The 56825-nt window shown below is 72.7% G+C and carries 50 protein-coding genes (2 of these 50 cut by a window edge); 30 read left to right on the top strand and 20 right to left on the bottom strand.

Features of this window, described 5'->3' with window-relative positions:
* From ACFYV1_RS31405 to ACFYV1_RS31420, 4 genes are all read left to right on the top strand, one after another.
* A protein-coding gene (locus ACFYV1_RS31405) for an AraC family transcriptional regulator (protein ID WP_389399026.1) crosses the window boundary here: on the top strand, nt 1–548 show its 3' portion. It extends 448 nt beyond the left edge of the window; only the last 548 of its 996 coding nucleotides appear in the window; its start codon lies off the left edge, out of view; the stop codon is at nt 546–548.
* Nucleotides 549–603: 55 nt separating this feature from the next.
* Nucleotides 604–1989, top strand: coding sequence for a Mucin-2 (locus tag ACFYV1_RS31410; protein WP_389399027.1), 1386 nt, complete (start codon nt 604–606; stop codon nt 1987–1989).
* Between the two features lie 217 nt (nt 1990–2206).
* A complete protein-coding gene (locus tag ACFYV1_RS31415; protein ID WP_389399028.1) occupies nt 2207–2674 on the top strand; it encodes a DNA/RNA non-specific endonuclease in 468 nt (155 codons plus the stop codon).
* A gap of 11 nt (nt 2675–2685) precedes the next feature.
* Complete coding sequence (locus tag ACFYV1_RS31420) at nt 2686–3162, top strand: hypothetical protein (RefSeq protein ID WP_389399029.1); 477 nt, start codon at nt 2686–2688, stop codon at nt 3160–3162.
* A 424-nt stretch (nt 3163–3586) separates the two neighbouring features.
* Here ACFYV1_RS31420 and ACFYV1_RS31425 read toward each other — a convergent pair whose 3' ends face one another.
* The 5 genes from ACFYV1_RS31425 to ACFYV1_RS31445 are packed head-to-tail and all read right to left on the bottom strand — an operon-like array spanning nt 3587 to nt 8979.
* A complete protein-coding gene (locus ACFYV1_RS31425; protein ID WP_389399030.1) occupies nt 3587–4432 on the bottom strand; it encodes an alpha/beta fold hydrolase in 846 nt (281 codons plus the stop codon).
* On the bottom strand, nt 4429–4959 hold the full coding sequence (locus ACFYV1_RS31430) for an SRPBCC family protein (protein ID WP_389399031.1): 531 nt from the start codon (nt 4957–4959) through the stop codon (nt 4429–4431). The genes ACFYV1_RS31425 and ACFYV1_RS31430 overlap by 4 nt, the downstream gene beginning before the upstream one ends.
* Nucleotides 4960–5007: 48 nt before the next feature.
* A complete protein-coding gene (locus ACFYV1_RS31435) occupies nt 5008–6501 on the bottom strand; it encodes an FAD-binding protein (protein WP_389399032.1) in 1494 nt (497 codons plus the stop codon).
* Nucleotides 6502–6523: 22 nt separating this feature from the next.
* The gene (locus ACFYV1_RS31440; protein ID WP_389399033.1) at nt 6524–8089 is read right to left on the bottom strand and encodes a flavin-containing monooxygenase; all 1566 of its coding nucleotides are present in this window, start codon (nt 8087–8089) and stop codon (nt 6524–6526) included.
* Between the two features lie 11 nt (nt 8090–8100).
* Nucleotides 8101–8979: a class I SAM-dependent methyltransferase gene (locus ACFYV1_RS31445; RefSeq protein ID WP_389399034.1), complete on the bottom strand. Its 879-nt coding sequence runs from the start codon at nt 8977–8979 to the stop codon at nt 8101–8103.
* Between the two features lie 171 nt (nt 8980–9150).
* Between ACFYV1_RS31445 and ACFYV1_RS31450 the strand changes: the two genes are divergently transcribed.
* From ACFYV1_RS31450 to ACFYV1_RS31460, 3 genes are read left to right on the top strand one after another with little or no spacing between them, the layout of a single operon-like run.
* Nucleotides 9151–9405 (top strand): hypothetical protein, encoded by a 255-nt coding sequence (locus ACFYV1_RS31450; RefSeq protein WP_389399035.1) that lies wholly within the window; start codon nt 9151–9153, stop codon nt 9403–9405.
* Nucleotides 9406–9422: 17 nt separating this feature from the next.
* The gene (locus tag ACFYV1_RS31455) at nt 9423–10409 is read left to right on the top strand and encodes a 3-oxoacyl-ACP synthase III family protein (protein WP_389399036.1); all 987 of its coding nucleotides are present in this window, start codon (nt 9423–9425) and stop codon (nt 10407–10409) included.
* A complete protein-coding gene (locus ACFYV1_RS31460) occupies nt 10406–11161 on the top strand; it encodes an SDR family NAD(P)-dependent oxidoreductase (RefSeq protein ID WP_389399037.1) in 756 nt (251 codons plus the stop codon). The genes ACFYV1_RS31455 and ACFYV1_RS31460 overlap by 4 nt, the downstream gene beginning before the upstream one ends.
* Nucleotides 11162–11324: 163 nt before the next feature.
* On the opposite strand, the gene ACFYV1_RS31465 is transcribed toward ACFYV1_RS31460, so the two are convergent.
* Complete coding sequence (locus tag ACFYV1_RS31465; RefSeq protein ID WP_389399038.1) at nt 11325–12206, bottom strand: BTAD domain-containing putative transcriptional regulator; 882 nt, start codon at nt 12204–12206, stop codon at nt 11325–11327.
* A 368-nt stretch (nt 12207–12574) separates the two neighbouring features.
* Between ACFYV1_RS31465 and ACFYV1_RS31470 the strand changes: the two genes are divergently transcribed.
* From ACFYV1_RS31470 to ACFYV1_RS31505, 8 genes are all read left to right on the top strand, one after another.
* Entirely contained in the window at nt 12575–13792 is a 1218-nt protein-coding gene (locus tag ACFYV1_RS31470; RefSeq protein WP_389399039.1) for an aminotransferase class I/II-fold pyridoxal phosphate-dependent enzyme, read from the top strand.
* Between the two features lie 187 nt (nt 13793–13979).
* Nucleotides 13980–15215, top strand: a complete 1236-nt coding sequence (locus ACFYV1_RS31475) for a beta-ketoacyl-[acyl-carrier-protein] synthase family protein (protein WP_389399040.1) — start codon at nt 13980–13982, stop codon at nt 15213–15215.
* Nucleotides 15212–16027, top strand: coding sequence for a MaoC family dehydratase (locus ACFYV1_RS31480; RefSeq protein ID WP_389399041.1), 816 nt, complete (start codon nt 15212–15214; stop codon nt 16025–16027). Before ACFYV1_RS31475 ends, ACFYV1_RS31480 begins: the two co-directional genes overlap by 4 nt.
* Nucleotides 16024–17475, top strand: coding sequence for an AMP-binding protein (locus ACFYV1_RS31485; protein WP_389399042.1), 1452 nt, complete (start codon nt 16024–16026; stop codon nt 17473–17475). The genes ACFYV1_RS31480 and ACFYV1_RS31485 overlap by 4 nt, the downstream gene beginning before the upstream one ends.
* Complete coding sequence (locus ACFYV1_RS31490) at nt 17472–17729, top strand: acyl carrier protein (protein WP_389399043.1); 258 nt, start codon at nt 17472–17474, stop codon at nt 17727–17729. The genes ACFYV1_RS31485 and ACFYV1_RS31490 overlap by 4 nt, the downstream gene beginning before the upstream one ends.
* A 2-nt stretch (nt 17730–17731) precedes the next feature.
* Nucleotides 17732–18763, top strand: coding sequence for a hypothetical protein (locus ACFYV1_RS31495; RefSeq protein WP_389399044.1), 1032 nt, complete (start codon nt 17732–17734; stop codon nt 18761–18763).
* A gap of 148 nt (nt 18764–18911) precedes the next feature.
* Nucleotides 18912–19286, top strand: coding sequence for an ectoine synthase (locus ACFYV1_RS31500; RefSeq protein WP_389399045.1), 375 nt, complete (start codon nt 18912–18914; stop codon nt 19284–19286).
* 27 nt (nt 19287–19313) lie between these two features.
* Entirely contained in the window at nt 19314–20459 is a 1146-nt protein-coding gene (locus ACFYV1_RS31505) for an acyl-CoA dehydrogenase family protein (protein WP_389399046.1), read from the top strand.
* A gap of 31 nt (nt 20460–20490) precedes the next feature.
* Here the strand turns inward: ACFYV1_RS31505 and ACFYV1_RS31510 are convergent, their stop codons facing one another.
* The gene (locus tag ACFYV1_RS31510; protein WP_389399047.1) at nt 20491–22026 is read right to left on the bottom strand and encodes a trehalase family glycosidase; all 1536 of its coding nucleotides are present in this window, start codon (nt 22024–22026) and stop codon (nt 20491–20493) included.
* A gap of 438 nt (nt 22027–22464) precedes the next feature.
* Here ACFYV1_RS31510 and ACFYV1_RS31515 point away from each other — a divergent pair, with 438 nt between their 5' ends.
* Entirely contained in the window at nt 22465–23166 is a 702-nt protein-coding gene (locus tag ACFYV1_RS31515) for an indole-3-glycerol-phosphate synthase (protein WP_389399048.1), read from the top strand.
* Between the two features lie 199 nt (nt 23167–23365).
* Nucleotides 23366–24214 (top strand): alpha/beta hydrolase, encoded by an 849-nt coding sequence (locus tag ACFYV1_RS31520; protein WP_389399129.1) that lies wholly within the window; start codon nt 23366–23368, stop codon nt 24212–24214.
* Nucleotides 24215–24320: 106 nt separating this feature from the next.
* On the opposite strand, the gene ACFYV1_RS31525 is transcribed toward ACFYV1_RS31520, so the two are convergent.
* From ACFYV1_RS31525 to ACFYV1_RS31535, 3 genes are all read right to left on the bottom strand, one after another.
* Nucleotides 24321–24959: a DUF6875 domain-containing protein gene (locus ACFYV1_RS31525; RefSeq protein ID WP_389399049.1), complete on the bottom strand. Its 639-nt coding sequence runs from the start codon at nt 24957–24959 to the stop codon at nt 24321–24323.
* A complete protein-coding gene (locus ACFYV1_RS31530; protein ID WP_389399050.1) occupies nt 24956–25510 on the bottom strand; it encodes a hypothetical protein in 555 nt (184 codons plus the stop codon). The genes ACFYV1_RS31525 and ACFYV1_RS31530 overlap by 4 nt, the downstream gene beginning before the upstream one ends.
* A gap of 282 nt (nt 25511–25792) precedes the next feature.
* Entirely contained in the window at nt 25793–27172 is a 1380-nt protein-coding gene (locus ACFYV1_RS31535) for a pyridoxal phosphate-dependent decarboxylase family protein (protein WP_389399051.1), read from the bottom strand.
* Nucleotides 27173–27337: 165 nt separating this feature from the next.
* Between ACFYV1_RS31535 and ACFYV1_RS31540 the strand changes: the two genes are divergently transcribed.
* A complete protein-coding gene (locus tag ACFYV1_RS31540) occupies nt 27338–28789 on the top strand; it encodes a multicopper oxidase family protein (protein ID WP_389399052.1) in 1452 nt (483 codons plus the stop codon).
* 78 nt (nt 28790–28867) lie between these two features.
* Here ACFYV1_RS31540 and ACFYV1_RS31545 read toward each other — a convergent pair whose 3' ends face one another.
* On the bottom strand, nt 28868–30052 hold the full coding sequence (locus ACFYV1_RS31545; RefSeq protein ID WP_389399053.1) for a helix-turn-helix domain-containing protein: 1185 nt from the start codon (nt 30050–30052) through the stop codon (nt 28868–28870).
* Between the two features lie 124 nt (nt 30053–30176).
* Between ACFYV1_RS31545 and ACFYV1_RS31550 the strand changes: the two genes are divergently transcribed.
* The 4 genes from ACFYV1_RS31550 to ACFYV1_RS31565 all read left to right on the top strand — a co-directional run bounded on the left by ACFYV1_RS31550 (nt 30177) and on the right by ACFYV1_RS31565 (nt 37341).
* On the top strand, nt 30177–30785 hold the full coding sequence (locus tag ACFYV1_RS31550) for a toll/interleukin-1 receptor domain-containing protein (protein WP_389399054.1): 609 nt from the start codon (nt 30177–30179) through the stop codon (nt 30783–30785).
* Nucleotides 30786–30795: 10 nt separating this feature from the next.
* Nucleotides 30796–33018 carry a PQQ-binding-like beta-propeller repeat protein gene (locus tag ACFYV1_RS31555; RefSeq protein WP_389399055.1) on the top strand — a complete coding sequence of 741 codons (2223 nt, stop codon included), beginning with the start codon at nt 30796–30798 and terminating at the stop codon, nt 33016–33018.
* Between the two features lie 16 nt (nt 33019–33034).
* Nucleotides 33035–33466 (top strand): hypothetical protein, encoded by a 432-nt coding sequence (locus ACFYV1_RS31560; protein ID WP_389399056.1) that lies wholly within the window; start codon nt 33035–33037, stop codon nt 33464–33466.
* 71 nt (nt 33467–33537) lie between these two features.
* Entirely contained in the window at nt 33538–37341 is a 3804-nt protein-coding gene (locus tag ACFYV1_RS31565; protein ID WP_389399057.1) for an AAA family ATPase, read from the top strand.
* Nucleotides 37342–37440: 99 nt separating this feature from the next.
* Here ACFYV1_RS31565 and ACFYV1_RS31570 read toward each other — a convergent pair whose 3' ends face one another.
* Nucleotides 37441–38901 (bottom strand): MFS transporter, encoded by a 1461-nt coding sequence (locus ACFYV1_RS31570; RefSeq protein WP_389399058.1) that lies wholly within the window; start codon nt 38899–38901, stop codon nt 37441–37443.
* A 262-nt stretch (nt 38902–39163) separates the two neighbouring features.
* Here ACFYV1_RS31570 and ACFYV1_RS31575 point away from each other — a divergent pair, with 262 nt between their 5' ends.
* Entirely contained in the window at nt 39164–39820 is a 657-nt protein-coding gene (locus tag ACFYV1_RS31575) for a DUF1772 domain-containing protein (RefSeq protein ID WP_389399059.1), read from the top strand.
* Between the two features lie 98 nt (nt 39821–39918).
* Here ACFYV1_RS31575 and ACFYV1_RS31580 read toward each other — a convergent pair whose 3' ends face one another.
* Genes ACFYV1_RS31580 through ACFYV1_RS31590 form a run of 3 tightly spaced genes read right to left on the bottom strand, consistent with a single transcriptional unit; the run spans nt 39919 to nt 47120 of the window.
* Nucleotides 39919–40632 (bottom strand): transglutaminase family protein, encoded by a 714-nt coding sequence (locus ACFYV1_RS31580; RefSeq protein WP_389399060.1) that lies wholly within the window; start codon nt 40630–40632, stop codon nt 39919–39921.
* On the bottom strand, nt 40623–41672 hold the full coding sequence (locus ACFYV1_RS31585) for a ketoacyl-ACP synthase III family protein (RefSeq protein ID WP_389399061.1): 1050 nt from the start codon (nt 41670–41672) through the stop codon (nt 40623–40625). The genes ACFYV1_RS31580 and ACFYV1_RS31585 overlap by 10 nt, the downstream gene beginning before the upstream one ends.
* 54 nt (nt 41673–41726) lie before the next feature.
* Complete coding sequence (locus ACFYV1_RS31590) at nt 41727–47120, bottom strand: beta-ketoacyl synthase N-terminal-like domain-containing protein (RefSeq protein ID WP_389399062.1); 5394 nt, start codon at nt 47118–47120, stop codon at nt 41727–41729.
* Nucleotides 47121–47356: 236 nt separating this feature from the next.
* Here ACFYV1_RS31590 and ACFYV1_RS31595 point away from each other — a divergent pair, with 236 nt between their 5' ends.
* The 3 genes from ACFYV1_RS31595 (at nt 47357) to ACFYV1_RS31605 (ending at nt 49431) form a co-directional block, all read left to right on the top strand.
* Nucleotides 47357–47965, top strand: a complete 609-nt coding sequence (locus ACFYV1_RS31595) for a hypothetical protein (RefSeq protein WP_389399063.1) — start codon at nt 47357–47359, stop codon at nt 47963–47965.
* Nucleotides 47966–48481: 516 nt separating this feature from the next.
* Entirely contained in the window at nt 48482–48817 is a 336-nt protein-coding gene (locus ACFYV1_RS31600) for a hypothetical protein (RefSeq protein WP_389399064.1), read from the top strand.
* 125 nt (nt 48818–48942) lie between these two features.
* Complete coding sequence (locus ACFYV1_RS31605; RefSeq protein ID WP_389399065.1) at nt 48943–49431, top strand: GNAT family N-acetyltransferase; 489 nt, start codon at nt 48943–48945, stop codon at nt 49429–49431.
* 19 nt (nt 49432–49450) lie between these two features.
* Here the strand turns inward: ACFYV1_RS31605 and ACFYV1_RS31610 are convergent, their stop codons facing one another.
* Nucleotides 49451–50296 carry a GNAT family N-acetyltransferase gene (locus tag ACFYV1_RS31610; protein WP_389399066.1) on the bottom strand — a complete coding sequence of 282 codons (846 nt, stop codon included), beginning with the start codon at nt 50294–50296 and terminating at the stop codon, nt 49451–49453.
* Nucleotides 50297–50567: 271 nt separating this feature from the next.
* Between ACFYV1_RS31610 and ACFYV1_RS31615 the strand changes: the two genes are divergently transcribed.
* A complete protein-coding gene (locus tag ACFYV1_RS31615) occupies nt 50568–51332 on the top strand; it encodes a LamB/YcsF family protein (protein ID WP_389399067.1) in 765 nt (254 codons plus the stop codon).
* A 30-nt stretch (nt 51333–51362) separates the two neighbouring features.
* Here the strand turns inward: ACFYV1_RS31615 and ACFYV1_RS31620 are convergent, their stop codons facing one another.
* Complete coding sequence (locus tag ACFYV1_RS31620; RefSeq protein WP_389399130.1) at nt 51363–52550, bottom strand: RNA-guided endonuclease InsQ/TnpB family protein; 1188 nt, start codon at nt 52548–52550, stop codon at nt 51363–51365.
* Nucleotides 52551–52703: 153 nt separating this feature from the next.
* On the opposite strand from ACFYV1_RS31620, the gene ACFYV1_RS31625 reads away from it, so the two are divergent.
* The gene (locus ACFYV1_RS31625; protein ID WP_389399068.1) at nt 52704–53360 is read left to right on the top strand and encodes an allophanate hydrolase subunit 1; all 657 of its coding nucleotides are present in this window, start codon (nt 52704–52706) and stop codon (nt 53358–53360) included.
* Nucleotides 53357–54301: a biotin-dependent carboxyltransferase family protein gene (locus tag ACFYV1_RS31630; RefSeq protein ID WP_389399069.1), complete on the top strand. Its 945-nt coding sequence runs from the start codon at nt 53357–53359 to the stop codon at nt 54299–54301. Before ACFYV1_RS31625 ends, ACFYV1_RS31630 begins: the two co-directional genes overlap by 4 nt.
* Here ACFYV1_RS31630 and ACFYV1_RS31635 read toward each other — a convergent pair.
* Nucleotides 54246–54782 (bottom strand): hypothetical protein, encoded by a 537-nt coding sequence (locus ACFYV1_RS31635; protein ID WP_389399070.1) that lies wholly within the window; start codon nt 54780–54782, stop codon nt 54246–54248. The two genes, ACFYV1_RS31630 and ACFYV1_RS31635, sit on opposite strands and share 56 nt — an antisense overlap.
* 190 nt (nt 54783–54972) lie before the next feature.
* Here ACFYV1_RS31635 and ACFYV1_RS31640 point away from each other — a divergent pair, with 190 nt between their 5' ends.
* Nucleotides 54973–55476, top strand: a complete 504-nt coding sequence (locus tag ACFYV1_RS31640; RefSeq protein ID WP_389399071.1) for a DinB family protein — start codon at nt 54973–54975, stop codon at nt 55474–55476.
* 6 nt (nt 55477–55482) lie between these two features.
* Here the strand turns inward: ACFYV1_RS31640 and ACFYV1_RS31645 are convergent, their stop codons facing one another.
* Both ACFYV1_RS31645 and ACFYV1_RS31650 read right to left on the bottom strand, forming a co-directional pair.
* Entirely contained in the window at nt 55483–56028 is a 546-nt protein-coding gene (locus tag ACFYV1_RS31645; protein ID WP_389399072.1) for a hypothetical protein, read from the bottom strand.
* Nucleotides 56029–56175: 147 nt separating this feature from the next.
* Nucleotides 56176–56825, bottom strand: the 3' portion of a protein-coding gene (locus ACFYV1_RS31650; protein WP_389399073.1) for a metallophosphoesterase. 100 nt of this gene lie beyond the right edge of the window; only the last 650 of its 750 coding nucleotides appear in the window; its start codon lies off the right edge, out of view; its stop codon occupies nt 56176–56178.

Consider the following 56825-nt stretch of genomic DNA (forward strand, 5'->3'; position numbering starts at 1 on the left):
CCGGCACCGGCGACAACGCACTCGTCACCCTGCTCGCCGAAGAGATAGGCCGCGACGAACCCGGCCAGGAACTCGTCCTGGACCGCCTGCTGGACCTGCTGTTCGTCAGCGTGCTGCGCACCTGGCTCGCCGAACCCGGCGCCGGCGCCCCCGCCTGGTACCGGGCCCAGTCGGACACCACCGTCGGCCCCGCCCTGCGCCTGCTCCACGACAACCCCGCCCAGGCCTGGACCGTGGAGTCCCTCGCCCGCAAGGTCGGCGTCTCCCGCGCGGGCCTGGCCCGCCGCTTCACCGCCGTGGTGGGGGAGCCGCCCATGGCCTACCTGGCGACCTGGCGGCTCACCCTCGCCGCCGACCTGCTGCGCGAACCGGACGCCACGGTCGCCACCGTCGCCCGACGCGTCGGCTACAGCAGCGCGTTCGCCCTCAGCTCCGCCTTCAAACGCGTCCGCGGCATGAGCCCCCAGGAATACCGAACCACCCGCCCCACCGACACCCACCTCCCCGCCGGCACCCCGGCCCAGACAATCGTCCTGACCACCACCTGACACAGGGGATCATGGTCGCTGACCAATCGGGGAAAGACACACGGGCAGGCGAATCATGGTGGCGTTCCACGCATCCGCGCTGGACGGAGTCGCACGCAATCCGGCGCTGCCGACACCGCTGCTGCTGCGCCTGCTCACCCTCGACGGCCGTCCGCCCCGTGACGCCCTCCAGCGGGCCGGGCTCCCCGAGCCGGCCGTCACGCTGATCCTGACCCACCCGAACCAGGGCGCCCGTACCGACTTCGCCATGAGCGCCAGGGCGGATCCCGCACAGCGGGCCCGGCTTGCGGACGATCCATCTCCCAAGGTGCGGGCCGCTCTCGCATATGGACCCGAGGTCTACGACCCGCGCACAAAGGTCGCGCCGCTCCCGGACGCCGTGTGCGTCCGCCTGCTCGACGACCCCGCCCCTTCCGTCCGCACGGCACTGCTGGACTCGCCTCATCTGGCACCGTCGTTCGTGGCCTCGATGGCCACTCATCACCGTGCGGCAGCGCGCCGGGAAGCGGTGCGCGCATGGGAAGCCCTGCCGCCGGGCAGACGGCTGGCGCTGCTGGCCGACCCCGACCCCCAGGTGCGGCGGGCCGCCGCGCTGCGGGAGTGCCGACGGGACGCACGCATCACCGCCGAACTCCTCCGCGACCCCAACTCCGCCGCCGAGGCGCTGCGCCGAGGGCTCCTTCTCCGCACCGACGCCGAGCGGTACGTCGCCGAGCGCACGCACCTGGCGGCCCTCGCCGAGAACCCGTCGCTGCCCGCCGATCTCGTACAGCGGCTCGCCGTCGACCCCGACGAGGCCGTACGGCTCGCGGTCTCCCTCAGGCCCGAACTGGACGAGACACGGCGCATGGCGATCGACTTCACGGCCGGGGACCGCGACAGAGGCGACGGCGTGCAGTGGGTACGGGACGGGCTCGCCGACCCGGAGGTGCGGCGCCGGGCCGCGGCCTCCGCCCACCCGCTGCTCCGGCGCGCCGCCGCCCAAAGCCCCCACCTGCCACCCGACCTGCTGCGCCTGCTCGCACGCGTCGAGGACCCCGTGGTCGAGAACCTCCTGGGCATCCACCACCCCGACACCCCGGAGGAAGTCCTGATGCGTGTGTACGCGCGGCTCGGCGGGACGTTCTCCGCCTGGATGGCGGAAACACACCCCCGCTTTCCCCGCGAGGGACTCGCCGCCCGCTACGCGGACCACCCGGACGGGAACCGCCGCCGGCTGGCAGTCCGGGACCCCGCCGCCACGCCCGCGCTGATCGAACGGCTCAGCCACGACCCCGCGGTTCGGACGCGCCAGGCGGCGGTAGGCGACCCGCGCCTGCCGCTCCACCGACTCCGCGAGGCACTTCATGTCCCCGAACTGGCCTCCAGCGCGGGTGCCAACCCGGCGCTCCCCGAGGACGAGATGGCCGCCGTCCTGAACCGGGCCGGAGTTCCCGCCTGACCGCCGAGCAGAACAGCCTCACCCGCGCTCCGAAGCAAAGACCACGATCCACCGACCAGCGGTCGGCAACTGACGGACAGTCAATTGATGGACCGCATGAAGGACGCTTCCTGGCCGATTGCAGCTGCGCAGAGGCGTTTCAGCACGTGGATGCCGTCTCCCCATGGGTAAACGGGCAGCCTCCTGCCGAGGGGCCTGGTAGTAACCGCCGCAACAGATGCGACACCGGCGCCGACTTCAGCCCTGCGGGAAATATCGCCTATCTGCCGCGCCTGGAGCACGCCGGCCAGGCGTCGCCACTGGTGCTTTCTCGAACCTGACTCAGGCTGACTGCACTCCGCCTCCACGACCAGGACTTGGCTTCGCTCTCCCTGGATTGAAGGAGCTGCCGCGAGACAACCGGGCCCGTGGCCATCTGATCGGATACGCCATGGGTGGATCAAATAAGGACACGAGGAACTTTGTGCCCATGTATCAGAACGCCAATGACCTCATGTATAAAGTGGCTGAATCTCATGTAGTGAAATCTATGAAGGCGGGAGGGAGGCAGTTGGTGGAAGTGTCTCCGGTCTACGGTGACCCAAATTCTGTGATCCCGACGAAGGTGAGATTCACCTCGTCTGGTGACGTAAGCATCAGATGTGAAATCTTTAATAAGCCTGTTGACTCGTACAAGTGCTGGTAAGGGGTTCTTGCGTGTCTGGAATCATCGATCTTCAGAGAATCCTTGGTGTTCCTCCGCGAGGTGGGAGCGGAAGGTCGATGGAGGGGGTTGGTCAAGCGTTCGGGGTGGAGCTGCCTTCGGATGTCCGGGAAGTGTTGGCGTTGTACGGAGACCTTTTGATCTCCGACTTCCTGTTCCTCTACGGCCCAGAATTTGCCGTGGAGAAGGGGGTTCGCATGAGCGACTTCGTGCGCGACGGCCATCCGGATATTCCTCGCCCTGTCCTGCCGGATGAAGGCGGCATGTTCTTTTTTGGTCATACGGTCGAAGGGGACAATTTGTTCCTGGAGGAAAGGGGCGGCCAATGGAGAGTTTCCGCCTTCCGGAGAGGGTGGGCGGACTGGTGGGAGTCTGAACTTCTGCTTGTCGACTGGCTGGTGGGTGTATTCGAAGGGAGGGAGGCCGCGGACTGGATGCCTGAATGGCCGGCACGTCATTGGTTTGAATGATGCGCTGGGCCGGCTTCTGTGCGGATCGTGCGTAGTCGGCCGAGCCTCTGCGGGACTTCCTACGCCAGGGGCAGCCCTTGGATCGATTAGGAGGACTGTGACCTCGATTCTTCTGCGGTCTGACCGTGCGAGGTGATCCGGTGGTTTGCCCGGATTCGTCTCGTCGGTGCGGACGCGGGGCCGTCGCATACGCTGAGGTGACGTCGGGTTCCACGGGTCCGAGGGGTGGTGCGGCTCCTCCTTCCTGGTCTTCGTTGGGGCGGGGGCCGGCCATCAGGTGACGGCGGAAAACTTCGTCGCGTGGTGCCAGGCGGTGGTGAACGCCGACGCCCGCCGGATCGCTTCGCGCCTCCAGCCACAGAACGCGGGCGCCGCCCCGCCGGAACTCCGGCGGGGCGGCGCGCGTGCGCGGGGGAGCAGGCTGTCACCCGGCCCGGCCCGTGACCTCCTCGATCGCCCGCACGACCGCGTCGGGTGTTTCGAGCGGCAGCATGTGGCCCGCGCCCTCGAGTTCCTCGAACCGGGCGCCGGACAGGGCGTCGGCGACCGCCCGGCCCAGTGCCGGGGCGATGACCTTGTCGCCGCTGCCGGCCAGGACCACCGCCGGGGCTGCGATGCGGGCCAGGTCCGCGCGCAGGTCCATGCCCCGCGTGGAGGCGAACGCGTCGGCGCGCATTTGCGGCGAAGTGGCCGCGAACATCTGCCGGTTGACCTCCCCGGCGCGGGCGTCGGCCCGTTTGCCGAGCATGTTCTGAGCCAGCAGCCGGCGGCCCAGCGCCGGCCGCGACACGGCCCACGAGAACAAGGGGCTGCCCATCATCCGCACTTCGCTGTCGGGCGTGTCCTGGTCGTGCGCGGCGGTGCCCAGCAGCACCAGGCCGCCCACCCGCGCCCCGGGCGAGGCCGCGTGCGCCATCGTCGCGAACCCGCCGCCCGAATGCCCCACGGCGATCACGTCGTCCGGCGCCCCGACGTGCTCCAGGACCGCGCCCAGGTCCGCGCCGAGACGGGGAACCGTGAACGGCTCCCGGCCGAGCGTGGAGGCCCCGTGGCCGCGCAGGTCGTACATGACGACCCGGTGTCCGGCCCGCAGCAGCCGGTCGGCGACCGTGCCCCACACCCGGCGGGCCGCGGCCCAGCCGTGTGTGAGGACGACCGTGCGGCCCGACGGCGGGCCCAGCGGGTCGAGGACGCTCACCGCCAGGCGGGCCCCGTCGTCCGTGCGCAGCGCGCTCTCGGTGGCGGCCGGCGCCGGTGCCGTCGTGGTCATCGCGCGCGCTCCCCGGCCCCGGACCCGGCCCCGGCCCCGGACCCCGCCCCGGCCGCGTTCGCGGCGCTCAGCACACCGCCCAGCGCCGCGAACGCGGCACTGGTGGCCTTGGAATGCTCGGCGCCGATGTCGGCGACCTTCGCGAGCACCTTCAGCCAGCCGTGCGGACGGCCGCGGAAGTGCATCCCGAGCCGGGTGCGCCGCCCGCCGTCCAGCGGCTCGAGCAGGAAGTCGCTCGGGCCGCGGAAGACACCCTCGACGTACTCGACCGTCAGCCGCCGGCCCCTCTCGACGGCTGTGGTCCGCGAGGTGAACCGCAGCTTCGGGCCGCCCTTGTCGACGCCCTTGGTGTGGACCGTCACCCGCACTTCTCCGCCCACCTCGTCCGGCGAACCGGACCCGGCGGCGAAGGTGTTGGCCGGCACCCACCAGCGGGCGCCGCCGCGGAACTCGGCGATCAGCGCGTCCCAGACGACGTCCGGCGGGGCGTCGATGACCGCCTCGTCGATCAGGTCGTAACTCGTCATGCACCTTCTCCTGTCGGTGTGCGGGTCAGGGGCCCGCGGCCGGACACGTCAGCCGAAGAAGCCCTGACCGGGGGTGAGGACGTTCGACGGGTCGTAGCGCCGCTTGGCCTTGTAGAACTCGTCCCAGCGGTAGCCGAAGTGCGCCTTCCAGTCGGCCGTGGTCATCCGGGGGATCGCACCGACGAGATACCGCTTGGCGCCCATCGCCACCGCCTTGTCGTAGAGGCGGCGGTTCTGCTCGAGCATCGCGTCGATGCCCGTCTCACCGGGGTTGGGGAACCGCAGCAGGTCGAAGAGGTAGCCGACGGACTCGTTCGGCTGCACCGCCAGCGGCCGGGTGACCTTGCGGGTGTAGTACGGGTAGAACAGCAGGAACCCGCCGCCGAGGTCGTTCGTGGTCAGCTCCTGCTCCACCAGTTCCATGAACGCCTTCGTCTTGGACGCCGGCAGGAACAGGCTCAGCCACGGCTTGGGCTGGTACCAGTGCCCGGTCTCCTTCAGGTAGACCTCGTAGCCGTCGAGACGGAACATGTAGTCGCGGTAGGGGACGTCCTCGACGACGGCCTCGGCGCGCACGTCACGCAGTCCGGCCAGCAGTGCCGCCCGGTCGGGGACGGCCGTGCCCGAGTAGTTGGCCGCGACCTCCATCTTGTAGCGCCAGCCCGAGTCGTCGCTGCGGCGCAGCATCTCCCCGGCCTGGATGTCGAAGCGGTTCTCCGCCATGACCTTCTCGCTGTCGGCGAGGTAGGTCGCCAGGTCGTTGTAGAAGAGGCTGAAGACCACCGACCGCTGGGGCGCGGGGGTGAGCTTCACCTTGGCGCGCAGGATGATCGCGGTCTGGCCGCCGCCGGAGAGCACCGAGTTGAACAGCTCGGGCCGGGCGGAGGCGGAGACGGTGAAGATCTCGCCGGTGCCGGTGACGACGTCCAGCGAGTGGACGGTGTCGGCCAGCAGCCCGAACTTCGCCACCGTGCCGCCGATCCCGCCGATGGAGACCGTGCCGCCGATCGACAGGTGCAGGTAGTCGGGCAGCGCCGGCGGCGTCTTGCCCACCTTCAGCGCGGCGTCGGTCAGCTGACCCCAGGTGACCCCGGCCTCGACGACGGCGTTCGTCGAGTTGATGCTGATGATCTTCGACATGGCGCGGGCGTCGATGGAGATGCCGCCCTGCGGCACCGCCGCCTGGCCGTAGACGGAGTGCGACTCGATGTCGTCGCCGGTGCCGCCCTGTCCGTTGACGGCGATCTTCAGCCGGTTCGCCCGGGCGAAGTTGACCATCTTGACGATGTCCTGGTCGGAGCCCGGACGCAGGACCGCCCACGGCGCCGACGGCTTCAGCCGCCCGAAGTCCTGGCGGAAGCCGTCCAGGTCGGACGACGACGTCGTCAAAGTGCCGTCCAGCGCGGGCACCTGCTTCACGTCCGCGCAGCCGTCGTCGACCTCCGCGGCCGTCGCCCACGACTGGTTGACGACACTCCAGCCCACGACCGTGGCCGCGATGCCGCCCAGTACCTTGCGCCGCGAGAGCGTGTTGCTGTTCATGGGCGTCTGCCTCCCGTTCGGGTTAAGCGTGATCCAGTGCCGGTCTGCCGGCATTGACGGTGGTGGCGAGCTGGTACTCGCCCAGGTCGAAACGGCGCGTCGCGCGACGGAACCGCCACGTGTACGTCGGCCAGATCGACGGGTTGCGGCCGTGCTCGTCCAGGTACCAGCTCTTGCAGTTCCCGGCGTTCCACACGGTGCCCTCGAGCCGGCCCTGCAGACGCTCGTTGTACGCCTGCTGCGCCTCCGCCCGGACCTCGACACTGGCCAGGCCCCGCTTGTCCATCTGCTTCAGCGCGTCGAGGACGTAGCCGATCTGCGCCTCGATCATCACCACCTGCGAGGAGTGCCCCAGCGTCGTGTTGGGGCCCAGCAGCAGGAACAGGTTCGGGAAGCCGGCGACCGTGGTGCCGCGGTGCGCCGCCATGCCGCCCTCGCGCCACACGTCCCGCAGCAGACGCCCCTGACGGCCCGCGATACGCCCCGCGACCGGCCGGTCGGTGGCCTTGAACCCGGTACCGAGGATGATCGTGTCGACCTCGCGCTCGGTGCCGTCCGCGGCGACGATCGACTTGGCCCGCACATGGTCGATCCCGTCGGTGACCAGGTCCACGTTGGGCTGCTGGATCGCCGGGTACCAGGTGTTGGAGAACAGCAGCCGCTTGCACGCCATCACATAGTCGGGCGTCAGCTTCGCCCGCAGGTGCTCGTCGGTGACGGACTTGGCCAGATGGTCGCTGGCCATCTTCTGCATCTTGCCCGCGACCTTGGGCCGCTTCATCACGAAGGCCAGGACCTCACGGCCCCACATGTTGAAGTTGCGGCGGAAGTTCTGGTAGCCGGGGACGCTGTGCAGCAGCTTCGACTGCAGCGCGCTGGTCGGCTTGTCGTTCTTCGGCCCGATCCACGCCGGCGTGCGCTGGTACAGGTCCAGCCGTCCCACCGCGGGCTGGATCTTGGGTACGAACTGGATCGCGGAGGCGCCCGTGCCGATGACGGCGACGTTGCGGCCCGAGAGGTCGTGGCTGTGGTCCCAGCGCGAGGAGTGGAACACCGTTCCCTCGAAGTCCGCCAGGCCCTCGATGGCGGGGACCGCCGGCTCCGACAGGTATCCGGTGCCCGACACCAGCACCTGGGCGGTGTAGTCGCCCTGGGAGGTGGTCACATGCCAGCGGCGGGCCGTCTCGTCCCAGCGGGCGGCGAGCAGTTCGTGACCGAACCGGATGTGCGGGCGCACCCCGAACCGGTCGGCGACGTCCCGCAGATACCCGTACAGCTCCTCCTGCTTGCCGAACGTCGACTTCCAGCCCGGGTTCTGCGCGAAGGAGAACGAGTACAGGTGCGACATCACATCGCACGCCGCCCCCGGGTAGGAGTTGTCGCGCCAGGTGCCGCCGACCTCGTCGGCCCGCTCGAAGACCAGGAAGTCGTCGACGCCCTTCTGCAGCAGCCGCACGGCCATGCCCAGACCGGAGAAGCCGCTGCCGATGATCGCGACGCGCAGATGCCGGGTCGGGCCGCCGCCCGTCGCCCGCCCGCCGGGCGAGGGACTCCCGTCGCTGCGCGCGGGTTCCAGTGTGCTCGTCACGTGGGCCTCCTCTAGCGGCGCGCGATGGTGACGCGGAAGTTGTTGAAGAACTTGTCCTCGAGCGTGTACGCGAAGATGTCCAGGTAGCGCTCGAAGCGGGCCACGACCTCCTCGCCCTCCAGGGCGACGGCCTCGTCACGGCGGGCGGCCAGCAGCTTCAGCCACGCCCGGCAGGCGACGGCGAACGACTCGCGCTCGTTGACGATCTCGACGACGTCGAACAGTCCCTCCGCGGCCTGCGTGAGCTCGTGCAGGTGCGGGATGTGGCAGTTCTCGAACTCCGAACGCTGCAGGAACTTCAGGTCGTCCAGCAGCTGCCGGTTCATCGGCAGCGCCTCCGCGGTCATGGTGTGCAGCACGAACCTGCCGCCCGGCTTGAGGGCCGCGCCCACCTTGTTGAAGAACACCCGGTACTTCTTGGTGCGCTCCCTGGGCGGCAGCGTGCTGGAGACGAAGTGCTCCAGCGCGTTGATGCAGAACGCAGCGTCGTACGGGTCGTCGGCGGTGTGGTCCTCCCACGACTCGACGCGGGTGGTGATCCGCGGGTTGTCCAGGCCGGCGATGAACGCCTCCTGGGTGCGGCTCAGCGTCAGACCGACGGCCTGCTCGACACCGTGGACGGTGGTGAGCCGGTTGAGCATCGTGCCCCAGCCGCAGCCCACGTCCAGCACCCGCCGGCTGCCGGCGGCGCCCGCCAGCTCGACGAACCGGTCGAGCTTGCGCTCCTGGGCCTCGTCGAGCGCCTCCGTGAGGCCCTCGCCCTCCTCCCAGTAGCCGCCCGAGTACATCATCGTCGGCCCCAGCAGGAGGCGGTAGAAGTCGTTGCTCACCTCGTAGTGGTGCCTGATCGCGTCGACCTCGGGGACCGACTTGTCAGCGACCGTCGTCATCTCTTCCTCAACTCCTGTTCCGGGGTGCGGCTGTCGGACACGAGGAAAGCGAAGTGCTCGCAACAGATGTGCAAGACGCCGACCGGCCGGCGCTGTTGCGCCCCGCTTGCGCGGCTGGGGCTTCGATTTGCGGCAGAACAAGCCGAGCCCTGCGAGAGAGGACCGAACCCCATGTCGCTGCCCACCATCGAAGAACTGGCGAGCCAGCTCGAGGCCGTTTCGGGCGCCCAGAAGGTCGACCCGGACCAGCCGCTCCAGCACATCGCGGATGTCGACTCGCTGGACCTGATGGAGTGGTTGTACGGGTTCCAGAACCAGTACCCGCACATCCCGGCCGACGAGTCGCTGTTCGCCGACATCGACGACACGACCACACTGCGCGTCGTCTACGACCGGATCTGCCAGCTCGTGCCGGCCCAGGCCTGATCAGGGGAGAAACGCCTGTGAACGGCTTCGACATCACCGGGTGGGGCATGGCCGTACCCGAGCGCGTGGTCTCCAGCACGGAGCTCGCGCAGCGCTTCGGCGTCGACGAGAACTGGATCGTCAGCCGGTGCGGGATCCACGAACGCCGGGCCGTCGGGCCCGGCCAGACAACCGCCTCCCTCGCTGTCGAGGCCGGCCGGCACGCTCTGGACAAGGCGGGGCTGACCGGCGGCGACATCGCACACCTGATCGTCGCCACCGCCACCCCCGAGCAGCCGTCGCCGGCGACGTCCGCGTTCGTCCACCACGAGCTGGGCATCGCCGGCAGCGCGCACGACGTCAACTCCGAGTGCGCCGGCTTCGTCTACGGCCTCGTCCAGGCCATGGCCCTCATCAAGATCGACCCCCGGCCGATCCTGCTGATCGGCTCCGACACCCACACCCTCACCGCCAACCCCGCCGACCGGGACCTGTCGATCCTCGTCGGCGACGGCGCGGGCGCCGTCGTCCTGGTCCCCGCGGCCACGGACCGGGTGCTGGGCTGGAACCTGGGCGCCGACGGCTCCTGCACCGGCAGCCTCAAGGTCCTGGCCGGCGGCAGCCGGATGCCGACCACCGAGGACACCGTCCGCGAGGGCCTGCACTACGCACAGATCAACGGCAACGAGATCTACCTCAACGCCGTGCGCTACACCGTGCGCACGGTGCGGGAGACACTGACGAGCGCCAAGGTCGAGGCCGCCGACGTCCGCCACGTCATCCCGCACCAGGCGAACATACGGATCATCAACTCGATCCTCGGTCACACGGGCCTGAAACCCGAGGCCCTGGTCACCAACCTGCACAAATACGGGAACACGGCCTCCGCGTCGATCCCGATCGCCCTGACCGAGGCACTCGACGAAGGCCGCATCAACGACGGCGACCTGGTCCTGCTGGCCGGCTTCGGCGCGGGCATGACCTGGGGATCGGTCCTGCTGGAATGGGGTGGAGAAAAGAGATGAGCAGCGGCAAGAAGACGGGCAGCCGCCCCGAGCACCCCGTGGCCCTGGTCACCGGCGCCTCCGGAGGCCTCGGCCAGGCCCTGGCCCTCGAACTGGACGCGCTCGGCTGCAGGGTCGCCGTCCACTACAACAGTTCGAAGGACGCGGCCCGCGCCGTGCAGGACAAACTCACCCACGACTCGATCGTGGTCAGCGGCGACGTCGGCTCCTACGAGGCCGTCACCGCCCTGTACGAGGAGATCAAGGAGAGCCTCGGCCCCGTCGACGTTCTCGTCAACAACGGCGCCATCCGCAAGGACGCGCTGATGGCGATGCAGAACCCGGCGGACTGGGCCCAGGTCATCCAGACCAACCTGATCGGCTCGTTCCACACCGCACGCGTCACCGTCCCGCACATGCTGCGTCAGAGGTGGGGCCGCGTCATCAACGTGGTCTCACCGTCGGGCCTGATCGCGACGGCCGGACAGACGGCGTACTCCGCCTCCAAGGCGGGCCTGATCGGCCTCACCCGCACGCTGGCCGCCGAGTGCGGCCGGCGCGGGGTGACCGTCAACGCCCTCTCCCCGGGCTTCATGATCACCGGCATGACCAAGGACCTCCCCGACCGTGTGATCGAGGGCATGGAGGACAAGGCCCCCGTCCCGCGCTTCGTGACGGTGGAGGAGGTGGCCCGCAGCGCATCCCTGTTCCTCGACCAGGACTGCATGACGGGCCAGGTGATCAGTATCGACAGCGGCGTCTCCATCACCTGAGCAGCCCCGCCTCCCCGCAAGCGGCCCGCCACCCCCACCAGGGGCGGCGGGCCGCCCGTCCTCAGGCCCTGCCGAGGTGGATCGGCCGGGCCCCGACCGTCACCCGGCGCGAGACGCCGGCAGCCCGGCACCGCAAGGTGCCGGGCTGCCGGGCGCCCACCGCTCACCGCACCCGTGAGGGCGCGACCGCCGCCGGGGGGCTCAAGGCCTCGAACGCCCCCATCAGCAGCGGATCGAGCACATCCGCCGGCACCCGCCCCGACGACGCCGGCCGCCGCTGCCGCCCGGCCGGTTCCCCGGACCGCAGCAGCTCCAGATACGCGGCCTGCGTCTCGGCCGCCGGGTCGATGCCCAGCTCGTCCGCGAGAACCTCCCGCAGCTGCTGGTAGGCGCGCAGCGCGTCCGCCCGGTTGCCGGCCGCGGCGTGCGCCGACATCCGGCACCGGTACGCGCTCTCCCGGAACGGCGCACGGCGCACCGCCTCGTCGGCGTAGCGCACCGCGTGGTGCTCCGCGCCCAGTGCGGAGGCCGACAGGCTCGCCAGCTCCAGTGACATCAGGCGCAGTTCGTCCACCCGTTCACGCACGGAGTTGACCCACTCGCCCTCGTGCGCCGGCAGGAACGAGCCCCGCAGATTGGAGACCGCGCCCGACGCCAGCTGGTGCGCCACCGCGTGCGCACCGTCCGCGAAGGCCGTCCGGGCCTCCGCCATGGCGGCCTCCGCCGCCTCCAGGTCGACCGCCGCGTCGTCCGGCAGCCGCAGCAGATACCGGCCGCTCTGTGCGATCAGTGGTGTCCCGCCCGGTTTCTGCAGCGGGCCGGTGACATAGGCGCGGACCCGGCTCACCACACTGCGCAGTGCGGAGGCCCACGTGTCGGGCAGGCCCTCCGGCCACACGGTGTCCGCGAGCTGGTCGCGGCTGGTTCCTGACGTTCGCTCCAGTATCAGCCGGGCGAAGGCCACTTGGGCCTGAGCGCTCGACAGATGCTGTGGCGCCGTCCCGTCGTGTTCGATCGTGACAAGACCTACGAGTCTGATCAGCAACGCTGAGTCCCCCAAGACTTCGGCGGCGCGCGGCACGCACGCGCGGGGGCGCGAAAAAAGGGGAAAGGGGAGATCGCGAATACGCGCCCCGGCTTCGCAACCAGATCTGCTTCGTACTCCCTTTCCCAATGGATTCGACCGTACCGGCCAATTGTCGCCACATTCAACACTGGCTGAAAAACATACCCGCGGGAATAAGTGGGAACCAGCGACTCCGGTATTTCCCCATTCGTGGGAGATCTTCTACTCCAGCTTGCCGCAAGGGGAATTCGAGGGTGCTGTGCCTCCTATTGCGCCCGCCTTGCGGCCCTGCGCATAGAAAGGACGACGCGCCTGGACCGACCCGAGAAGTGGATGAGGAGACGCACGTGAACGCATCTGGAGGATGGGAACGCCTCGAGCCGAAGCTGGCGGCCACACGACGCCGCGTCCAGGCGCTCGAATGGGAACCCGACCGCCGCAACAGCTTCGTCGCCTACACCGTCGAACGCGACAGCGCCTACGCCGATCTCGACGGCCGCCGCCTGCTGATGATGTCCGGCTACAGCTACCTCGGCCTCGCCGGCGACGAACGCGTCGTCGCCGCCGCCAAGGCCGCCGTCGACCTCTACGGCACCGGCAACCACGGCGTGCGCGCCCTGGCCGGCTCCATCCCGCTGCACGAGGAACTCGAGGCCGAGGTGGCCCGCTTCGCCGACCGCGAGGCCTCCATGGTCTTCGGCTCCGGCTACGCCGCCAACACCGGAACCGTCGGCGGCCTCGTCGGCCCCGGCGACACCGTCTTCATCGACAAGTACGACCACGCCTCCATCGTCGACGGCTGCCGCCTGTCCGGCGCCACCGTCACCCGCTTCCGACACAACGACGTCGACCACCTCGACCGCCGGCTGCGCGCCGCCGGTCCGGACGGCGTGCGGCTCGTCATCGTCGACAGCGTCTACTCCATGGACGGCGACATCGCCCCGCTGCCCGAGCTGCGCAAGGTCTGCGACGAGCACAACGCCCTCCTCATGGTCGACGAGGCCCACGCCCTCGGCGTCATCGGCGCCACCGGCCGCGGCATCGAGGAGCACTTCGACTGGCAGGCCAGAGTCGACGTCAAACTCGGCACCCTCTCCAAGGCCATCCCCTCCATGGGCGGCTGGGTCGCCGGCCCCGCCGAACTCATCGGCCACCTGCGCTACGCCGCACGCCCCTTCCTCTTCTCCGCCGCCCTCGGCCCCGCCCAGGCGGCCGCCGCCCTCGAGTCGCTGCGCATCCTGCAGCGCGAGCCGGAACGCGTCACCCACATCCAGCACCAGTCCGCCCGCCTGCGGCAGATCATCAACGCCGAGGGACTGCGCACCCAGGAGAGCGAGACCGCCGTCCTGCCGCTCATCGCCGGCTCCGACGACGCCGCCTACGACCTGGCCACCGCCTGCCGCAGGAACGGCGTCATCGGCCTGCCCGTGGTCACCCCCGCCGTCCCCAACGACCTGGCCCGCCTGCGGATCGCGGTCACCGCCCGCCACACCGAGGAAGACATCGACTTCGCGGCCCGGGCGTTCCTCGCCTCCGCCCGCGAGTGCCGCATCATCCCGGCCTGAGCGCAACCGGACGGACACGCAACACCGACGCGGCACAACACGGACGCGACACAACGCAACGCGCGCGCAACACAGACGCGACGCAACACAGACGCGACGCAACGCGCACGCGACGCGGCGGACGACCGCACCCGCCGGCCGGCCGCACCCGCCGGAAGAACCGGACAGACGAAAACGGGAACCCATCATGGCAACCTCCACCCCACCCCCGGTCGTGATCACCGGCATCGGCGTGGTCACACCGGCGGGCTGCACCCCGGACGACCTCATGGCCGGCCTGCGCGCAGGCCGCTCCACCGCCGCCCGTCTCACCCACCTCGACCTCGCCCGCCACCGGGTACGGATCGGCTGCCGCGTCAGCGGACTCGACGGCCTCGGCCTCGTCGGAGCCAAGGACGCCCGCAGGATGGACCCGTTCGCCCTGTACGGGACGAGTGCCGCGCTCGCCGCCCACCAGGACGCGGGCGCCCCCGCCCCCGACCCGGCCCGCACCGCGATCGTGGTGGGCAACGCGGTCGGCGGGCGGGCCACCAGCGACGCCGAGTCCGCCCACTTCACCGAGCACGGCCCGCACCGGGTCAACCCGCTGATGCCGCTGATGACGATGCCCAACGCGGCCGCCGCCCAGATCGCGATGCGTCTTTCCTGGACCGGCCCCGCCACCACCATCGCCACCACCTGCGCCAGCGGCGCCGACGCCATCGGCCACGCGAGGCTGCTGCTGCAGACCCACCGTGCCGACGTCGTCATCGCCGGCGGCTGCGAGTCCACCCTCACCCCCGTCACCCTCGCCGGGTTCGGCAACCTCAACGCCGTCTCCCTGCGCAACGACGATCCCGAACGGGCCAGCCGGCCCTTCGACGCGGACCGCGACGGATTCGTGATGGGGGAGGGGGCCGGATTCGTCGTCATGGAACGCGCCGACGACGCCCGCGCCCGCGGTGCCCGCCCCTACGCCGAAGTCGCCGGCTACGGCGCCACGTCCGACGCGCACCACCTGTCGATGCCGCTGCCCGACGGCTCGGGCGCGGCCGGCGCCATGACGGCCGCCCTCGCGGACGCCGGCCTCACTGCGGCCGACATCGCACACATCAACGCGCACGGCACCTCCACCCCTCACAACGACCGGGCCGAAGCGGCCGCCCTGAACAAGGTGTTCGGCTCCGGCGGCCCGCCGGTCACCGCCCCCAAGGGCGTCATCGGCCACCTCATCGGCGCCGCCGGCGCCGTCGAACTCGTCGCCGCCGTCCTCGCGATGCGCGCACGCGAGGTACCGCCCACCGCCAACCACCAGCGCCTCGAACCAGGATTGGACATCGACGTGGTCCACGACAGCCCCCGCACCATCGCCTCCGGCCCCGCCCTGTCGAACTCCTTCGGCTTCGGCGGTCACAACGCCTCCCTGGTGGTGGCGCCGGTATGACGACGACCCCCGCCCTCGCCCGCAGCGCCGAACACACCGCGAGCGCCGCCGAGATCGACGCCTACCGCACCGCCGTGCGCCTCGGCCTCCCCACCGCGGCCACACCCCACGCCTCGCCCGTGCACACCTTCGTCCTCGGCCACGCGCTCGCCGACCAGACGGTCCGCTCGCTGACCGCGGCACAGGAGGCGTCCGTGGTCCACCTCGGCCAGGACATCCGTCTCGAGCGGCCCGTACGCGCCCGGGAACACGTCACCGTCCTGCTCGACGTCGCCGGCGCCCGGCGGGAGCCGCGCGGCACCCGTATCGCGGTCCGTACCCGCCTGGCCGGCGACGACGGCGCCGTCTTCGCCGAACTGACCACCCACGCCCTGCTCGTCGGCGCCCGCGGCACCGAACCGTTCGGCGACATCCCCACGGCCGGCGCCCCCGCCTCAGCCGGGCCGGCGGGCGAGACGGCCACCGTCTCGCACACCTTCACCGAGGAGTCGATTCGCGCCTACGCGCACGCCTCCGGCGACCTCAACCCCATCCACCTCGACGCGGAAGCCGCCCGCGGCGCCGGCTTCGAGACGGTCATCGCCCACGGCATGAGCGTGATCGCCCTGGCCTGCGAGGAGATCGCCGACCGCTACGCGGCCGGTGACATCTCCCGTGTCCACGCCTTCGGCGGCCGCTTCTCCGCCCCCGTGGCCCCCGGCGTCCCCCTCGACATCACCCTCCAGCCCGACGCCGCCCGCACTGTGGTGCGCTTCGCCTGCCGGACCCCGAACGGACCCGCCGTCAAAAGCGGCTGGGCACAGCTGCGATGAACAGGCCCACCGGCCTCCTCGGCGGCTTCCTCACCCAGGTCCGCCACCGGCCCGACGCCACCGCCCTGATCTGGCGCGGCGAACACACCACCTACCGCGCCCTGTACGAGGCGGCAGGCCGCGAACGGGAACGCTTCGCGGTGCTCGGCATCGCCCCCGGCGACACCGTCGGCATCCTCGCCCGCACCTCGCCCGCCGCGATCGCCCTGGTCCTGGCCTGCCTGCTGTCGAAGCGGCCGTTCCTGCTGCCGCCCCCGGCGCTTCCCGCCGCCCTGCTCAACGACCTGTTCGCCCGGGCCGGCTGCACCCGCGTCCTCACCCCCGGACAGGACCACGGGCAAGCGCAGGCGCAAGGGCAGGGACAGGAGCATGTCGTCCCCGTTCGGAGGCCGGCGGGTCACGTCCCCGGGTACGGGCGCGGACGCCGCCCGGCGCCCGCCACCACCGCCGGCGTCCCGCACCGCCCGGCCGGTGAGCCCGCCGCGTTCATGCTCGCCGCCTCCGGTTCCGGCGGACCGCCCAGGATCGTGCCGCTGGACCATCGGGCCGTCGACCGCTGCACCGGCTGGGCCGCCGGCGCCTTCGGCATCGAGGAGGGCACGAACGTCCTCAGCCACGCACCCCTGCACTCCGGCCTGAGCCTCCTCGACATCTGGACCAGTCTCGCGAGCGGCGCCACCGTCGTGATCGCGCAGACGGCCACGACCGCGGACGGCCCGGGGCTGCTGGAGCTGTTCACCCGCCACGGCGTCCACGTCGTCCAGGGCCCGCCCGCGCTGTACGGGCTGCTCGCCGACGCCGCCCGCCGCACCGGCACCACCCTGGACGGTGTCCGCCACGCCGTGTTCACCAAAGGCGCCCTGCCCGACCGTGTCCTCGCCGCGCTGCCGCACCTGTTCCCCGGCGCACGCCTGCACAACGTGTACGGCTGCACCGAGACGGGCGCCAGCTTCATCCACGAGGTCGACACCGGCGCCACCGTCTTCCCTCCCGTCCCCATAGGCCGGCCCCTGCCCGGTGTGAGAGCCCTCGTCGTCGACGCACGCGGCACCCCCGTGAAGGGCCCGGGCACCGGCGAGCTGTACGTCGCCACCCCCTTCAGGTCGCCGGGCGGCCACCTGAACCGCACCCGGCGCCGCACCACGCCCACGCCCACACCCGGCACCGGCAACACACCCACCGCCACCGCCACCGCCACTGCCATCGCCACTGTCACCGGCACCGCCACCGGCGAGGAGCGCACCTGGTTCCGCACCGGCGACCTCGTACGCCGCGACGTCGACGGCCTGCTCCACCTGGCCGGCCGCGGCGCGCAGCGAACCCCGGCCCGCCCGGCCGCCCGGCGGACCGCCGGCCCGACCCGGCCCACAGCCACCACCCGACACGCCGGGCGCACCGCGTCCGGCCGACGCAACGAACTGATCCCGGACCGAGGAAGGACGTCATGAGCCACAACGACACCATCAAGAAGTTCGTCATCGAGGAGTTCCTGCCGGACCTCGGTGTCCACGAGCTGGGCGACGACCACGACCTGCTCTCCGACGGCGTCATCGACTCCCTCGGCGTGCTCAAGCTCATCGCCTGGGTCGAGGACCACTTCCAGCTCGCCGTCGGCGACGCCGACCTCGACCCCGACAACTTCCGCAGCGTCAACGCCATCGACGCCTTCATCGCGCAGACGCGCCAGGGGGTGACCTCCTAGCCATGCATCCCGCGCTCACCGGCCTGCTCGCAGGCGCAGAGGTGACCGAGCGCGAGACCTGGCGATCACTGTGGGACCGGCTCGGCGACGGCACGCTCGGAAAGGAGCAGGCCGTCGCCCTGCTGGCCTCCCTGACCACCAGCCTCCCCGGCCACCGGACCCTGCACGCCCTGCTGGAGTCACTGCAGGAACGAAGAACCACCGCCCGGCCCGGCCCGTGGCCCGGCACCGTCAACATCGTCGGCACCGGAGGCGGGCCCTCCACCTTCAACATCTCCACCGCCGCCGCGTTCACCGCCGCGGCAGCCGGCGTCCCGGTCGTCAAGACCGGCTCGCGCGCCTACACCTCCAGCCTCGGCTCGATCGATCTGCTCCAGCGGCTCGGCATCCGCCTGACCGCCTCCTACCAGCAGACCGAGCAGATGCTCGAGCGTCACGGCATCGCGTTCGCCGGCCCGTTCGTCTACCCCGCCGAACTGACCCGTCTGGCCCGCACGGTGGCACCGCTCGGCATGAAGCCCTTCGGCCGTTTCCTCAACGCGCTGGGCCCCTTCCTCGCCGACCTGCCCGTCACCGCCCAGGTCACCGGCGTCAGCGCCGCCATGCCGCTGCCCGACCTGCGCGAACTGGCCCGCACGGTCACCGGCCGGCGGATCTGGCTCACCGCCAACGACCACGGCGCCGACGAACTCCTCGGCTTCGCCGACAACACCGTCCACATCAACGACGGCACCCTCCTGCGGCTGCCGCCGGGTGAACTCACCGGCACCGGAGGCGACTTCGAGGCCCTGCGCCCCGTCGCGCCCGCCGACGCCGCCGACCACTTCCTCGCCGTCCTCGACGGGAGTGCCCACCGGGCCGCCACCGCCACCGTGTGCCTCAACGCCGCCGCCCTCGCCCTGGCCTCCGGCCGGTACGGCGACTGGCGAACCGCGTTCGCCGCCGCCCGGGAGGCCGTCGCCTCCGGCGCCGCCCTCGCCCTGGCCGAGCGGCTGCGCAGCGGCGCCCCGAAGGAGGCGCCCGCCCCGGGGTGAGGCCTCGCCGCACCCGCGGCCCCTTGAACGCCCCCGCCGGCCGCCGGCTGCCGGGGAGCAGGACACGACGGCGTGGCAGCAGGCCGCGCCCCGGGTCCGTCCGGAGCGTGCGGCACGGCGCCGCACAAGACCCAGATCGGAGTTGACCATGATCATCCGCGACATCGAGGACGTGAAGACCGTCGACTGGGGCAACGGAGTCAGCCGCCGTTTCCTCCTCGCGTCCGACGGCGTCGGCTACTCGCTCACCGACACCGTCGTCCTGGCCGGCACCAAGTCCCGCCTCGAGTACCGCAATCACCTCGAGGCCTGCTACTGCATCGCCGGCTCCGGAGAGGTCATCGAACTCGACGGCACCTCCCACCCCATCACCCCGGGCCGCATGTACGCGCTCGACCAGCACGACGCCCACTACCTGGTGGCCAGCCCCCACGAGGACCTGCGGCTCGTGTGCGTCTTCAGCCCGGCCCTCAGGGGCGACGAGGTCCACAGCCTCGACGAGCACGTCTCCTCCGCGTACTGACACGCGCAAACCGGAAGGCGATCCGCAGTGATCCGATGGAACACCGAACAGGCCGAGCTCCGCGAAGGCCTGGCACGGTGGGGTGAGGCGCTCAGCGCCGATCACATAGAACGGGACGAGCAGGCCACGTTCTCCTGGGACAAGTGGAAACTGATCCAGAAGACCGGCATCCTCGCCCTGCCCTTCGAGGAGGACCACGGCGGCCTCGGCCAGTCCCTCCTCACCACCATGTACGTCCTCGAAGCCCTCGGGGAGCACTGCCGCGACGCCGGCCTGAACTTCTCGGTGACCACCACCCTGGCCAGCACCGGCATCCCCCTGACCCTGTTCGGCACCCCCGAACAGAAAGAGAGGTACCTGCCACTCATCGCCTCCGGCGAAGCGATCGGCGCCCACGCCATCACCGAGTCCGAGGGCGGCTCCGACGCCATGGCGATGACCACGCGCGCCGAGCGCGACGGGGACCACTTCGTGCTGAACGGCAGCAAGACGTTCGTCAGCAACGGCCCCGTCGCCGACGTGTTCGTCGTCTACGCCCGCACCCGCCCTGACGGCGGGGCGCTCGGGGTCAGCACGTTCCTCGTGGACCGCGACACCCCCGGCCTCACCGTCGGCAACCCGATCAAGAAGATGGGCCTGCGGACCTCGCCGCTGAGCGAGTTGTACTTCGACGGGTGCCGCGTCCCCAGGACCCGGGTACTGGGCCGGGTCGGCGGCGGGTTCATCGTCCTCGACCACGTCATGAAACGGGAGATCCTCTTCTCCTTCGTCGTCAACGTGGGGGAGATGCAGCACCGGCTGGACCGCTGCGTCGACTACGCGAAGACCCGCCGCTCCTTCGGCAGACCCATCGGCTCCTACCAATCGATCGCCAACAAGATCGTCGACACCAAGATCGGACTGGAAACAGCCCGTAAATGGCTCTACGACACCGCCCAGCGCCTCGTCGACGGCGAGAACGTCACCACCGACCTGGCCATCGCCAAACTGCTCACCAGCCAGGCCAACGTGACCAGTTCACTGGCCGCCGTCCAGATCTTCGGCGGCCACGGATACATGTCCGAGTACGGGCTCGAGCAGGACGTGCGCAACGCGGTCGGCGGCACGATCTACTCGGGCACCAACGAGATCCAGTACAACCGCATCGCCTCGATGCTGGGACTGGGCACATGACGCCGTCCCCGCCCCACGGGGCGGGGACCCGTCACCCGCCGGCCCGCACCGCACCGGCCGCGGCGGCCGCCGCCGTTTCGTCCCGGCCGGTGCGGGCCAGCAGATCGAGGACGACGGCGGCGGTCCAGCTGAAACCTCTCGCGCCGCGCGCCTGCCCGGTGTGCGGATCGACGTACTCGGCGAAACCGGAACCACCGGCCGAGGCGAGCACCGCCCGCTCCAGGGCGTCGGCCAGGCCGGCCTCGCCGTGCTGCCGCAGCCCGCGCTCCAGGAGCCAGTTCACGTTGAACCAGGCCGGCCCGCGCCAGTAGCGGGACGCGTCGAAGGCCCGGCCGCGCAGGTCGTAGCTGGGCACCAGCCCACAGGCCGTACCGAGCCCGAAATGCGGCCCCGTCATGGTGCGCACCAACGCCTGCGCGACGGGACCGGGAAGCGAGGGAAGCGCCAGCGGCAGCAGACCGGTGACGCTCCTGTCACGCACCAGGGTGCCGGTGCGCACGTCCCGGCACAGGAACAGCCCGGCCTCCTCGTCCCACAGCCGCTCCACCAGCGCGGCGGTCAGACGCCGCGCCCGTGACCGGTGCGGCGCGGCGTCCTGCCCCAGCTCACCGGCGATGGCCGCCAGCGCGTGCTCGGACAGGGCGAGCAGCGCGTTGAAGCCGGGATCCTCGACGACGAAGGCGTGCTCGGTACCCGCGTCGCGGTAGCCGTGGTCCCGGTAGTGCGCGGCCAGGGCGACATAGCGGCCGTAGTCCAGATCGGTGGGCCGGTCCGCACGGTCGCCGTGCCCGAGGTCGGCCCGCCGGAAGGAGCCGGCCGGGGCCGGCTGAACCCGGTCGAGGGGCTCGTCCCAGCAGGGGCTGTTGTCCATGCCGGGCTCCCACGGGTGGAGCACGGCCGCCAGCCCGTCGCCGCCGAAGTCGCGGCAGCGCCGCAGATAGTCGTGCCAGGCCACCAACGCCGGCCAGGCGCGCTCCAGGAAGCCCCGGCGGCGCGAGAGGTCCGGATCGCTGCGGTGGACCAGCCAGGCGGCCAGCGCGTGCACGGGCGGCTGCACGATGCCGGACGTCTCGGTCGCGGCGGGGGCGCCCGCCGCCCGGCCCGCCGTGGAGGACCGCCAGAAGTCGGGGCTCGGGAAGTACGCCCCGAGCGGCACGGCCGGGTTGAAGACGATGTGCGGGATGCGCCCGTCGTCCCACTGGGCACCCAGCAGCGTCTCCAGCTCCCGCTGGGCGCGCTCGGGCGACAGATGACGCAGCCCGATGGCGATGAACGCCGAGTCCCAGCTCCACTGGTGCGGATACAGGGCGGGGGAGGGGACGGTCGAAGCTCCCGTCCAGTTGCCCAGCAGCACCTCGGCGGCCCGCCGGCGCAGCTCCTCGAGCCCGGCGGCCGGGGCGGCCTGCGACGGCCCGGTCTGCGACGGCCCGGTGACCTGCGGGGGGCCGGCCTGCGGCGGGACGAGAGGGCTGCGCGGCCTGGAAGCGTCGACGGGAAGCTCACCGGGCGGCCGGGGCGCCTTGGGACCGGCCTGCCCGGGAACGAGCGGGCCGCGGACGCGTTCCACCAGGGAGCTCCAGATGCTCGGGACCGCACACAGCGGAGGACAGCGACAGGGTATGCGTCGCCCCCGCGGGAAATCACCACCCCCGCACAGTGACATTCCCGACATAAGCGCCCCGCGGGTGCACGGTCCGCCCCTCACGCCCCGGGCGGCCCGCCCGCGCGTCCGGCCGGGGCACCACACGCCCCGCAACGCCGGCGCAACACCTCGGCCCCCCACCCCGCCCGCACCCCCCGCGCGCCGGGCGGACAGGCCCGCGGCCCCCTTGCACCCCGCTTGCCCCCGGCGCGCTTTGCTGCCCTGAAGGCGCCCGGCCGCTCCGGCGCACCGCCCGCGCCCTCCACCGGCACTGCGCCCCCGCTCATGTGCGCCGGTCCACCCTGCCTTCCAAGCGGCCGGGCCGGCGCACCGCACCGCACCTCTCGCACGCGAAGGAGCACCATGACGTCGTCCCGCTTCATCGAAGCCCTGCTCGGCGCCGAACGCCCCCTGGTCATGGAGGTCAAGCGGCGCGACGCGCACGGCATCGACCTCATGTCGGGCCGCACCCCCGCCGACATCGTCGCCGGCTACGAGGCCGCCGGCGCCCCCTGCATCTCCGTGGTCACCGGACGCTGGTTCGGCGGCACCCCCGACCTGCTGCGCGACGTCGCCCGGCTCACCGAACTCCCGTTGCTCCAGAAGGACTTCATCACCCGCCGCGACCAGCTCGAGACCGCCAGGACCCTCGGCGCGTCCGCCGTGCTGCTCACCGCCGCCCTGCTGCCCGCCTCCAGCATGCGCTCCCTGGTCACCGCGGCCCTGCGCACCGGCCTCACCCCGTTCGTCGAGATCACCGGCGAGGCCGAGCTCGAACACGTCCCGCACGCCGACGAGTGCGTGATCGCCGTCAACAACAAGGACATCAAGACCCGCGAACAGGACAGCGGCGACATCAGCCGCAGCCTGGCCCTGCTGCCCGCCCTGACCGCCGCCGGCACCCCCTGCCCGGTCAGCGCCAGCGCGATCGACACCCCCGAGACCGCCGCCCGCCTGCTGCGGGCCGGCTACCGGGGCCTGCTCATCGCCACCGCCCTGCTGCGCACCGAGGACCTGCACGCCTGGCCCACCGTCAGCGGCACCCGCCATGCCCCGGCCGCCTGAACCGCCCCCCGTCGCGCCCGCGCCGCCCCGGGCGGCAGCCGCCCCCGTACCCGCGCCGTCCCGGGTCCCGGCGACGCCCGTGCCCGCCCCGCTACGGCCGGCCACTCCCGAACCCGCCGCCCGGCCGGGGCCGGAGGCCCCCGCGGACCGGACCGCCGCGGATCAGGGCGTCGCGGACGGGACCGGGGCGGACCAGGGCGTGCGGATCGAGGAGATCACCCTCGACGCCGGCGCCCTTCAGCTGTCCGCCCTGTACGCGAGACCCCACCCGGCCGCCGGTGAGCCACGGGCCGTCGTCGTCGCCGTCCACGGGCTCGGCATGCACGCCCGCTACTTCCACTCGCCCGCCCACCCCGACCTGTCGCTGCTCACCCTCGCCGCGCGTCTCGGCCACCCGGTCCTCGCCGTCGACCGCCCCGGCCACGGCCGCCTCGCCCACCGCCACCCGGACGGCCAGCCGCTCGCCGAGCAGTCCGCCACCCTGCACCGGGCCCTCGCCGCGTTCGCCCGCGAACACCCCACCGGCGCCGGGTTCTTCCTCCTCGCCCACTCCTACGGCGGAAAGCTCGCCCTGCACGCCGCGGCCGACGACACCGCCGGCACTCTGATCGGCCTCGACATCTCCGGCCTCGGCCACTACTACGCCCCCGCCGCCCGCGGCTTCCCGGCCACCCTCGGCGGCGGCGCCTGGGGCCTCAACTGGGGCCCCATGCACCTCTATCCGCCCGGCACCTTCCGGGGCGCCCGCGCCCTGATGGCCCCCACCCCGCGCCGCGAGGAGCACGACCCCGGCCCGCCCTGGCCGCTGCGCTACCGGCAGCTCGCCCCCCGCGTGCGGGTCCCGGTACGCCTCACCTTCGCCGAGCACGAACAGTGGTGGCACACCGACGACGCCGCCCTCACCGCGATGGCCGCCCGCCTCAGCGCCTCGCCCCGGGTCCGCGTCGACCGCCAGGACGCGGCCGGCCACAACATCAGCCTCGGCTGGGCCGCCCGCCCCTACCATCTGCGGGCCCTCGCCTTCCTCGAGGAGTGCCTGCGCCCCTGACCGGGCCGTCGAGGCATGCCCGCCCGTTCCTGACCGCCTCGCCCGCGCACGACGCTGCCCCGGCCCCCTGTCACAGGGGGCCGGGGCAGCAGCGTGTGCCGACCGGTCAGGACACCACCCGGCTCACCAGCTCGTCCCGCATCCGCGCCGGTATGCCCGGCGCGAACTGCCGCAGATAGTGCGACAGATGCAGGTCCGTGTTCACCAGGAACGGCAGGTCGAACACCAGCAGCCGGCGCACCGCCAGCAGCGGCACCGGCGCACGCAGCGGCCGGAAGTCCTCGTTCCACAGGCCCGGTTCCGCGCACACCGGATGGAACTGGCCGATCATCAGCCCCTCGGCGACGAACTCGTCCTTCGCCGCCCGCTGCAGCGCGTCCAGCGGCGCCGAGTCCGACCGGTCCAGATGCGGCAGCACCATCAAGAGCGTCAGCAGCTCCCGGTCCTCCGCGTCCAGGTCCACCGCCAGCTTCTCGTACCAGACCCGCAGATGCGCCACCGCGTCCGCGAGCCCGGCCCGGTCCGTCCCCGTGGCCGGCACGGCCAGCAGGAACAGGTCACGGCGCAGCGACGGCTGCGTGTACGGGCACACGGGGCCGCTGCGGCCCAGCGACGGATGCCCGCTCACCAGGAACTCACGGCTCCACTCCAGCACCTGCCGCAGCGGCCCGGCATGCTCAGGCGGCACCATGTCCTGCTCCACCTCGGAGGGGGAGTAGATCCTCAGCGTCTCGTCGCCCCTCATCGCGGGTCCCTCCACAACGGCTCCAGCGACGGCCCGCCGTCCGGCAGCACGACGGCCGCCCCGAACGGTGCGAAACCGTGCCGCAGGCACGCGGCCCGCCCGCCGGGCGAACTCGCCTCCCCGTACACACCCACCCCCTGCGCGTCCGCGGCAGACGTCACCTCACCCACCAGCGACGCCAGCACACCGGCGCCGCGCGCCCGGGGAGACACCGCGCCGAACGCCAGGTAGTAGTGCGCCCGGCCCACCGGATGGCGCGCCGCCTGCAGAGCGGTGATCACCGACAGCCGGGCCGCGTCCTCGCCCAGCACGTGGGCGAACCGCCGCCCGTAGGCGTCATGGTGCCGCTCCACCTCCTCCCAGCCGCCCGGCGGCAGGAAGGTCAGCACCGCGTCCCGCCCGGCGGTGGTGCGCACCGCGTCGAACGCGAACGACATGTCGAGGAACACCCGGAAGAAGCCGGGCAGCACCGCGGCGCGGCGCCCGTCGTCGGGAGTGATCCACCGGGTGAGCGGATCGTCGAAGAAGGCATCGGCCAGCAGAGCGGCCAACCCGTCGGAATCCGCCCGCGACGCGGGCGACCCGACAGACACCGGTATCACCGGAACTGTTGACGAGGACAAGGGACCCATCCCTCCAAAGAGAACGGCGCCGGCCGTCCGCGCCCCGTACACCCCGCCCGCGGGGCGGACCCGCCCGGCTCACGGGCCCGGCCGCCGTACCCGCCGCGCCGCCGGCACCGGGCACGGCACAGCCGTGCCCGTACCCGCGCCTCACGGAGAGCGGCACCGGTTCCCGCTCGCCGGCGGACCGGCCCGCGGAGAAAGGGGCCTCTACCGTCTCCCGGCGGCCAGGGCGGCCAACTGCTCCACCCTGGCGTGGAGCCGGTCGAGACGGAGCTCGGCCTCCGGCTTGATCAGGACACTGCGCATCACCCGTGCCGCACCGGCGTCCCGCACCACGTGCGGATGACGCCGCGCGAACGCGTCCGCGTCCGCGCGCAGCACACTCAGGAACACCGGATCGTCCGCCGCGTACATGCCCTCGTGCAGCAACCGCTCACAGGCCGCGTCCACGCCGCTCAGCGAGAAGGGCCGCACCGCGGGCACGTACGTGACGATGTCGAGATCCGGCCGCTGGTACAGCTCCAGCACGTCGGAGCCGGCCAGCAGATCCGCCCAGGCGAGCGCCGCCCGGCGGCTCGCGGCGAGCATCCCGCCGAAGCCGTCCCGGCTCAGCGGCAGCAGCTGCAGCGTCAGCCACAGGCCCGCCGCCGACGCACCCGCCCGCGAACACTCCAGGCTGATCTCGCCCAGATGCAGCTTTGCCCGCGTGAAGTACGTGTAGGGGGAGTCGTGCGCGAAATGCCGCCCGGCTCCCGGGTCGTTGAACAGCACCGCCCCGCAGCCGTAGGGCTGCAGACCGTGCTTGTGCGGGTCGACCACCACCGAGTCGCAGCCGGCCACCGCCGCCCACGGCCGCGGGTCCAGCCCCACCGGGTCCGCGGAGAGGCCCAGCAGCGCGTGGAAACCGCCGTACGCCGCGTCCACATGCACCCGCGCCCCGTGGCGGCGCGCCATCGGCAGCACCTCGTGCACCTCGTCGACCGCGCCCAGCCCCGTCGTCCCCAGCGTCACCACCACGGTCCCGACCCGGCCCGTCGCCAGCAACCGCTCCAGCGCCTCGAGATCGATCCGGCCCCGCGCGTCGACCGGCACCCGGTGACCCTCCACGCCCAGCACATGGCACATCCGCTCATGCGTGTAATGGCACTCGGAGCTGTAGGCGACCCCCCGGTCGGGATGGGACTGGCGCGCCACGTACAGCGCCTCCAGGTTCGCCATCGTGCCGCTGGTCGTCAGATGGCCCAGCGGCTCCCGCAGACCGAACATCGCACCGAGCGCGGCGACACACTCGCGTTCCATCTCGGTGGTCGCCGGACCGCCCTCCGCAGCATGGTTGTTGGGGTTGAACAGCATCGCCGTCACATAGCCGACGACGGCCGCCGGATGCGGCGGCTTGACCATCTGCCCCGCGTACGACGGATGGAAGAACGGATAGTTGTCGTCCATCCGCTTGGCGAACCGCTCGAACACCGGCGCGAACGCCGCGTCGTCGATCCGGTGACTGGGATGGGCGGCGAACGGACCGAACCGCTCCCCGAACCGCTCGAAGACGTCCACCGCACGCGGAAGCCAGTACCGAAGATCCACGACAACGTCCTCCCAGGCGGCGCGACCGACGCCCCAGGTATACGGAGCACGGCGCAACACCCCCGCAATCGCCCCGCCCCGCGCCCGTCAGCCGCACCCCACCGCCGTGCGAGCCGGCCGTGCTGCACTCACCGGGCCCAGAACCTGCCCTCGAGGGAGAAGATCATGGTCACCCGACGCCGCGTGCTCGGCACGGCCCTCGCCACGACCACGGCCTCGCTGGCCACCGCCGCGGCCCTCACCCCCCTGCTCCAGGCGCGCAGCGCCCGGGCCGGCACCCACCCCCAGGGCGTCCCCCTGTTCGCCGTCCCCCTCCCGCAACCCCCCGTCCTCGAACCCGTGTCCACCGCCGGCGGCAAGGACACCTACGTCCTGACCCAGCGCCGCACCCGCGCACAGATACTCCCCGGCGTCCGCACCGAGGTCCTCACCTACAACGGCCACTTCCCCGGCCCGACCATCAGAGCCAGATCCGGCCGCCCGGTCGTCGTCCACCACCGCAACGCCCTGGACCACCCCGTCTCCGTCCACCTGCACGGCGCGTCCGTACCGCCCGGCGACGACGGCGGCCCCATGGACACCTTCGCCCCCGGCACCACCCGCACCTACACCTACCCCAACCGGCAGCCGCACGCCTCGCTCTGGTACCACGACCACGCCCACCACCACGAGTCCGAACACGTCTACCGCGGCCTGTCCGGCTCCTACCTGCTCACCGACGACACCGAGCAGGCCCTGCCGCTGCCCGCCGGCGCCTACGACATCCCCATCGCCCTGCGCGACGCCCGCTTCGACGAACAGAACACCCTCGTCTACGAGATGGACGACGCCCTGGGCCGCACCACCCTCCTCGCCAACGGCAAGCCCTACCCCTACCTCGAGGTCGCCGCCCGCAAGTACCGCTTCCGGCTGCTCAACTCCTCCAATCTGCGATTCTTCCGCCTGCGCCTCGCCGACGGCAGCCCCTTCATCCAGATCGGCTCCGACGGCGGCCTGCTGCCCACCCCCGCCCCCACGACCGACCTGTGGCTCTCACCCGCCGAACGCGCCGACATCGTCGTCGACTTCTCCCGCTACCCGCTCGGCACCCGACTGGTCCTGGAGAACACCGTGGGCCCCGGCACCCCCGAACAGGTCGGCCAGGTCCTGCGGTTCGACGTCGTGCGCACCGCCCCCGACCCCAGCCGCGTCCCGCCGGTGCTGCGCACCCTGCCGCCCCTGCCCACCGCCACCACGGAACGCTCCTTCGAGATGCGCATGAGCGACGAGAGCGGAGCCCCCGGCGCCCAGGGCCTGATCAACGACCGTGTCTTCGACCACGACCGCATCGACACCCGCATACGCCACGGAGCGTCCGAGATCTGGACCGTCACCAATCCGGGCACCCTGGTCCCGCACAACTTCCACCTGCACCTGGTGCAGTTCAGGGTCCTCGAACGCAACGGCCGGGCACCGGACGCCTCCGAGTCCGGCCTCAAGGACACCGTGCGCCTGCTGCCCGGCGAGACCGTACGGCTGCACGCCGTCTTCGACACCTACCGCGGCACCTACGTCTACCACTGCCACCTGCTCGACCACTCGGCCATGGGCATGATGGCCCAGATGCGTATCGGCTGAGGGCCTCGGCGTGGGCGGGTGAGCCGAAAACTCCGCGGGGCGGGGCCGGCCGGGAGCCTTGATCCGTGCTCCGTACGGTCAGCCGGTCGCGAGGGCGGCCGACGCGTCGATCAGGGCGAGTTGGCCAGGGCCGGCTCTGCGGGAACGCGCCTCCTCCACGAACCGGGCGAGCTCCGCGCGGACGGTGGCGGAGTCGATGACCCTGATCACGGGCAGCGTGGCATCCACGATCCGACAGGCGTCGTCGAGCGAGCCGGCACCCGCCAGGGCTGTCGCCTGCCGGACCGCGAAACGGGCCCGGGAGTTGCTGTCCACCAAGCCGGCCGGTCCGAGCCCGGTGGCGAAGAGACCGGCGGCCAGGTCGAAGCGACGGAGGCTGAGCATGCAGGACGCTTCGAGGAGGTGCGCGCTGCCGTTCTCGACGCGTGGGCCCCAGTGAGGCGGACGGCCGGCGCCGATCTCGGCGGCGTGGCTCGCGAACCGCTCCAGTGCGTCCCGGCAGGCTCCGGCGTCACCACGGCGCGCATGGCTCAGCGCCGCGCGTCGTGCGGCGTGGGCGCGGATCACCGAGTTGGCCGCCGGGTGCCGGGCCGCCTGATCGGCGAATCCGATCGCCGCACAGGTGTCACCGCGGTGCTGGGCGATGGACGCCTTGCGGACCAGGGCGTAGGCGGCCACCGTCTCGTCCCCGCCGTCCGCGCCCCAGCGGACAGCGAGACCCGTCCAGCGCAATGCCTCCGCGGGATTTCCCGCCTCCTGCGCCATCCACCCCGTGTATTCGGCGAACTTCGAGGCCAGCAGGAGGATTTCGGCCTGCTGTGTGCCGACGGCGTGCCGGCCGGCGTCCGTCAGGATTCGGATGATCGACTTCATGGAAGCGGTGACGAACCTCGGCCCGGTGGACCTGCCGATGCCCTTCAGCTCCCCGAGCACGCGCTCGTATCCGGCGATCACCGGGCCGGACTCGACGATGTCGTCAATCCGGGCGCCGCGATGCCCGGTCCCGGCCAGTTCGACCAGTTCCCCGCCGGTGCCGAAGGCCGCGTCACAGGCCGCCGCCACGGCGGGCGACGGGTTGCGCAGTCCGCTCTCCAGATTGCAGATCTGCCCCTCGGACACGTTCGCCCGCCGGGCGAACTCGCGCACGCTCCAGCCGTGACGCGCCCGAAGCGTGGCCAGGACGACGCCGAAGTCGCCCGGCGGCAGACGCGTGCCGGCGTTCCCCGCCGAGACCGTCCCCGCCGTGCCGTCTGCCGGATCCATACCGGCCAGCGTACGGAGCCCCGCGGCCGCTATTCAATCCTCGGTGAATACTCACCGCGCGCCTGCTCCGCCCCTAGGGTGAGCACCATCTGTGACGTCAAGACCTCACGGAGAGGGGGCACTTGTGCCACGCATCTTCCTCAGCTTCCGTAAATCCGATTCCCGGTGGATGCGAGACCGCGTCTACCGCTCGCTGTCCGACCGCTTGGGCGCCGACGCGATCTTCAAGTCGGGCCAGTCGATTCCGCCCGGGGCCGATTTCGCCGAGATCCTGCGGCGGCAGGCCGCCGGGTGCGAGCTCATGTGCGTACTGATCGGGCCAGGGTGGCTCGAGGCGCGGGACGAGAACGGCATGCGGCTCCTGGACCGGGCTCACGACTGGGTCCGCCTGGAGATCGCGACGGCTCTGCGGGAGGGAAACCGCGTCGTCCCCGTCCTCCTGGGAGACGCGACGATGCTGCCCGACGCCTCTGCGCTGCCGGCCGAGATCAAGGAGCTGGCCCGTCTGCAGTTCCTCCGCGTCCCGGAGACCCATCTGCCGCACGCACTGGACCACTTGGGCGACGCGCTGACCGCTCTCTTACCCGGAACCGCCGCCGCCCCCGCCGCCGAATCCGGGCAGGGCGGGGCACCGGCCGCCGATCCGGACCCGTCCACGACCATGACCGCCCATGTGTCCGGCGGCGGCAGCGCCTACCAGGCGGCCCGTGACCTAACGATCAGGCAGGCGTGAGGGGCTCACGGTGGACCATCCCGCAACAGAGGGAACTCATCGGATCGGACCGTACGCGCTGCTCAACAGAGAGCGCACGGTCGGCGGAAATGAACTCTTCACGGCCCGCACGGACGAGGGACTGCTCGTCACGGTCACGGTCGTGGGACCCGAACTCGCCGCGAGCCCGGGGTTCCGGAACCGGTTCAAAGCCGCCGTCGAGACGGCCCGCACGCTGTCCGGCGCCTTCCTCCTGCCGGTGGTGGACGCCGACGCCGACGCGCCGGTCCCCTGGCTGGCGACCCGGTTCACCGCCGGACTGTCCCTCCGGCACACCGTGGACCGGCACGGAGTGCTGAGCGAACCGGCTCTGCGCGTGCTCACCGACGGCCTCGCCCGAGCGCTGGCCGGCCTCCACGAGGCCGGGACGATCCACGGCGAAGTGGGCCCGGACGCGGTGCTGCTGACCATGGACGGGCCCCGCATCAGCGCCCTGGGCATACCGGGAACCACCGGAAACCCGGCGCCCTCACCGACCGGCGACATGTTCGACCTGGGATCGACCGTGCTGTTCGCAGCCTCCGGAGGCGAGCAGGACACGAGAGCCCTGCCCGCGTCGCTGCGCGAGGTGATCGGCGGCTGCCTGTACCCACGACCGTCGGACCGCCCCACCGCGGAGCAACTCGTCGACTACCTGGAGCATCAGAACCTGCCCGCACCGGCAGGCAGTTGGCTGCCACCGGCGGTGACCGCCGACATGGCCGCGGCCGCCGCGTCGGCGGGCTCCGCTGCCGGGGGCGGCGCCTGGGGCCCCGTTCCTGTGCCGCCGGTGCGCACCGGCGGCACAGGCGTCAGCCGCCGGAACCTGATCATCTCTCTGGCCGGGGGCGCGGCGTTGCTCGGCGCAGGCGCAGCGGCACTCGCGTTCTCCGGCGACTCGTCCCCGGCTCCCGAAGGCCGGGCCGGCGGGCCCGGGACCACCACGCGGCCGGCTCCTCCGCCAGGCGAGCGAACCACGCCCACCCCCTCCGCGTCCTCGTCCCCGGCGGACGGACCGGAGCGGGTCGTACTGGCCGGACCCGACGCCGCCAAGGCATGGTCGAAGACCGGCAAAAACGCCCCCACCTGCCTGGAAGCCTCCGACAAGGTGGTCATGGTGGTCACGGACACGGCCACGTCCTTCCTGGACGCCGCGACCGGAGACTCCGCGTTCGACCCGCTGAACACCACCAACGACTACGGCACGAGAAGTCACAGGTACCCCACGGCCTACACGGACGGGGTGTTCTACCTGCTCTGCGACACGCCGAACCGCTCAGGCGTGCTGGCAGCGTTCGACGCCGCCGGCGGGAAGGTCAAGTGGGCCAGCCATCTCGCCGCAAGCGATCCCGGCGGCCCCCAGCTCGTGTCGATGTACCCGAGCAACTACGTGGCAGCCGCGGGGAACACGGTGTACGTATGCGGGCAGGTGCGTGATCTGGACGGGAAGTTCTCGGTCGAGGATCCGACCACCGGCTACATTCGCGCGTTCAACGCCACCACCGGCAAGAGACTGTGGCAGGTGGACGGCACCGACATCAACAACGTGCTCGTGCCGCCCTCCGGTTCCCTTCTGCTGGCCGCCTCGGCCGTGCCGGGCAAGAAGCCCGGCCGTGTCCAGATGATCGACGCCGGCAGGAAGGGGGCTCGCGGCTGGAAGGTCTCCGTCCCGCACGCCTCGTCCTACTTCACCCTCGGCTGGCCCATGACGTGCTACGCCGCCGGGCTGTTCCTGTTCGCCGGCGGCGACGGCGACACGCTGCTCGCCGTCGACGCGGCCACCGGCAGCGAGAAGTGGCGTCAGCGCTTCGAGGCCAGGAACGGGGACAACGTCAAGTTCGGCACCCCCTTCGCCAGTTTGGACGGCGCGACCGTCTACGTACCGGTCGGCGGCGAGCTGGCCGCCCTGGCCACGGCCGACGGCACGCCCCGGTGGGTCGCGACACTCGACGGCGCCGGCGAAGGAGGCCGTTCCAACCTGTTCAACGCATCCCTCAGGCTGGGCGGCAGGAACGCGCAGTGTTCGTCCGACACCGTATTCGCCACCGACAGCGCCAAGACACTGTGGGCCATCGACGCGTCCACCGGCCGGGCCCGGTGGAAGTACAGCGACCCCGGACAGCCCGACGTGGGATTCCTGTGGACGGTGGGCGGCGACCACGTGTTCATCGCCTCCCACCTGACCATGACCGCGATCGCGGCCCACGGGCGCTGAGAAGCAAGGAGAAGACATGGAGACGAGCGTGGAACTGGCCGGACTGGCATCCGTGGCCGCGGCGCGCCTGATCGACCTGCTGGCGACGGACGGCTGGGACGCGGTCAAGTCGTCGGTCCTGTCGCTGTGGCGGACCGCGCACCCGGAACGCGTCGAGGAGGAACTCACCGAAGCCAGAGCCGAGTTGATCCAGGCAGAGCAGACGGGCGACAACACGGAGCTCCAAGGGCTGCTGGCCGCCGAGTGGCAGGCCCGCATCATCCGCCTCATGGCCACCCGGCCGGACACCGTGGACGAGCTGCGCACACTGCTCGCCGAAGACCTGCGCACCGCCGGAAGTCCGGAGCAGCAGATCACGGGCTCGATGACGCTGGAAGCGCACGTCAGCGGCGGCGACGCGTTCCTGGCCGGCCGGGACATGAATGTCGCCAGGGGCGGACAGGCGTGACAAAGAACGGCACCGGCGCACCCCCGCCCCCCGACAGGCCGCCCCTGTGGCAGCCGAAACAGGAGGCGACCGTGACGGGAGGGGGCGACTCCTTCCAGGCCGGCCGCGACATGCACATCCGCCTCGGTGACCAGGGGCGCAGAACCGTGCCCGGTCCCGGCGCCGACCAAGTGCTCTGCCCCTACCCGGGCTTGGCCCCGTTCGACGCGCGGCACAAGCAGTGGTTCTACGGCCGTGAGCGCATGGTTCACCTCGTGTGCGAGCGGATGGACGCCCGGATGCGTGAGGGCGGCCCGCTGGTGCTGATCGGCCCCTCGGGCGCCGGGAAGTCGTCCCTGCTCGCGGCCGGAGTGCTGCCGGCCCTGGACGACGGCCGGCTGCCGGTGGCGGGCTCGAGCACCTGGCCGCGGCTGCTGCTGACCCCGACGGCATCCCCGGCCCTGGCACTGGCCGCCGCAGCCGGGCTCGACACCGACACCGACACCGCCCGGCGCACGGCAGCGGCGTGGCAGGCCGATCCCGCACAGTGCCTTGACGAGCTGCGCGAGCTCGTCACCAAAGCCGCCGATCCGGCCCCCACCGGGACGTCACCGTCCGCCGGCCTGGTCGTCGTGGTCGACCAGTTCGAGGAGGTCTTCACGGCCTGCGCCGACGAGAGCGAACGGCAGTGGTTCATCGACGTACTGGACCGTCTGGCCCGCCCGGCGGGCGGTGCGGTCGTGGTGCTGGGAGTGCGCGCGGACTTCTATGCCGCGTGCACGGCCCATCCGCGACTCCGGGCGGCGCTCCAGGCCGGACCCGTCCTGCTGGAACCGATGAGCGAGGACGAACTCAAGGACGCGATCCGCCGCCCGGCCGACAACGTGGGACTCGACGTCGAGGACGGCCTCGTCGAGCTGCTGCTGGCGGACCTGGGCGCGGTCAGCGGACCGGCCGGCACGAGCATCACGGGCCGGCTGCCGCTGCTCGCACACGCGCTGCGGGCCACCTGGCAGCAGCGCCACGGCCACACACTCACCGTGGACGGATACCGCGTCACCGGCGGCATCCAGGGCGCCATCGCCACCACGGCCGACAGGCTCTACGACACCTTGCCGCCGCCCTGCCAGGAGGCCGCACGGTGGGTGTTCCTGCGGCTCGTCATCGTGGGACGCGACGCCGACGACAGCCGCCGGCGCGTCCGGTACGACGGACTGCTGCGTCACGCGCCGGACCGGGAAGCGGCCGGCAGGGTCCTGGACGACTTCACCCGTGGCCGGCTGCTGACCCGGGACCAGGACACGGTGGTGATGACCCATGAGGTGCTCATCCGCGCCTGGCCCCAGCTGCGGGCCTGGATCGAGCACGACCGCAACGGCAATCTCCTGCGACAGGACCTGGAAGAGGCGGCCGCGCTCTGGGAACAGGCCGACCGGGAGGCAGCCGTGCTGTACCGCGGCAACCGCCTGGAGGCCGCACTCGACTGGGCCGGGACGCACGGGCCGGAACTCAGCGGCGCCGCCCGGGCCTTCCTGACAGCCGCCCGCAGCCACCAGCGGCGCGGGCAACGGCTCCGGCGCGCCGCGGTCGCCACCATCACCGCCCTGGCCGTGGTCGCCTCGATGGCCGCGGTGTTCGCCTTCCGGCAGGAGGCCGACGCCCTGCGAGCCCGTGACCGGGCCATCAACGCCGCCGTCACCTCCGCGTCCGTGCAACTGGCACCGACCGATCCCTCACTGTCCGCTCAACTCGCGCTGACCTCCTACCGCATGGACCCCGCCCCGGAGGCGGCCTCCCGGCTCATCTCGACCGAGAACACACCGCTGGCCATCCGGCTACCCGGCCCGCGCGGCGCGGTGTACACCGTGGCCTACAGCCCCGACGGACACATGCTGGCGGCGGGGAACGTCAACCAGAGGCTGGTCCGGCTGTGGGACGTCTCCGATCCCGGCCGTCCGGTGGCGCTGGGCGAACCCGTGCCGGTGGACCGTTCCGTCAACTCGATCCTGTCGCTCGCGTTCAGCCCGGACGGCCGGGTGCTGGCGGTCGGCGGCCACACCAGCGACAACGGAGACGGCGGTTCCGGCGGATTCGTCGACCTGTGGAGCCTGACCAGCCCCAGCCACCCCGTCCTGCTCGGCCGGCCGAAGGCTCCCGCCGTTCAGGGCTTCGACGCCGCGACGACCATCGAATCGCTGGTGTTCAGTCCCGACGGCCGTACCCTGGCCGCAGGATGGCACGCCGGACTGGTCAGCCTGTGGGATCTCACCCGCCCCGGCGATGCCCGCCCCGTGGGGGCGCCCCTGAGCCTGGACTGCCCCGATGTCTTCTCCCATCGCGTCACCTTCAGCCCCACCGGTCACACCTTGGCCGCCGCGTGCGACGACGACGCCGGCACGATCAGCCTGTGGGACCTCACCGACCCGGCCCGTCCCGACCGCCGTCACACGGTGAAGACCGGGCACTCCGTGGGCACTCTCGCGTTCAGTCCCGACGGCCGAACCCTGGCCGCCGGATCCTCGGACAGCAAGGTCCACCTGTGGAAGGGCGCCGACACCGACCGCCCGTCCCGCCTGGGCAAACCGCTCACGGGCCCCGCCCAGCCCGTCATGTCGGTGGCCTTCAGCCCCGACGGAACCACCCTTGCGGCGGGCAGCGCCGACCACACCATCCACCTGTGGAACGTCACCCGTCCCACGGCCATCGGCCTCCTGGGCCGGCCGCTGACCGGCCCGGGCGACGCGGTCACCGACGTGGCGTTCAGCCCGGACAGCCGTACTCTCGCCGCTGGAAACACCGACGGCAACGTCGATCTGTGGAGTCTGCCGCCGACCCGGATCATCGGTGCCGCGGGCAATGTGGCATCCGTGGCGTTCAGCCCGGACGGCCGGACCCTGGCCGCGGGAAACCAGAACAACACCGTCTCGCTGTGGAACACCACCGACCCGAACAACCCGGTTCCCCGCGGTGAACCGCTCAAAGGTCCAGGGGACCCGGTCAACGCCGTGGCGTTCAGCCCGGACGGCCGCACCCTGGCCGCAGGCGACAGCGGCGGCACCGTCACGTTGTGGAACACCGCGGACCCAAGCCGTCCCGTTCGCCTCCGTGAGACCCTCACCGGAGCGGACGGGCTCATCTTCTCCCTGACGTTCAGTCCCGACGGCCGCACCCTGGCCGCGGCCGGGGACCACGAGCACGGCAGCATCGCCCTGTGGGACGTCAGCGACCCCGCGCACCCCGTCTCCCGGCCGGGCGTCTCCAATTCCGCCACGTCGTCCGTCATGTCCCTGGCGTTCAGCCGCGACGGCACGATGCTGGCGGCCGGCGGCGACGGAAGCAACGGCACCGTCGGACTGTGGAGCACGACGGACCCCGGGGTCCGCATCGGGCAGCCGATCGAACAGCCGACCGCCACCCACACCTGGGTGGCGTTCAGCCCGGACGGCCGCACGCTCGCCACCGGGAACAGCCGCGGCACCGTCACCCTGTGGAACGCCACCGACCCCCACCACCTCACCCGCAGGGGCGACCCCTTGACGGTGCCCGGCGGCAGCCTGTGGTCGGTGGCGTTCAGCCCGGACGGGAACACCCTCGCAGCGGCCGGCCACACCGACAACGGCACCATCAGCCTGTGGAACGTCACCGACCCCGACCGCCCCACCCCCATCGGCCTGCCGCTGACCGTGGAGACCGGATTCGTCGCCGTCATGGCGTTCAGCCCGGACAGCCGGACCCTGGCCGCCACCACCGACGACGGCGTGGCCACGCTCTGGGACCTGAACGTCGAGTCCGCCATCAGCCGCATCTGTGCCGCAAGCTCCGGCGCCCTGAACCGGCAGCAATGGAGCCGGCACGTTCCCCAACTGGCGTACGACCCACCCTGTGCGACCACCTAAGGGCTTGCAGGGAAGCAACACCTTGATTCCCTGCAAGCCGACGTCGAGAGGACGGCCGTACCGGTTGCGGAGACTGCCCCGACATCCACGCCGCTCGGATCACCCGACCGGCGGGCGGACCGGCCGCCGCCGCAGCGCGACGGCCGCCCCCAGCACCAGCAGCGCGAACCCCGCCCCCGTCGCGAACCCGCCCGCCATGCCCGCCCCCTGCGCGGACACCGTCACCAGCGTCGCCAGACCCACCGAACCCCCCACGCTCTGCACCGCGTTCAGCACCCCCGCCGCCGCCCCCGCGTCGGCCGGCGACAGTGACGAGGTCGCCAGCACCGTCAGCGGCAGCACACACGACGCCATCCCCACCCCCAGCAGCACCAGCGCCGGAAGCACCGCCACCGCGTACGGCCCCCGCGCGCCCACGGCCAGCCACACGTTCGCGCACACCAGCAGCCCCGCGCCCACGGCCAGCAACCGCCGCGCACCCAGGCGCCCCAGCAGCCGCGGACACACCCCGGCGGTCAGCGCCATGGCGGCCGGCAGCGGCAGCAGCGCACCCGCCGCCCCCAGCGCGGGCCAGCCCCGCTCGGCCTGGAAGAACTGGCTGAGGACAAAGTACGTGCCGATCAACGCGCCCGGCACCGCCACCGTCGCCGCGTACGCCAGCAGCCGGTCCCGGTCGGCGAACAGCGCGGGCACGACGATCGGCTGCCGGGCACGCCGCTCGATCCACCCGAACGCACCCAGCAGCACCAGCCCCGCCACCGCACTGCCCACCACCGTCACATCACCCAGCGGCCGCTCGGCGGCCCGCGTCAGCCCGAACACCAGCGCCGCCGCCCCCAGCGCCGACACCAGCGCACCCGCCGCGTCGAAGCGGCCCCGGGCACGCGGCGTCTCGGCGAGCACGAACGGCGCCGCCACCACGATCGCCAACCCCAGCGGCACCTCCAGACACACCACCCACCGCCAGGAACTCAAGCTCGTCAGCGCCCCCGCCAGCAGCAGACCGCCCGCCGTGCTGAGCGCCCCGACCGCCGTGCACACCGCGATCGCCCGCGTCCGCGCCGTCCCTTGCGGGAACATGCTCAGCAGCAGCGCCAGCCCGCTGGGCGCGGCCAGCGCGGCCCCCGCGCCCTGCACCGCCCGCACCGCGATCAGCATCTCGCCCGACACGGCGACCCCCCGCAGCGCGGCGGCCGCCGTGAACAGCGACACCCCGGCCACGAACACACGCCGCCGGCCCAGGAGATCACCGGCCCGGCCGCCGAGCAGCAGCAGCCCGCCGAAGACCAGCAGATAGGCGCCCACCACCCACGACGCGCCGACCGCCGACAGACCGAGGTCCGCCCGCATCCCGGGCAGCGCGACGTTCACGATCGGATCGTCGAGCTGGATCATCGCGTTGCAGCCGGCGATCACCGCGAGCGCGGCCGCCGGCCGTCCCGCGCCCCGCGGCCCGCCCCCACCGCCCGCACCGGACGCATCGGACGCATCGGACGCACCGCCCGCATCGGATGCATCGGATGCGACCGGGGCGGGCTTGTCGAAGAGCTGCACGGACATGACGGCCTCCCCAAAAAAAGAGCGTGCCGGCGCGGACAGCGCCCCGGGCACGCTCTCAACGACCGCTCGAGAAACCGTCGAAACCCGCTGGTCCCCGCACCGCCGCCACCGCTGCGGCCGCCCCCTCGCCTCGAGACCGCGTCCAGCACCGCTCGGGCGGCCTGGCCCGCGTACCCGCCCCGTCCCTAGGCTTCCTGCGCTCGCGCGCGTCGGCCCGGCACCTTTCGCGAGCTGCGCGTCACGCCCACAGTGAGGACTGCCGATGACCGCCCACCCGTACCAGCCGTACGGTCCTGCGAACCCGTACGCGCCCGTGCCGCCCCGGCCCCCCTCCCGGCCGCAGGCCCCCGCGCCCAGCAGGACGGCCGGCATCCTGCTGGTGATCTCGACCGTCACCATGGGCCTGATGTCCGGTCTGTTCTTCACCTTCGACATCTCGATCATGCCGGGCCTGGCCCGCACCCACGACCGTGTCTACGTCGAGGCGATGCAGAACTTCAACCAGCTCATCGACAACAGCGGCCTGTTCGCGCTCGTGTTCATCGCCGCGTTCGGCGCCACCACCGCCGCCGCCGTCATCGAGTTCCGGCGCGGCCGCCGCTCACCGGCCCTGTGGGCCACCGTCGCCGCGTCCCTCTACGTGGTGGCCCTGCTCATCACGTTCTCCGTCAACATCCCCCTGAACATGGAACTCGCGCAGCTCGGCGACCCGGCCAAGGTCACCGACTTCGCCCTCGTCGACAAGTTCAAGGGCATCTGGGAGACCACCAACATCGTGCGCACCCTGCTGTGCACGGCGGCCCTGGGCTGCCTGGCCCACTGCCTGAAGGTCCACGGCCGCGCCACCGCCACCGGACCGGCCCCCACCGCGCCGGCGATGCCACCGCACCTGCCGCCCCACGCGCCGCGCACCGTCTGACACTCCGCGGCCCCGCGGCCCCCGCAAGGTCCCACGGCGAGCGGTGCCGGTCCCCGGCCACGGGGGACGGCACCGGCACGGCCGCCGCCAACACGGTGTCACCCCGGCGGCGCGGCACCGGGATCCGCCATCTGCCGGTACTCGTCGAGCCCCGGATACCGGCGCGGTATCTGCGTGGTCAGGAACCGGGCCGGCACGTCGTGGAAACTGCCGTGCCGGGCCGTGTACGAGAAGAACGCCGCACCGCGCCGGTCGGTGGCCGGCAGCAGCGCGTCCGACACGCCGTCGAACCCGGTCGGCGCCACCCCCAGCCGCTCGCACAGCTCCTGGTGGAACATCGGCGTGGCCTTCACCCACCGGCCGTCCAGCCACAGCTCGCTGTAGCCGTGCCAGGCGAACACGTCGGTGCCCGTCGCCGCCCGCAATCGCCGCCCGCTGTAGTGGTGGTTGACCACATCGGCGAACGCCACCCGTGCCGGGATCCCGGACGCCCGCGCCAGCGCCGTCAGCAGCGACGCCTTGCTCACGCAGAAACCGTGCCCCTCGGCCAGCACACTGCTGGCCCGGTAGGTCTCCGCGTCCCGCAGATAGGCGCCCATGGAGATCGCCCGGCCCGGCGGGATGCTGCAGTAGGCGACCTGGTCGCGCACCCGCTCGTACAGGGCACGGGCCTTCTCCGAGCCCCGGGCGCCCGGCGCGATCCGGGCAGCCGCCTCCCGAACCGCGGGGTGGGCGCTGTCCACGTAGCGGCCCGGCGACAGAAACCGGTGCACGTCCTCGGGCAGCCGCACCGCGGCTCCGCTCAGCGGCATCGGTCCGCCCCGGGCGCGGCGGTGAACTCCAGTACGGCGACAGTGCAGTTGTAGCCGCCGCCCAGCCCTGCGACCACCACCCGGTCACCGGCCCCGACCGCACCGGAGACAATCAGGTCGTCGAGGGCGGCCAACTGGTCGGTGCAGCCGACGTGCCCGATCCGGCGGGCGAACGGCCAGGTCGAGCGGTCGATACCGATGCCCAGCGGGTCCAGGCACTGCTCGTACAGGGCCTCTCTGCCCAGCGCGGGCCCGGCCACCCACCGCACGTCGTCCGCGGTGATCCCCGCCTCCGCCAGGGCCAGCGCACCGGCCCGGTGCATCAGGTCGGCCATGCGGCGCTTGGCCTCGTCGAGCCCGCCGCCGAGGGTGTCGGAGAACTCCATCACCCGGTCGAAGAAGCCGATCGGGTAGCCGGCCCGCGGGTCGGCCGAGAACGGCATCGCCCCGCGCTGCATGCCCTCCAGGCCCGTGTCGGCCATCGACACGGTGGACACGACGCGGGCGAAACCCTCCCCGCGGGTCACCACGGCGGCGCTCGCGCCGTCACCGAAGACGAACACCGGCGGCGCCGCCCGCCACCGGTCCCACGCGCCGTCGCCGAACCGGTCCGCGGCGGTGATCATCGCCGCCCGTCCGGCCGGACCGGCCGCCAGATGCGTGCACGCCAGCTCCAGCGCGCCGACGGCCGAGTTCGACAACTGGTGGATCTCCAGCGAGACGCCGTGCCCGTCCAGTACGTGATGCTGCAGATAGGCGGCGGCGTTCCAGCCGGGCAGCCCGTTGTGGGTGGCCACCGCGTGCAGCAGCAGCGCGAACCGCTCCGCCCCGATCCCCGAACGGCCGAGCGCGGCCCGTGCCGCCCTCATCGCCATCGCGGGCTGCGAGTCGGCGTCGTCGTCGCAGACGGCGACCCGCTGCTGCCCCGTCGCACGCTGGTACTCGCGACTGTAGCGGCCGTCGGCGATCGCCTCGTCGACCGGCACCGTCTTGGGGTGCCAGGCACCGGTGGCGGCGAGATGGATGTCGTCGTGACGCATGGGACGGTCCTTTCATGACGGCACGGGGAACAACGGAAAGGTGGTCAGGGGGTGTTACGCGGGGGAGGGGGCCAGCAGAGCGGCGAGGAACGCGGCGACGGCGGCGGCCGTGGGGTGCTTCCACACCAGCGTGGCGGGCAGTTTCAGACCCAGCCGCCGCTCCAGGCCGCGCCGCAGGACCTGTGTCATCACCGAGTCCAGGCCCAGTTCGGTCAGCGGCCGGTCGACGTCCAACCGCTGTGCGCTCAACCCCAGTTCGGCCTCGATCTGCCGGCCGACCTCGGCCAGCAGCAGCACCTCCAGCTCCTCCCGCGTCAGCCCCTCGGCCAGGAAGCCGGGCACGGCGCCCGGCCCGTCGGACGCCTCCTGCGCCGGGGCGGACAGCTCCTCGAGGACGGGCAGGCCGGCGGCGCCGGTGACCGGCAGCACGGCCACGTACGGCCGCGCGCCGCGGCCCAGCGCGTACTCCCAGGCCCGCAGCGCGTCGGCCGGATCGACGGATCCGCAGCCCCGGTCGGCGAGTTCGGCGTCGACGAAGTCGCTCACCGCCATTCCCGCACCGCGCCACGACGTCCACGCGTAGGCGGTGCTGCCCCTGTCACCGGCCGCCTGCCGGTGGCGGGCCAGGGCGTCCAGGCAGGCGTTGGCGGCGGCGTAGCTCGACTGGCCGGTCAGCCCCAGCTGGTAGCCGACGGAGGAGAACAGCACGAAGAAGTCGGTGCTGCCGGGCGGGAACAGCTCGTGCAGCACCAGCGCACCGCCCGCCTTGGGCGCCAGCACCCGCTCCAGCGACGCCTCGTCGAGGTCGCCGAGCATCCGGTCGTCGAGGACTCCGGCCGCGTGCACGACACCGCGCACGGGCGGCAGGCCGAGCGCGTCGGTGTCCAGCGCCGCACGCGCCGCGGCACCGTCGGCGATGTCGACGGCCACGCTCGTCACGCTCACCCCGCGCGCCTCCAGCCGCAGGACCGCCTCGATACGCCGCACGGTGGCCGGATCGCTCTGCGCGGGCCAGGTACGGCGCGGCGGCAGCGCGGTGCGGCCGGCGAGCAGGATCCGCCGCGCGCCCCGGCCGGCCAGCCAGTCGGCGACCTCCAGGCCCAGTGCGCCGAACCCGCCGGTGATCAGATACGTGCCGTCCGCCCGGCACACGCCCGCATCCGAGCCCGCACCCGCATCCGGGTCCGCGCCGCCCGGGTCCACGCCACCCGCATCCGCGCCGCCCGCATCAGCGTCCCGGTCCGTTGCGGGACGTTCGCCGGGCCCGGCCGCCAAGGGGGTGAGCCGGGCGGCCCGCACCCCGTCGCCGCCCACCCGGTAGACGTCCGACTCCGGTACTGAGCGCAGCAGTTCGGCCAGCGGCCCGGCGAGGAGGCCGGGCGGGGTGTCGGGGTCGAGGTCCACGCCGCGGGCATGCAGCTCCGGGTGCTCGCCCGCGACGATGCGGACCAGGCCGAGCAGGGCGCTCTGCGCGATCGCGTCGTCACCGGCGGCCTCCCAGGCACCGCGGGTCAGTGCCCACAGCCTCGGCGGCAGGGAACCGCAGCGCTCCAGCAGCAGTTGGGCAATCGACGCCAGCCGCCAGGCCGAGCGGCGCGCCGCACCGGCCAGCGGGCCGCGCACATCGGGCAGGACCACGACCGCGTCGTGCGGGCCGAGTTCGTCGACCATGCCGGCCAGGGCGTCGGCGTCCTTCGCGTGCAGGCAGCGCAGCCCGGCCCCGCCGAGCGCGCGGCTGACGTCCTCGGCGAGAGAGCCGGGTGCGCCGTCGCCGATGAGGGCGAGGGTCCGCAGCCGGGCGCGGGGCTCGGCGCTGAGCCCGGCTGCGGACCAGCCGAGAGTGTGGGTCACACGCTGCGGCGAAAGCCCGGGGCCGCTGCCCGCGCCGCCGTCGAGGGTGGCGAACACCAGGTCCTCGAGGACGCCGAGGACCCGCCCGTCCTCGTCGCGGACCACCGCGCCGGTGGTGTCGCCGCCGGCCCCTGGGGAGTGCGTGACCTGCACGGTGACGACATCGGGCAGAGCGAGCGGCAGCCGAACACGCCGCACCGCGGCGGGCATCCGCAGCCGGCCGTCGTCGGGGAAGACGAGCGGGGCGATGGAGAAGACGGCGTCCAGCAGGGAGGCGCGGGCGAGGGCGGGGGAGTCGCCCCCGCCCGGCGCGGGCCGCACCCGCGCCCGCAACTGCCCTCGGCAGGAGGCGAGTTCGCTGATCCGCCAGGGGAATCCGACATCGGCGACACCGACCGCCCGCAGACGTTCGTGCACCGCGCCCGGGTCCAGGCGCACGGCTGCCGCCTCGTCCCACCCGTCGTCACCGCTAGGGGCCACGCCCTCGTGCCCCCCGCCGCCGGAGGCGAGCCGGGCCGTGGTGTGGGTGCTCCAACTCGTCGGCGCCGCACCGCCGTCCCTTCCGGTGGCGGCCCCGGCGCCGGCGGCGGTGCGCCGTGAGGCGAGACGGATCTCGTCGTCGTGGCGCACCACATGCACCTCCAGCTCACCGGTGACGGCGACCGGCACCTTGAGCGCCACGTCCCGCAGCGTGTCGGTGCCCCCGGCGGCGAGGAACGTGTTCAGCAGCACCGCGGCGGGCACCACCTCGACGCCGTGGATCGGGTGCGAGCCGGGATAGGGCCGGCAGTCCTCGTCGAGACGGGTGCGCCACAGCCTCGGCGAGACGGCGCCCGCCCAGGTCACCTCCCCGCCCAGCAGGGTGCCCGAGGCGCTGTCGTGCTCCTCGGCCACAGGCCCCGGGCAGGAGACGGCCCGCCAGTAGGGAACGTGCTGCCAGGCCCTGCGCGGCAGCGCGGTCAGCGGCCCGCCCGGCACGGCGAGAGCGTCGGCCGCGCCGTGGCAGTGCAGGGCGCCCAGATGGGCGAGGAGGGTGGCGCGCTCCGGCCGTTCGCGGCGCAGGGTGGCGGTGACGAGCACGTCGTCGAGCCCGGCCGCCTCCAGCGTCTCGCCGACCGAGTGGGTGACGACCGGATGGCCCGACAGCTCGACGAACACCCGGTGCCCGTCCTCGGCCAGAGCCCGCACCGCCCCCTCCAGCCGCACGGGATTGCGCAGGTTGGCCGCCCAGTAGGCGCCGTCCCGCACGGCGGCCGAACGCGCATCGTCCAGCGCCGTCGAGTACAGCGGCACCCGCGGCGCGCTCACCCGCAAGTCGGCCGCCGCGGCGGCGAGTTCACCGAGCAGCGGCTCCATCTGCGGGCTGTGGAAGGCGACGTCGGAGGCGACACGACGCACCATCACCTCCTCGGCCTCCCACTCGGCGCACAGCGCGTCGACGGCCTCCGGCGTGCCGGAGACGACGGTGGAGACGGGGGAGGCGGCGATCGCGGCGACCACATCGGTGCGACCACCCAGGCGCTGCCGCACGGTCTCGAACCCCGCGCCCACCATGGCCATCGTGCCGCGTCCCGTCACCCGGCGCAGAAGCAGCGAGCGGCGGCAGATCAGCCGAGCGGCGTCCGCCACACCGAGGACCCCGGCGCTCACCGCGGCGGCGATCTCGCCCACCGAATGGCCCACCACGGCCGCCGGGGCGAGCCCCTTGGCCCGCAGGACGGCGTCGAGCCCCACCTGCACCACGAAAATCATCGGCTGGACGAGATCGGTCCCGCCGAGCGGCCCCTCGCACAGCACCCGCCGCGCCGAGACCCCCAGCTCCTTCACGAACACGGGCTCGACCAGATCGACGACGGCCGCGAACGCGGGCTCGTGCGCCAGCAGTTCGCGCCCCATGCCCTCCCACTGGGAGCCGTGGCCGGAGAACACCCACACAGCGCCGCGCCCGGCACCGGGCAGGACCTGCCCGGTGACGGCGGCGGGCGCGTCGCGCCCCTCGGCGATCACATCCAGTGCCGCCGCGAGAGCGCCGTGACCACAGGCGACGGCGGCGGCCCGGTGGGCGGCGTGACTGCGACGGGCCAGCAGCGTGTGGGCGACACCGTCCAGCGGCGCTCCGGCACCGGGACCGCGCAGCCACCGCGCCAGCGACGCCGCCTGCGCCCGCACGTCCTCACCGCCGGCGCCCGACAGCGCGAACAGCCGCGGCCCGCCGCCCCCTTCCTCCGCCTCCGCAGGGACATCCGCGGCCCCCTCCGAGCGAGCCCCGGAAAGAGCCCCCGCCCGGGGCGGTGCCTGCTCCAGTACGACATGGCCGACGGTGCCGCCGTATCCGAAGCCGGACACCCCGGCCCGCCGCACCGCGTCCCCGGCCGGCCACGGCACCGGCCCTGTCGGCACGTCCAGCCCCGAGGCGGCCCAGTCGACATCGGGGTTCAGCTCGTTCACGTTCGCGGTCGGCGGCACGACACCGCGCTCCAGCGACAGCACCGCCTTGATCACCCCGGCGACCCCGGCGGCCGCCTCCAGATGCCCGATGTTGGCCTTCGCCGACCCGATCAGACACCGCCCGCCCGCCTCCCGGCCCGCCCCGAACACCCGGGCCAGCGCCCCCACCTCGACCGGATCACCCACCCGGGTACCGGTGCCGTGCGCCTCCACGAACGACACCGACAGCGCGGGAACGCCGCCCTGGGCGAGCGCGGCACGCACCACCTGCTCCTGCGCCGCGCCACTGGGCGCCATGATCCCGTTCGTACGGCCGTCCTGGGCCAGCGCGCTGCCGCGCACGACGGCCCGCACCGGGTCGCCGTCCGCGAGGGCGTCCGCGAGCCGTTTGAGGACGAGGACGCCCACGCCCTCCCCGCGGCCGTAGCCGTCGGCCGCGGCGTCGAAGGACTTGGAACGCCCGTCGCGCGAGGTGGCGCCGGCGGCGTCCAGGACCATCGACAGGCCCGGCGCGGCCACCAGATGCACCCCGCCGGCCAGTGCGTGCGTGCACTCGCGGGCACGCAGGCTCTGACAGGCCAGGTGCAGCGCCGCCAGCGACGACGAGCAGGCCGTGTCGACGACGAGACTGGGGCCGCGCAGATCCAGCACGTAGGACAGCCGGTTGGCGATCGCGCACAGCGACGCGCCGATCCCCGTCCACGCCTCGATCGTCGGCAGGTCCTCGAGCATCCGGCGCCCGTAGTCGTCGCTCCCGGCGCCCATGAACACGCCGGTGTCGGAACCGGCCAGGGTGTGCGGGGCGATACCCGCGTCCTCCAGGGCCTCCCAGCCCGTCTCCAGCGCGAGCCGCTGCTGGGGGTCCATCAGCTCCGCCTCACGCGGGGTGATGCCGAAGAACGCGGCGTCGAAGCCGGCCGCGTCCGCGAGGAACGCGCCGCGCCGCGGTGCGCCGGCCAGCGCACGGGCGGCCCCCGGCCGGCCGGCGTAGGAGTCCCAGCGCCCCTCGGGAAGGTCCCCGACGGCCTCCCGGCCCTCCATCAGGAACGTCCAGTACGCGTCAGGGGTGTCGATCCCGCCCGGAAGGCGGCAGCCGATCCCGACGACGGCGATGGCTTCGGCGGCTTCGGCGTGCTCGTACTGCGTCACAGGCGCGGCCCTTTCGGCGTGGTGGAACGGTCCCGGCGTCCATCCGCCAGCGAACCGCGCCGGGAGCAAGCCGAGTGCAAGCCCGCCCCGGTCCCGCCCGCCCGGCCCACCGCCCCGCCCGCCCGGCCCGCACCGCGGGCGTTGCGCGGGCGTTGCGGGCAGCGGCCCACCATGCGGACCGGGCGCCGCCGCCGCTTTGGGCCGCCGCCCCGCCGTCGACGCCAGGGAGGGCTGCGATGACCCGCACACTGGACATCGGTCTGGACATCGACGGGGTGCTCTACCCGTTCGTCGACGTCGTCGCCCGCTACGCGGAGGGCACCCTGGGCCGCCCCTGCTCGGCGCAGGCCGAGTCGTGGGACTGGTACGTGCACCAATGGGGCCTGAGCGAGGCGGAGTTCTTCGCCCTGTGCGGGCGCTCGGTCCACGACGACGTGCTGTTCACCGAGGGCGCCCCGCTGCCCGGCGCGCTCGAGTCGGCCCGCGCACTGGCACGCGCCGGCCACCGGCTGCACTACGTCACCGCCCGCGCGATCACCGGCGTACCGGCGCCGCTGGCCTGGCGCCGCACCGCGGCGTGGCTGGCCGCCTGGGACTTCCCCGTCGACTCGCTGACCATCGCCGCCGACAAGGCGTGCCGGTTCACCGACGTCTTCCTCGACGACTCACCCGGCAACTGCGACGCCCTCCTGGACGCCGGCCACCCGCGCCCCGTGCTGTGGTGTCACGGCCCCGTCACCGACCACCGGGCCGAACGGGTCTTCGACTGGGACGAGTTCCTCGCCCTGGTCGACGCGGAGAGCACCGCTCCCGCCCGCCCCGTCCCCGCCCGCCTCGCCGCCTGACCACCCCACACCGATCCGCCCCGCCCCGATCCGCCCCGCCCCAAGCCCCGCCCGACACCGCGCCCCGCCCCGGCCGCACCGGGCGAACTGTCCGGGCCGCGCCGACGGCGCCCGGAGGCCGTACCCGCCGCAGGAAGCCCTGCGCGACGTCGCCGGCGGCGGCCAGGACCGGACGAACCGTGCGCCGACGTCTTCGCCGGCTTCCTCGACAGCCGCGACACCCCCTCGCGGACGGCCGGTGCGACGTCACCGGCTCGGCCCGCGAGATCGCAGCCACCGGCGCCGACGCCCTGACCAGCTCCTTCCCCCTCGCGGGCAGGCACGGACCACGGCCCGCGCCTGCCCGCGGCACCCCGGGAGCCCGCCCCCACCGGACGGCCCGCCGAATCGGTTCATCTCACATGTGAAGAAATGCCATAGGGGACATCCGGGTGGCAATCAGTCCGTACTGCAACTGCCATGGGCCCGCCCGCAGTCCTCACCATCAGTTGCACCACACCACCGAGGAGGCACCCCATGACAGGCTGGCAGGCATCCACCATCACCCCGGCTGCGGGATTCACGGCCGACCCCTACCGCTTCCCCGGCGCCGCTGTCCTCGACGAGCGGCCCGAGCCCGCGGCCCACCCCGTCTTCGAGCCCGGCGACTACTTCCTGGCCGCCCCCGACCCCGACCGGCGCGTCCCCCTGCCGCTGGAACCGGCCGACCGGCGCCGCCTCGACCTCCACGCCGCCCTCACCGCCGCCGGCATCGCACCCCTTCCCGGCGACCTCGCCGCCATCGAAGCCCTGTGCGCACTCGACGACACCACCCACACCGCCCTCCAGCGGTGGATCACCCGCACCCCGTGACGGCCCCCACCCCCCACGGCACCCGCGCACCACGGCACCCGCGCACCACGGCACCCGCGCACCACGGCGGCCGGACCGTCCCACCCGGCCGCCCTCCCCCCGGGCACAGTCAGTACCGTGCCCCCATGCCCCACCTCCAGCGCCTGACCCCCGGCCACGCCCCCGCCCTGCTCACCTTCGAACAGGACAACCGGGCCTACTTCGCCGCCTCGATCCCCGACCGCGGCGACGACTACTTCACCGACTTCACCGCCCGCCACCGCGCCCTGCTCGACGAACAGGACCAGGGCCTGTGCCACTTCCACGTCCTGACCGACGACAGCGGCACCGTCCTCGGCCGCGTCAACCTCGTCGACGTGGACGGCACCAGTGCCGAACTCGGCTACCGCATCGCACAGAAGGCCGCCGGACAGGGCCTCGCCACCGCGGCCGTCCGCGAGATCTGCGCCCTCGCCGTCACCCGGTACGGCCTCACCACCCTGCGCGCCGTCACCACCACCGACAACATCGCCTCACAGACCGTCCTGACCCGCACCGGATTCATCACCACCGGCCCCACCCTCGCCGGCGGCCGCCCCGGCCACGCCTACACTCTCGACCTCACCCGCCTCTGACCCGCGGCACACCACCGGCTCAGCCGAGCTCCAGACTGGCCACGCCGAACATCCCGCCCCGCTCCACCTCCGGCACCGGCCCGCTGTACATCCGGGCCGCCTCGAACGAGGGCGACAACCCCAGCCGGTCCATCAGCTCCACGGCCGCACGGTTGTGATCGGGGACATCCACGGCCACCGCCTCCCCGCCCGCCGCCAGCGACGCGAACAGCGCCGCCGCCACCCGCGCGTCAGCCGCATACAGCGGCCCGATCCGCGAGGCGCCGCTGCACGGGCGGATCACACCGAACCCGCACAGCTCGCCGTCGCGCACCGCGGCGAGCGAGACCCGGCCGGGCAGCTGCACCCACGCCGCGAGAAACGCCTCACGCGACTCGGGGAAGAACCGCCGGTCATAGGCGGCCAGTTGCCCGAACGGCACCGAACGCCCGTCGACCAGCTCGACCCCCGGCGGCGGCTGCGCCGCCTCCGGCGCAGGCGTCCCCTCGAACCTGACGTTGTTCCACGCCCGCACGAACCCGGACCTGCCGTAGTTCTCCTGCTGGTCCACCACGCCGTCGAGCCCCACCACCCGGCCCGCCAGACGCTCCAGACCGGCCCGCCACAGCCGCATCCCGTATCCCTGCCCGCGTACCTCCGGGCGTGTGATGTAGAAGCCGACGAACCCGAAGCGCGCCCCGTGGCGCACGGCCGAGATGCAGCCCACCGGCTCCCCGTCCAGACGACCCGTCAGGAAACCTTGCGGGTCGGCGACCGTGAACGCCTGACCGTCCGTGTCGCCCGGATTCCAGCCCTCCTGTTCGGCCCACTCCCGCATGAGCCCGATCTCGAACGCGCTCGCACCACGGATCTCGAACTGCGACATGACCTGTCCCCGTCCCTTCCCGGATCTGTGCCGCACCCGCGCTCCGCACGGTGACGCGGCCCGTGACGACTCCGTCGTAGCATCCCGGCCGGCCACCACCGGCCACCACCGGCCGACACCGGCCACCACGCAGGACCTGGTACGACGGGGGAGACGCATGACCGGAGTAGGGTCGAAACCCGTTCCCCGCCCCGGGACGAAGCCGCGGACGCATCCCGTGCCGGCGGACCGCCGACCCGTCCCGGCGCACTGCCGACCGGACAGGGCAGCGATGACAGACACCGTGATCGACCTCAACGCAGACCTCGCAGAAGGCTTCGGACGGTGGACCCTCACCGACGACGAGGCCCTCCTGTCGGTCGTCACCAGCGCCAACATCGCCTGCGGCTTCCACGCCGGAGACCCCGGCATCATGCACCGCGTCTGCGACATCGCCGCCGAACGCGGCGTGCGGATCGGCGCCCAGGTCTCCTACCGCGACCTGGCCGGATTCGGCCGCCGCCCCATGGACGTACCCGCCGCGGAACTCGCCGACGAGATCACCTACCAGATCGGCGCCCTCCAGGTCTTCGCCCGGGCCGCCGGAACGGCGGTGACCTACGTCAAACCGCACGGCGCGCTCTACAACCGCATCGTCTCCGACCCCGAACAGGCCTTTGCCGTCGCCGCCGCAGCCGCCCGCGCCGACCCGGCACTGTCCGTCCTGTGCCTGCCCGGCTCCGCCCTGCACACCCAGGCCCGGCACGCCGGCCTCACCCCGGTCGCCGAAGCATTCGCCGACCGCGCCTACACCGCGGCGGGCACCCTCGTCCCACGCACCTCGCACGGAGCCCTGATCACCGACCCCGCCCAGGTCACCGACAGGGCCGTCACCCTCGCCCGCGAACACCGCGTCACCACACCGGACGGCACATCCGTACCCGTCCGCGCCCGCTCCCTGTGCCTGCACGGCGACACCCCCCGCGCGGTCCAACTGGCCGAACGGGTACGGGCCGCACTGGAAGCGGCCGGCGTCAGGATCGAGGCCTTCACTTGACATCCTCCCCCTCCTGAAGGAGGGGGATTCCTACGGCTCGCGCCGTGGGGTTTTCTGCTTCGTCGCCGGCTGCCCGCCCGGAGAACTCCGTTGAGGTCTTACACCTGCTCCACATGTCACCGAGAGCCCCTCGGCCGGCACGTTCTTCGCTGCGTTCACGTCCCGGTCGTGGGTCGTGCCGCACACGCACGTCCAGGTGCGGACGTTCAGTGGCATCGTGCCCCGCAACGTGCCGCACGCCGAGCACAGCTGGGAGGAGGGGAACCAGCGGTCGATGGCGACCAGGTCCCTTCCGTACCAGGCGCACTTGTACTCCAGCATGCCGCGCATCGTGGTCCAGGCCGCGTCCGAGACGGCGCGGGCCAGGCAACGGTTCCTGACCATGTTGCGCACGGTCAGGTCCTCGATCACGATCGTTTGGTTTTCACGAACGAGACGAGTGGTCAGCTTGTGCAGGTGGTCGCGTCTGCGGTCGGCGATACGGGCGTGGATCTTGGCGACCTTGCGCCGGGCCTTGGCCCGGTTCGCCCCCTCACCCCTGGCCTTCTTCGCCAGCACCCGTTGGGCCCTGGCCAGACGGGCACGGTCCCTGCGCTCGAACGTGGGGTTGGTGACCTTCTCCCCGGTGGAAAGTGTCACCAGGCTGGTGATCCCCGCGTCGACCCCCACAGCGTTCGCAGTCTCGGGCATGGTCGCGGGGATGTCCTCGCACAGCATCGAGACGAACCAGCGCCCGGCCGCGTCCTGCGACACGGTCACGGTCGACGGCGTCGCACCTGCGGGAAGAGGGCGGGACCAGACGATGTCCAGCGGTTCGCTCATCTTGGCGAGGGTCAGCCTGCCGTCGCGGAAGCGGAAACCGCTGGTGGTGTACTCGGCGGACTTCCGCGACTTCTTCCGGGACTTGAAGACCGGATACTTGGCCCGCTTCAGCCAGAAGTTCGTGAACGCGCCCTGCAGATGCCGCAGCGTCTGCTGCAACGGCACCGACGACACCTCGGACAGGAAAGCCAGTTCCTCGGACTTCTTCCACGAGGTGAGCATCGCCGAGGTGGCGTTGTAGTCGACCCGCTCCTGACGGAGCGTCCACGCCTCGGACCGTGCCGCGAGCGCCAGGTTGTAGACCTTCCGCACGCACCCGAACGTGCGCGACAGCTCCGCCGCCTGCGCATCCGTCGGACAGAAGCGGTACTTGAACGCCCGCTTCACCCGGTTCATGGTCACGCTCACAAACTAGCGACCCCGCATCTTACGTGCGGGTCAAAGCACTGGGATCCGCCCTGGCGGCGGATCCCAGCCCATTGCCCTGCTCCGCAGGAGCTGTGTTTCCTCCCCGAGCTGAAGCACGGGGTATCCACACAGGAGGAAAAGATGAGACTACGGCCCGTGGGGGAGGACTCCCTCCTCGTCGACCTCGACAGCCGCGAAGAGGCCCAGGCCTGGCACGCGGAGCTCCAGCGGCGCCGCACCGCGGGAACCCTCGCCCCCGTACGCGAGATCGTGCCCGGCGACACGACCGTCCTGCTGTACGGAACCCCCGACCCGGACGCCCTGGAAACGGAACTCGGCCACTGGTCCGTGCCCGCCCTCACCCCCGCCGACGGCCCCCTCCTCGACATCCCCGTCCACTACGACGGCGCCGACCTCAGCACCGTCGCCGCCCTGTGGGAGGTCACGGAGGACGACGTGGCGCACATCCACGCCGGTACCGAACACCGCGTCGCCTTCTGCGGATTCACGCCCGGATTCGCCTACCTGACCGGACTGCCCGACACCCGCCACGTGCCACGCCGCACCACACCGCGCACCCGCGTCCCCGCCGGCGCCGTGGCACTGGCCGGCCCCTACACAGGCATCTACCCCCGCTCCTCACCCGGCGGCTGGCAGCTGATCGGCACAACCCCCCAGCGCCTGTGGGACATCGACCACGACCCCCCGGCACTGCTGACACCCGGTACGCGCGTACGGTTCGTCCCCCTGGAACCCGAACCCCCCACCACCGCCCACCCCGCCCGGCCCCGCTCATGAACACCGCCACCCTGGAAATCGTCCGGGCCGGCACCCTCACCACCGTCCAGGACCTGGGCAGGCACGGCCACGCAGCCCTGGGCGTACCCCGCTCCGGGGCACTGGACCAGCCCGCCCACCGCCTGGCGAACCGCCTCGTCGGCAACCCGGCCGACGCCGCGACACTCGAAACCACACTGACCGGCGCGACCCTGCGCACCACCCGCCCCGCGACCGTCGCCGTGACCGGAGCCCCGGCACCGGTACGCATCGCCGGCCGGCCGGCACCCTGGGCGGCCCCCGCACACCTCCCGGCCGGCGCCCTCCTCGACGTCGGCACGGCCACCGGCGGCCTGCGCAGCTACATCGCGATCGGCGGAGGCATCGCCGTACCCCCCGTCCTCGAAAGCCGCTCCACCGACCTGCTCTCCGGCCTCGGCCCGGCCCCCCTCCACGACGGCGACGTCCTGCCCCTGGGCGAGACGACCGGCCGGCCGCTCCACACCGACACCGTCGTGTGGGACGCACCCCCGCGGGAACTGGTCCTCCCCGTCCTGCTCGGCCCGCGGGACGACTGGTTCACCACCCGCGCCATCCGCACCCTCGCCGCGGCCCGCTACCACGTCGCCACCCGCAGCAACCGCATCGCCCTGCGGATGGACGGACCCGCCCTGGAACGCGCCGTACCCGGCGAACTGCCCAGCGAGGGAATGCCGGTCGGCGCCCTCCAGGTACCGCCCGACGGCAGGCCGGTCCTCTTCCTCGCCGACTCGCCCACCACCGGCGGCTACCCCGTCATCGGCGTTGTCCCCGAACACCGGCTCCGCGCCGCCGCGCAGGCCCCACCGGGCCTGCCGGTCCGCTTCCTCCCGGCCCGCCACCGGCCCCGCGCGGGCGCCCCGCGCCTCAGGCCGGCACAGCCTCGTACAGCCCACGACCGGCCCGGTGCGCACGGGACGTAGCCACGAGCCGGTCCAGAGTGCTGCGCACGGTGTTGATACTGCCCGGCGAACCGTCACGGCCGAGCGCCTCGGCGACGTCACGCGCACGCAGCGCCGTACCGGCACGACGGGCCAGAACGTCCATGACCTGCTCGGTCAGCCCACCGCCCCCGGCCTCCGCGTCCTGCTCCACCGCCTCCGCGTCCTGCTCCACCGCCTCCGCGTCCTGCTCCACCGGCGCCCCGGCCGTCTTTGGCACCGGCGACACCTCGGACTCCGCCGGGGCGGCCGGCCCCGGCACCTGTCCACGAGGCGCCGGAACAGGCGCGGCGGACAGGGCCTGCAACGCGGTCAGCGCGCTGCGCACCGACTCGAGCCGCCCGGTGACCGAGGCGAGTTCCTCCTCGAGGGCCTGCTGATGCCGCTCCAGCTCCGGCAACTCCGCCTGCAGCAGCGCGGTCGCCTCGGTGATGCTGCCTGCTGCGTCGGTCGACGACGTCACGTCGGTCTCCTGATGACTCGGATTCGGCGAAAGGACTAAGGCGGCGTTGCCGCAATGCACCGTACTGCTCCCCGGCTTGCCGCCGACGACGAGAACACAACGACAGCACAACGACTGCACAACTGCCCAACCGCCCGCCCGCACACCGTCGGTACCCGCCGGCGGCGGACCCGATGAGTAGGCTCACGGTGTGACAGACACCGAGCCGCGCGCCGACCTGCGCCCACCCAGCCTCGACGCCGACGAGAAGACGACTCTGGTGACCTTCCTCGACTATCTGAGGGAGGCGGTCGCCGCCAAGGCGACCGGCCTCACCGACGCGGCGGCCGCCACCCCCGGCGTCCCGTCCGGCACCAGCGTCCTCGGCCTGATCAAGCACCTCACCGCCGTCGAACTGAACTGGTTCGCCTGGGCCTACGCGGGCGAGGACATCCCCCTCCAGGACGACGAGTCACAGCCCGCGGGCGACGAGGCGACAGAGCCGGCCCTCGCCGCCTACCACCGGGCGATCGAGCGGAGCAACAAGATCATCCACGCCTGTGACGACCTGGACCGGCCAGGTGCCCGGTCGCTGCGCGAGACCTCCCCGCCCACGATGCGCTGGGTCCTGGTCCACATGATCGAGGAGACGGCGCGGCACGCGGGCCACGCCGACATCCTGCGCGAACAGATCGACGGCTGTGTCGGCCGGTGACCCGCGTCAGGACTCCGGCAGACTGTCCGGGAGCTGAGTGAGCAACAGCCGGCCGTCGGCCCTGATGTTGCACTCCCTTATGGTCCGCGAGATCTCCGTGCTGTGCCCGCCCCGAGTCCGCAGGAACAGCGTCATCGTGACCTCGCCGAGCCCCTGCCGCTCGCCGTCCTCCTCCACCAGACGGCGGTAGAGCGTGTTCGGCCACCGGTCGGGGTCGGTGTCCTGCCACAGACGGGGACCGTCACCGCCGGAACGGCAGTGCTGCCCTCCGTGCGGCTCCTGCAACAGCGAATGACCGGTCGGCAGGCTGCTGAACAACGGTGCCAGCCGCTCGCGCAGACGGTAGTTCTCCACCAGACGCTCCTGCTGGCTGTGCCGCCCCGCGGGCACCGTCATGCGCAACGCGGCCAGCACATAGGCATGGCCCCCCGGCGCCGTCACGGGAAAGTCGTCCTGCCACGTCGGCCAGCCGGGCGGGCGCGACAGCGGAAACTGCTCACCACCCACGGGGCGCCTCGGTCTCGGCAGGTACGCCATCTGCTCGTTGTCCACCAGGTAATTGTGACTCCTTTCCGGACCGGGCAGGGAACTTCTCGCCACGGACTTCGACTGCTTCGACGTTTCCTTCCGGCGGGGCAAGGTGCTGCGGCCGTCGTCGCCCGGCGCGACCGCCTCCGAAACGGCTCGGTCCCGTCCGGGTCAAACGGGGCGCACATGACTGGTGAGCCGGCCCCCCTCGTACAGATGGAAGGTGAGGGCGGGCGGCACGCGGTCCGACTGCCAGGGCGCCCGCGCACCCTGCTCGCAGGGCAGCAGCGCGGCCGACGCGATCCCCGGCGCGCACAGCAGCGGCAGGCCGGCGAAGACCGTGGCGGCGGCCGTGTGGGCGTGGCCGCAGAGCACCGCGACGACCTGGTCGTGGCGCGCCAGCACCGCGGCCAGGCCGTGCGGCTCACGCAGCCCGATCCGGTCGATGCCGGGCAGACCGAGCGCCGCGGGCGGATGGTGGAACGCGACGAAGGCCGGCCGGCCGGGCGCGGCCGCGAGCGCGTCGTCCAGCCACCGCAGCGTCTGCGGTTCCAGCAGGCCCTCGGGGCGCCCGGGGACCGAGGAGTCGCACATGAGGATCCGTACGCCGCCGATGTCGCGGACCTCGTTGACCGGGGCCGCGCTCGCGGCCCCGCCGAGCAGCACCTGGCGGAACTTCGGCCGTGCGTCGTGGTTTCCGGGACACAGCAGCACGGGGCAGCGGTCGTGGAGCGGGGCGAGCAGCTCACGGGCCCGGCGGTACTCCCGCTCTCTCCCGTGGTCGGCGATGTCCCCGGTGACCAGGACGGCGTCGACGGTGC

The sequence above is a fragment of the Streptomyces sp. NPDC003023 genome (genome assembly GCF_042888225.1).
GTDB lineage: Bacteria > Actinomycetota > Actinomycetes > Streptomycetales > Streptomycetaceae > Streptomyces.

What these genes read in the sequence shown, in the direction of transcription:
- ACFYV1_RS31430 (WP_389399031.1), bottom strand. Translation starts at nt 4,959, where the DNA reads ATGACGAGTTACGACCTGATCGACGAGGCGGTCATCGACGCCCCGCCG.
- ACFYV1_RS31460 (WP_389399037.1), top strand. Translation starts at nt 10,406, where the DNA reads ATGAGCAGCGGCAAGAAGACGGGCAGCCGCCCCGAGCACCCCGTGGCC.
- ACFYV1_RS31605 (WP_389399065.1), top strand. Translation starts at nt 48,943, where the DNA reads ATGCCCCACCTCCAGCGCCTGACCCCCGGCCACGCCCCCGCCCTGCTC.
- ACFYV1_RS31495 (WP_389399044.1), top strand. Translation starts at nt 17,732, where the DNA reads ATGCATCCCGCGCTCACCGGCCTGCTCGCAGGCGCAGAGGTGACCGAG.
- ACFYV1_RS31435 (WP_389399032.1), bottom strand. Translation starts at nt 6,501, where the DNA reads ATGAACAGCAACACGCTCTCGCGGCGCAAGGTACTGGGCGGCATCGCG.
- ACFYV1_RS31545 (WP_389399053.1), bottom strand. Translation starts at nt 30,052, where the DNA reads ATGGATCCGGCAGACGGCACGGCGGGGACGGTCTCGGCGGGGAACGCC.
- ACFYV1_RS31560 (WP_389399056.1), top strand. Translation starts at nt 33,035, where the DNA reads ATGGAGACGAGCGTGGAACTGGCCGGACTGGCATCCGTGGCCGCGGCG.
- ACFYV1_RS31445 (WP_389399034.1), bottom strand. Translation starts at nt 8,979, where the DNA reads ATGACGACGGTCGCTGACAAGTCGGTCCCCGAGGTCGACGCGATCAGG.
- ACFYV1_RS31425 (WP_389399030.1), bottom strand. Translation starts at nt 4,432, where the DNA reads ATGACCACGACGGCACCGGCGCCGGCCGCCACCGAGAGCGCGCTGCGC.
- ACFYV1_RS31540 (WP_389399052.1), top strand. Translation starts at nt 27,338, where the DNA reads ATGGTCACCCGACGCCGCGTGCTCGGCACGGCCCTCGCCACGACCACG.
- ACFYV1_RS31515 (WP_389399048.1), top strand. Translation starts at nt 22,465, where the DNA reads ATGACGTCGTCCCGCTTCATCGAAGCCCTGCTCGGCGCCGAACGCCCC.
- ACFYV1_RS31490 (WP_389399043.1), top strand. Translation starts at nt 17,472, where the DNA reads ATGAGCCACAACGACACCATCAAGAAGTTCGTCATCGAGGAGTTCCTG.
- ACFYV1_RS31620 (WP_389399130.1), bottom strand. Translation starts at nt 52,550, where the DNA reads ATGAACCGGGTGAAGCGGGCGTTCAAGTACCGCTTCTGTCCGACGGAT.
- ACFYV1_RS31570 (WP_389399058.1), bottom strand. Translation starts at nt 38,901, where the DNA reads ATGTCCGTGCAGCTCTTCGACAAGCCCGCCCCGGTCGCATCCGATGCA.
- ACFYV1_RS31580 (WP_389399060.1), bottom strand. Translation starts at nt 40,632, where the DNA reads ATGCCGCTGAGCGGAGCCGCGGTGCGGCTGCCCGAGGACGTGCACCGG.
- ACFYV1_RS31600 (WP_389399064.1), top strand. Translation starts at nt 48,482, where the DNA reads ATGACAGGCTGGCAGGCATCCACCATCACCCCGGCTGCGGGATTCACG.
- ACFYV1_RS31475 (WP_389399040.1), top strand. Translation starts at nt 13,980, where the DNA reads ATGGCAACCTCCACCCCACCCCCGGTCGTGATCACCGGCATCGGCGTG.
- ACFYV1_RS31415 (WP_389399028.1), top strand. Translation starts at nt 2,207, where the DNA reads ATGCGACACCGGCGCCGACTTCAGCCCTGCGGGAAATATCGCCTATCT.
- ACFYV1_RS31525 (WP_389399049.1), bottom strand. Translation starts at nt 24,959, where the DNA reads ATGAGGGGCGACGAGACGCTGAGGATCTACTCCCCCTCCGAGGTGGAG.
- ACFYV1_RS31585 (WP_389399061.1), bottom strand. Translation starts at nt 41,672, where the DNA reads ATGCGTCACGACGACATCCATCTCGCCGCCACCGGTGCCTGGCACCCC.
- ACFYV1_RS31485 (WP_389399042.1), top strand. Translation starts at nt 16,024, where the DNA reads ATGAACAGGCCCACCGGCCTCCTCGGCGGCTTCCTCACCCAGGTCCGC.
- ACFYV1_RS31410 (WP_389399027.1), top strand. Translation starts at nt 604, where the DNA reads ATGGTGGCGTTCCACGCATCCGCGCTGGACGGAGTCGCACGCAATCCG.
- ACFYV1_RS31480 (WP_389399041.1), top strand. Translation starts at nt 15,212, where the DNA reads ATGACGACGACCCCCGCCCTCGCCCGCAGCGCCGAACACACCGCGAGC.
- ACFYV1_RS31625 (WP_389399068.1), top strand. Translation starts at nt 52,704, where the DNA reads ATGAGACTACGGCCCGTGGGGGAGGACTCCCTCCTCGTCGACCTCGAC.
- ACFYV1_RS31630 (WP_389399069.1), top strand. Translation starts at nt 53,357, where the DNA reads ATGAACACCGCCACCCTGGAAATCGTCCGGGCCGGCACCCTCACCACC.
- ACFYV1_RS31500 (WP_389399045.1), top strand. Translation starts at nt 18,912, where the DNA reads ATGATCATCCGCGACATCGAGGACGTGAAGACCGTCGACTGGGGCAAC.
- ACFYV1_RS31595 (WP_389399063.1), top strand. Translation starts at nt 47,357, where the DNA reads ATGACCCGCACACTGGACATCGGTCTGGACATCGACGGGGTGCTCTAC.
- ACFYV1_RS31450 (WP_389399035.1), top strand. Translation starts at nt 9,151, where the DNA reads ATGTCGCTGCCCACCATCGAAGAACTGGCGAGCCAGCTCGAGGCCGTT.
- ACFYV1_RS31610 (WP_389399066.1), bottom strand. Translation starts at nt 50,296, where the DNA reads ATGTCGCAGTTCGAGATCCGTGGTGCGAGCGCGTTCGAGATCGGGCTC.
- ACFYV1_RS31615 (WP_389399067.1), top strand. Translation starts at nt 50,568, where the DNA reads ATGACAGACACCGTGATCGACCTCAACGCAGACCTCGCAGAAGGCTTC.
- ACFYV1_RS31575 (WP_389399059.1), top strand. Translation starts at nt 39,164, where the DNA reads ATGACCGCCCACCCGTACCAGCCGTACGGTCCTGCGAACCCGTACGCG.